This window comes from Roseivirga seohaensis subsp. aquiponti (assembly GCF_001267955.1).
Taxonomy (GTDB): Bacteria; Bacteroidota; Bacteroidia; order Cytophagales; family Cyclobacteriaceae; genus Roseivirga; species Roseivirga seohaensis.
Genome location: NZ_JSVA01000001.1, coordinates 115,344 through 173,014 on the forward strand (window position 1 = coordinate 115,344; position 57,671 = coordinate 173,014).

General features: G+C 40.7%; 44 protein-coding genes (1 of these 44 only partly in view). 24 read left to right on the forward strand and 20 right to left on the reverse strand.

Annotated features, from left to right (window positions below):
• Nucleotides 1–156: 156 nt before the first annotated feature.
• The 3 genes from OB69_RS00470 to OB69_RS00480 all read right to left on the reverse strand — a co-directional run bounded on the left by OB69_RS00470 (nt 157) and on the right by OB69_RS00480 (nt 2,772).
• A complete protein-coding gene (locus tag OB69_RS00470; RefSeq protein ID WP_053221721.1) occupies nt 157–903 on the reverse strand; it encodes a LytR/AlgR family response regulator transcription factor in 747 nt (248 codons plus the stop codon).
• Nucleotides 900–1,955: a sensor histidine kinase gene (locus tag OB69_RS00475; RefSeq protein ID WP_053221722.1), complete on the reverse strand. Its 1,056-nt coding sequence runs from the start codon at nt 1,953–1,955 to the stop codon at nt 900–902. Before OB69_RS00475 ends, OB69_RS00470 begins: the two co-directional genes overlap by 4 nt.
• 118 nt (nt 1,956–2,073) lie before the next feature.
• Nucleotides 2,074–2,772 carry a LiaF transmembrane domain-containing protein gene (locus OB69_RS00480; RefSeq protein WP_053221723.1) on the reverse strand — a complete coding sequence of 233 codons (699 nt, stop codon included), beginning with the start codon at nt 2,770–2,772 and terminating at the stop codon, nt 2,074–2,076.
• Nucleotides 2,773–3,073: 301 nt separating this feature from the next.
• Between OB69_RS00480 and fumC the strand changes: the two genes are divergently transcribed.
• The 5 genes from fumC (at nt 3,074) to OB69_RS00505 (ending at nt 9,278) form a co-directional block, all read left to right on the forward strand.
• Nucleotides 3,074–4,474, forward strand: coding sequence for a class II fumarate hydratase (fumC, locus tag OB69_RS00485; RefSeq protein WP_053221724.1), 1,401 nt, complete (start codon nt 3,074–3,076; stop codon nt 4,472–4,474).
• A gap of 56 nt (nt 4,475–4,530) precedes the next feature.
• A complete protein-coding gene (locus OB69_RS00490; protein WP_053221725.1) occupies nt 4,531–5,193 on the forward strand; it encodes a hypothetical protein in 663 nt (220 codons plus the stop codon).
• Between the two features lie 92 nt (nt 5,194–5,285).
• On the forward strand, nt 5,286–6,986 hold the full coding sequence (recJ, locus tag OB69_RS00495; protein ID WP_053221726.1) for a single-stranded-DNA-specific exonuclease RecJ: 1,701 nt from the start codon (nt 5,286–5,288) through the stop codon (nt 6,984–6,986).
• 24 nt (nt 6,987–7,010) lie between these two features.
• On the forward strand, nt 7,011–7,742 hold the full coding sequence (gene lptB, locus OB69_RS00500) for an LPS export ABC transporter ATP-binding protein (protein ID WP_053221727.1): 732 nt from the start codon (nt 7,011–7,013) through the stop codon (nt 7,740–7,742).
• On the forward strand, nt 7,743–9,278 hold the full coding sequence (locus OB69_RS00505) for a GH3 auxin-responsive promoter family protein (RefSeq protein ID WP_053221728.1): 1,536 nt from the start codon (nt 7,743–7,745) through the stop codon (nt 9,276–9,278).
• A gap of 4 nt (nt 9,279–9,282) precedes the next feature.
• Here the strand turns inward: OB69_RS00505 and OB69_RS00510 are convergent, their stop codons facing one another.
• The 3 genes from OB69_RS00510 to mazG all read right to left on the reverse strand — a co-directional run bounded on the left by OB69_RS00510 (nt 9,283) and on the right by mazG (nt 13,125).
• The gene (locus tag OB69_RS00510; protein ID WP_053221729.1) at nt 9,283–9,885 is read right to left on the reverse strand and encodes a thioredoxin family protein; all 603 of its coding nucleotides are present in this window, start codon (nt 9,883–9,885) and stop codon (nt 9,283–9,285) included.
• 634 nt (nt 9,886–10,519) lie between these two features.
• Nucleotides 10,520–12,295 (reverse strand): chloride channel protein, encoded by a 1,776-nt coding sequence (locus OB69_RS00515; RefSeq protein WP_053221730.1) that lies wholly within the window; start codon nt 12,293–12,295, stop codon nt 10,520–10,522.
• A gap of 20 nt (nt 12,296–12,315) precedes the next feature.
• Nucleotides 12,316–13,125: a nucleoside triphosphate pyrophosphohydrolase gene (gene mazG, locus OB69_RS00520; RefSeq protein ID WP_053221731.1), complete on the reverse strand. Its 810-nt coding sequence runs from the start codon at nt 13,123–13,125 to the stop codon at nt 12,316–12,318.
• 86 nt (nt 13,126–13,211) lie between these two features.
• On the opposite strand from mazG, the gene OB69_RS00525 reads away from it, so the two are divergent.
• The 4 genes from OB69_RS00525 (at nt 13,212) to OB69_RS00540 (ending at nt 16,410) form a co-directional block, all read left to right on the forward strand.
• On the forward strand, nt 13,212–13,442 hold the full coding sequence (locus OB69_RS00525) for a hypothetical protein (RefSeq protein ID WP_053221732.1): 231 nt from the start codon (nt 13,212–13,214) through the stop codon (nt 13,440–13,442).
• An 82-nt stretch (nt 13,443–13,524) separates the two neighbouring features.
• Nucleotides 13,525–14,916, forward strand: a complete 1,392-nt coding sequence (gene glmM / locus OB69_RS00530; RefSeq protein ID WP_053221733.1) for a phosphoglucosamine mutase — start codon at nt 13,525–13,527, stop codon at nt 14,914–14,916.
• A 4-nt stretch (nt 14,917–14,920) separates the two neighbouring features.
• Entirely contained in the window at nt 14,921–16,063 is a 1,143-nt protein-coding gene (locus OB69_RS00535; protein WP_053221734.1) for a cysteine desulfurase family protein, read from the forward strand.
• A 2-nt stretch (nt 16,064–16,065) separates the two neighbouring features.
• Complete coding sequence (locus OB69_RS00540) at nt 16,066–16,410, forward strand: hypothetical protein (protein ID WP_053221735.1); 345 nt, start codon at nt 16,066–16,068, stop codon at nt 16,408–16,410.
• A gap of 4 nt (nt 16,411–16,414) precedes the next feature.
• Here OB69_RS00540 and hemH read toward each other — a convergent pair whose 3' ends face one another.
• Nucleotides 16,415–17,434 carry a ferrochelatase gene (hemH, locus tag OB69_RS00545; protein WP_053221736.1) on the reverse strand — a complete coding sequence of 340 codons (1,020 nt, stop codon included), beginning with the start codon at nt 17,432–17,434 and terminating at the stop codon, nt 16,415–16,417.
• A 378-nt stretch (nt 17,435–17,812) separates the two neighbouring features.
• Between hemH and OB69_RS00550 the strand changes: the two genes are divergently transcribed.
• The gene (locus tag OB69_RS00550) at nt 17,813–19,030 is read left to right on the forward strand and encodes a bifunctional alpha/beta hydrolase/OsmC family protein (protein ID WP_053221804.1); all 1,218 of its coding nucleotides are present in this window, start codon (nt 17,813–17,815) and stop codon (nt 19,028–19,030) included.
• Between the two features lie 98 nt (nt 19,031–19,128).
• Here OB69_RS00550 and OB69_RS00555 read toward each other — a convergent pair whose 3' ends face one another.
• The gene (locus OB69_RS00555) at nt 19,129–19,542 is read right to left on the reverse strand and encodes a hypothetical protein (protein ID WP_157608447.1); all 414 of its coding nucleotides are present in this window, start codon (nt 19,540–19,542) and stop codon (nt 19,129–19,131) included.
• 250 nt (nt 19,543–19,792) lie between these two features.
• Nucleotides 19,793–20,332, reverse strand: a complete 540-nt coding sequence (locus tag OB69_RS00560; RefSeq protein WP_053221738.1) for a DUF2911 domain-containing protein — start codon at nt 20,330–20,332, stop codon at nt 19,793–19,795.
• A gap of 136 nt (nt 20,333–20,468) precedes the next feature.
• Between OB69_RS00560 and OB69_RS00565 the strand changes: the two genes are divergently transcribed.
• The 4 genes from OB69_RS00565 (at nt 20,469) to yjjX (ending at nt 27,560) form a co-directional block, all read left to right on the forward strand.
• Complete coding sequence (locus OB69_RS00565) at nt 20,469–22,019, forward strand: glycine--tRNA ligase (protein WP_053221739.1); 1,551 nt, start codon at nt 20,469–20,471, stop codon at nt 22,017–22,019.
• A 153-nt stretch (nt 22,020–22,172) separates the two neighbouring features.
• Entirely contained in the window at nt 22,173–25,487 is a 3,315-nt protein-coding gene (locus OB69_RS00570; protein ID WP_053221740.1) for a WD40/YVTN/BNR-like repeat-containing protein, read from the forward strand.
• Nucleotides 25,488–25,847: 360 nt separating this feature from the next.
• Entirely contained in the window at nt 25,848–27,023 is a 1,176-nt protein-coding gene (locus OB69_RS00575) for a tetratricopeptide repeat protein (RefSeq protein WP_053221741.1), read from the forward strand.
• Between the two features lie 6 nt (nt 27,024–27,029).
• Nucleotides 27,030–27,560, forward strand: a complete 531-nt coding sequence (gene yjjX / locus OB69_RS00580; protein ID WP_053221742.1) for an inosine/xanthosine triphosphatase — start codon at nt 27,030–27,032, stop codon at nt 27,558–27,560.
• Nucleotides 27,561–27,631: 71 nt separating this feature from the next.
• Here the strand turns inward: yjjX and OB69_RS00585 are convergent, their stop codons facing one another.
• Both OB69_RS00585 and OB69_RS00590 read right to left on the reverse strand, forming a co-directional pair.
• The gene (locus OB69_RS00585) at nt 27,632–29,158 is read right to left on the reverse strand and encodes a M20/M25/M40 family metallo-hydrolase (RefSeq protein WP_053221743.1); all 1,527 of its coding nucleotides are present in this window, start codon (nt 29,156–29,158) and stop codon (nt 27,632–27,634) included.
• 93 nt (nt 29,159–29,251) lie between these two features.
• Nucleotides 29,252–30,298, reverse strand: a complete 1,047-nt coding sequence (locus OB69_RS00590; protein WP_157608449.1) for a hypothetical protein — start codon at nt 30,296–30,298, stop codon at nt 29,252–29,254.
• Nucleotides 30,299–30,388: 90 nt separating this feature from the next.
• On the opposite strand from OB69_RS00590, the gene OB69_RS00595 reads away from it, so the two are divergent.
• From OB69_RS00595 to OB69_RS00605, 3 genes are read left to right on the forward strand one after another with little or no spacing between them, the layout of a single operon-like run.
• Complete coding sequence (locus OB69_RS00595; protein WP_053221805.1) at nt 30,389–31,288, forward strand: M28 family peptidase; 900 nt, start codon at nt 30,389–30,391, stop codon at nt 31,286–31,288.
• 4 nt (nt 31,289–31,292) lie between these two features.
• Nucleotides 31,293–32,765 carry a DUF5687 family protein gene (locus OB69_RS00600; RefSeq protein ID WP_053221745.1) on the forward strand — a complete coding sequence of 491 codons (1,473 nt, stop codon included), beginning with the start codon at nt 31,293–31,295 and terminating at the stop codon, nt 32,763–32,765.
• Nucleotides 32,766–32,774: 9 nt separating this feature from the next.
• Nucleotides 32,775–33,470 carry an ABC transporter ATP-binding protein gene (locus OB69_RS00605; protein ID WP_053221746.1) on the forward strand — a complete coding sequence of 232 codons (696 nt, stop codon included), beginning with the start codon at nt 32,775–32,777 and terminating at the stop codon, nt 33,468–33,470.
• A gap of 100 nt (nt 33,471–33,570) precedes the next feature.
• On the opposite strand, the gene OB69_RS00610 is transcribed toward OB69_RS00605, so the two are convergent.
• Together OB69_RS00610 and OB69_RS18685 are read right to left on the reverse strand one after the other, a co-directional pair.
• A complete protein-coding gene (locus tag OB69_RS00610; protein ID WP_053221747.1) occupies nt 33,571–33,987 on the reverse strand; it encodes a VOC family protein in 417 nt (138 codons plus the stop codon).
• A 670-nt stretch (nt 33,988–34,657) separates the two neighbouring features.
• Nucleotides 34,658–35,014 (reverse strand): hypothetical protein, encoded by a 357-nt coding sequence (locus OB69_RS18685; protein WP_185096836.1) that lies wholly within the window; start codon nt 35,012–35,014, stop codon nt 34,658–34,660.
• Between the two features lie 19 nt (nt 35,015–35,033).
• On the opposite strand from OB69_RS18685, the gene OB69_RS18690 reads away from it, so the two are divergent.
• The 4 genes from OB69_RS18690 to OB69_RS00635 all read left to right on the forward strand — a co-directional run bounded on the left by OB69_RS18690 (nt 35,034) and on the right by OB69_RS00635 (nt 37,479).
• Nucleotides 35,034–35,654: a sensor histidine kinase gene (locus tag OB69_RS18690; RefSeq protein ID WP_262501298.1), complete on the forward strand. Its 621-nt coding sequence runs from the start codon at nt 35,034–35,036 to the stop codon at nt 35,652–35,654.
• A complete protein-coding gene (locus tag OB69_RS00620) occupies nt 35,651–36,319 on the forward strand; it encodes a LytR/AlgR family response regulator transcription factor (protein ID WP_053221749.1) in 669 nt (222 codons plus the stop codon). Before OB69_RS18690 ends, OB69_RS00620 begins: the two co-directional genes overlap by 4 nt.
• Before the next feature lie 285 nt (nt 36,320–36,604).
• Complete coding sequence (locus OB69_RS00630; RefSeq protein WP_053221751.1) at nt 36,605–37,039, forward strand: hypothetical protein; 435 nt, start codon at nt 36,605–36,607, stop codon at nt 37,037–37,039.
• Between the two features lie 41 nt (nt 37,040–37,080).
• On the forward strand, nt 37,081–37,479 hold the full coding sequence (locus OB69_RS00635) for a hypothetical protein (RefSeq protein WP_053221752.1): 399 nt from the start codon (nt 37,081–37,083) through the stop codon (nt 37,477–37,479).
• 46 nt (nt 37,480–37,525) lie between these two features.
• Here OB69_RS00635 and OB69_RS00640 read toward each other — a convergent pair whose 3' ends face one another.
• The 3 genes from OB69_RS00640 to OB69_RS00650 form a co-directional block, all read right to left on the reverse strand.
• A complete protein-coding gene (locus OB69_RS00640; protein ID WP_053221753.1) occupies nt 37,526–38,473 on the reverse strand; it encodes a pyridoxal-phosphate dependent enzyme in 948 nt (315 codons plus the stop codon).
• Between the two features lie 121 nt (nt 38,474–38,594).
• The gene (gene polA / locus OB69_RS00645) at nt 38,595–41,408 is read right to left on the reverse strand and encodes a DNA polymerase I (protein ID WP_053221754.1); all 2,814 of its coding nucleotides are present in this window, start codon (nt 41,406–41,408) and stop codon (nt 38,595–38,597) included.
• A gap of 78 nt (nt 41,409–41,486) precedes the next feature.
• Nucleotides 41,487–43,025: a S41 family peptidase gene (locus tag OB69_RS00650; RefSeq protein WP_157608450.1), complete on the reverse strand. Its 1,539-nt coding sequence runs from the start codon at nt 43,023–43,025 to the stop codon at nt 41,487–41,489.
• 611 nt (nt 43,026–43,636) lie between these two features.
• On the opposite strand from OB69_RS00650, the gene OB69_RS00655 reads away from it, so the two are divergent.
• Complete coding sequence (locus OB69_RS00655; RefSeq protein WP_053221756.1) at nt 43,637–45,058, forward strand: DUF5723 family protein; 1,422 nt, start codon at nt 43,637–43,639, stop codon at nt 45,056–45,058.
• On the opposite strand, the gene OB69_RS00660 is transcribed toward OB69_RS00655, so the two are convergent.
• Complete coding sequence (locus OB69_RS00660) at nt 45,055–45,504, reverse strand: DinB family protein (RefSeq protein ID WP_053221757.1); 450 nt, start codon at nt 45,502–45,504, stop codon at nt 45,055–45,057. The genes OB69_RS00655 and OB69_RS00660 overlap by 4 nt on opposite strands.
• A 44-nt stretch (nt 45,505–45,548) precedes the next feature.
• Nucleotides 45,549–45,959: a hypothetical protein gene (locus OB69_RS00665; protein ID WP_157608451.1), complete on the reverse strand. Its 411-nt coding sequence runs from the start codon at nt 45,957–45,959 to the stop codon at nt 45,549–45,551.
• Nucleotides 45,960–46,041: 82 nt separating this feature from the next.
• Here OB69_RS00665 and OB69_RS00670 point away from each other — a divergent pair, with 82 nt between their 5' ends.
• Both OB69_RS00670 and OB69_RS00675 read left to right on the forward strand, forming a co-directional pair.
• Complete coding sequence (locus OB69_RS00670) at nt 46,042–47,742, forward strand: amidase (protein ID WP_053221759.1); 1,701 nt, start codon at nt 46,042–46,044, stop codon at nt 47,740–47,742.
• Between the two features lie 44 nt (nt 47,743–47,786).
• Nucleotides 47,787–48,551: a type III pantothenate kinase gene (locus OB69_RS00675; protein WP_053221760.1), complete on the forward strand. Its 765-nt coding sequence runs from the start codon at nt 47,787–47,789 to the stop codon at nt 48,549–48,551.
• A gap of 134 nt (nt 48,552–48,685) precedes the next feature.
• Here OB69_RS00675 and OB69_RS00680 read toward each other — a convergent pair whose 3' ends face one another.
• Together OB69_RS00680 and OB69_RS18525 are read right to left on the reverse strand one after the other, a co-directional pair.
• Entirely contained in the window at nt 48,686–49,714 is a 1,029-nt protein-coding gene (locus OB69_RS00680) for a PorP/SprF family type IX secretion system membrane protein (protein WP_053221761.1), read from the reverse strand.
• Nucleotides 49,715–49,734: 20 nt separating this feature from the next.
• Nucleotides 49,735–57,671, reverse strand: partial view of a PKD domain-containing protein gene (locus tag OB69_RS18525; protein WP_053221762.1) — the 3' portion only. Its footprint extends 1,591 nt past the window's final position; the window shows 7,937 of its 9,528 coding nt (coding positions 1,592–9,528); the start codon falls outside the window, past its right edge; the stop codon is at nt 49,735–49,737.

Consider the following 57,671-nt stretch of genomic DNA (forward strand, 5'->3'; position numbering starts at 1 on the left):
CTGCTATGATAGTTAACAAAAAAGGTGGAGCACAAAAGTATCAACGGAATCTGATGTAATTATCCCCCGCTGGCGGGGGCAGGGGGTGGACTTTCTTGTCCTAAAATAGGTTGAAAAGCTTAAAACGGCACGTCTACACCTCAACACTTCAACACTTCAATACCTCAACACCTCTTTCAACTTACTGTGCCCGCTGCGGCTTACGGGCAATTGAGCACCTGTTTTTAGGCTGAGTAAATACGAGTCCTTTTCGTAGAGTTCTAACTTTTCTATGTGTTTAATGGAAACGATGTGAGAACGATGCACACGAATAAAATCGTCAGAAGGAAGGTTGTCTTCCAGGTGCTTCATACGCATCAATTTCAAAAATTTTCCTTGGTCTGAATGAATGGCCACGTAATCATCCTGCGCCTCAAAATGCGCAATTTGGTCTAAGCCAAGGATATGGATTTTGTTTCCCGTTTTCACCACCAACCGATCAATGCCTTCCGAAAGCTCTTCGCGTTTTTCTGTTAAGGTCTCAATTTCTTTTTGGGTAGAAGTTTTGGTTTGAATTTTATCAATTGCTTTTTGCACCGCTCCTTTAAAGCGCTCTTCAGCATAAGGTTTTAGCAAATAATCTGTGGCGTTCAGTTCAAAAGCTTTGATAGCATACTGATCGAAAGCGGTGCTGAAGATCACCACTGGAGGGTTTTCAATTAACTCTAGCATTTCAAAACCCGTGATTTTGGGCATTTGAATGTCCAGAAAAAGCAAATCTGGTTCGTGTTCCTGAATAGCCTTTAAACCCTGAAAACCATCACCGCATTCTGCAATCACTTCCACTTGAGCAAAGTTTTGCAAATAGGCCTTGATAATATCGCGGGCTAATTTTTCATCGTCAACTATTATGGCTTTGATCATTTTTCGCTGGGTTGGGGAATGTCTAAACGGACGGTAAATAGATTTTCGTTGGTTTCGGTAAACACCAATTTCGGTACACCATAGATGACGCGCAAACGTTCACGCACATTTTTAAGTCCAATGCCCTTTCCTTTTTTGCTCACGGCTTTTGGGTCGAACTCGTTGGTCATGGAAAGGCGAAGAATACCATTTTCGGTTTTTGCTGTTACCCGAATGGTCACATCTTCTAAGCTTTCGTAAATGCCATGTTTAACCGCATTTTCAATTAAGGGCTGAAGAATAAGGTTGGGTAAAGTGAGGCTTAAAGCGTCAATTTCAATTTGAGTTTCTACTTGAAGTCGATCGCCAAAACGGACTTTCTCTATTTCTAGGTAGAGCATCAGGTTGGCCATTTCTTCTTCCAAAGTATTCAGCTGATGATTTTCTTTACCTAAGGAATAGCGAAGAAAATCAGAAAGCTTTACCACCATTTCGCGTGCTTGGTTTGGAGCCGTTATGGTAAGCGATGCAATGGAGTTAAGGCTATTAAATATAAAGTGAGGATTGATCTGTGACTTCAGCATTTCTAATTCTGATTCTTTCAGCATGGTTTCAAGCTGTGCTTGCTGTTGGCCTCTATCCCTTAAATCATCATAATATTTTATAAGGTGATAGACCAAAATAAGCACCGCGTAGTAGAGCAAACCTAAACCCGACCGCCAAACAATAGAGCTATTCAGATAAACCAACGATTCCTCAGTTTGTGGTAATATGTTTTTTAAAACTGTTATTGTAATAAAAACCCCAGCGGCTACAGAAAGTGCTGCCGCGGCCAAATGACTTACAATAAGGTTGAGAATTTGGGACGAATCGAAGGAGTTATAACGTACTACAAACCAAAAGGCGAGGCCTAAACAATAGAAAGCACCGTTAAAAATGAAGCTATCAATGTTTGCCTCTTTTGTACTGAAATCGTAAAAATACCTTAGCGCCAGCCCAAATAGAATGGCAATGAATAACCACGCTGCGGTATAAAAAATAATGCCTTTGTTCTTTATAAAAGGGTGATTCATAGAAATCTAAACGAAACGAAAATTAGCGATTTCTTTTAAGGCTTTGGTAAAAAATAAAAAGAGTATTGAATCAAGAGCGACCAACTCTAACTCAATACTCTAGATTTAAGCTACCGTTTTACCTTACTTCGCCTCCACCAAAAAGCACTAATCCTTTTACTACTAGTTCTTTTCCGTTGTTGGCTTCATTTTCAGTGATTACCTTTCTTTCGTCTGAAAAGCCACCAAAAATTGCAGTTACCTGTACTTTCACATTCATGTCGGACGGAACTCTAATTTCAGTTCCGCCAAACAAAACAAATACATCCAAAATATTCGTGCCGCTGGCAAGTTCTGCGTTTAGAAGGTTCAGTTCGGTTCCACCAAAAATGGTAGTCAACTTTCCTCCTCTAAACTGTTTCGAGGTAACTTTTCTTTCTGCTCCACAAAAAATCGCGATTTCATCTACGCCATCTATTTCTGACTCAGTATTTTTTTTTTCACTAGAACCGTCTTTATCTATCCCTCTTCTGAAAAGAAGTGATCCACCGATAATGATGAAGATAACAGGCCAGAATTCGAAGATGTCTCTAAAGTCAAGATAGTATACATCTCTTATTAAGAAGGCGGCTCCTATGGCTACCAACGTTAAACCCAAACCTACTTTTTCTCTTACTGTGGCAATTAAAATACCGATAAGAATTAGAATTGAATACCATTCGGTAAAGTACCAAGGAAGACGAATGTTAAGGACACCAATGTTATCTAAAGTCCAAAGAGACCCGATGACAAGAAATAGCGCTCCGACTATATACCTTTTACTAGCTGACTGTGACATAATTTTTTAGTTAAATGCAGGCAGAAAAAGTTCTGCCTGCTGTGGTTGTTGTTTTGAGTAATTGTTGTTGTTTAATTGACCAGTGTTTTTTGACCTTTGGGCTTGAAACACATTCAAATGTACGTGGCTTTAGCCTGTCTTTGTTGGCTCAATTCGGTGAACGAACGCCTGAACTCGGTAAACGCACAATGTTTTCGACCATCTTATTCAGCAGTTTTAAATAATCGGTGAATAACATCTCCGAATTACTTTCTAACTAGTGCTTCATTGCCTAATTTTGAATTGAATAAAATCTCATCACATGGAATATAGAATAGAAAAGGATACCATGGGGGACGTTAAAGTTCCTGCAGACAAGTATTGGGGAGCCCAAACTGAGCGCTCTAGAAACAACTTTAAAATTGGTCCAGAGGCCAGTATGCCACTTGAGGTAGTATATGGTTTTGCATATCTTAAAAAAGCCGCAGCCCATACCAATCACGCTTTAGGAGTTTTGTCGGTAGAAAAGCGCGACCTTATTTCAAAAGTGTGTGATGAAATTTTAGAAGGAAAACACGATGACCAATTTCCGTTGGTAATTTGGCAAACAGGCTCAGGAACGCAGTCAAATATGAATGTGAACGAAGTAGTAGCCAATAGAGCGCATGTAATTGCTGGGCATAAATTAGGCGAAGGCAAAACAGAAGTTCACCCAAATGACGATGTGAATAAATCACAGTCGTCTAATGATACCTACCCAACAGGTATGCACATAGCGGCCTACAAGATGATTGTAGAAACGACTATTCCGGGAGTGGAAATGTTAAGAGATACGCTTCAGGCAAAATCAAAAGAGTTTATGAAGGTGGTAAAAATTGGCCGTACCCATTTAATGGACGCTACACCACTTACTTTAGGACAAGAATTTTCGGGCTACGTTTCTCAATTGAATCATGGCTTGAAAGCCTTAAAAAATACTTTAGAACACCTTTCTGAATTGGCTTTGGGGGGTACTGCGGTAGGAACAGGAATTAATACTCCAGAAGGTTATTCTGAACTGGTAGCTCAGAAAATAGCTGAGTTTACTGGCCACCCTTTCGTTACTGCTGAAAATAAGTTTGAAGCACTTGCAGCTCACGATGCCTTGGTAGAAACCCACGGAGCTTTGAAGCAAATGGCTGTTTCTTTGAATAAAATTGCCAACGATATTAGAATGTTAGCCTCTGGACCTCGTTCAGGAATTGGTGAAATCATTATACCATCAAACGAACCAGGCTCTTCGATTATGCCGGGTAAAGTAAATCCAACACAGTGCGAGGCCATGACCATGGTTTGTGCTCAGGTAATGGGTAATGATGTGGCTGTTTCTGTTGGCGGTGCACAAGGGCATTATGAACTGAATGTGTTCAAACCAATGATGGCATACAATGTATTACAGTCGGCACGTTTAATTGGTGATGCTTGCGTTTCTTTCACAGAGAATTGCGCAGTTGGAATTGAACCAAACTATAACAGTATTCAACAACATTTGAATAATTCGCTAATGTTGGTTACGGCCTTAAATACCAAAATTGGTTATGAAAAAGCCGCTAAAATTGCGAAAACCGCGCATGAAAATGGAACTACCTTAAAGCAAGAAGCCGTTAATTTAGGATACCTAACAGCCGAAGAATTTGACGAATGGGTAAGGCCAGAAGATATGATCGGAAGTTTGAAAAGCTGACATTAAAGTTATAATTTGTCATTTAATGGGTTTCACTCAAATAAATCAAAGATAAGATGAAAACTTCTAAAGTATTTTTCACGCTTTTGCTGGGCATGTTTATTGCCACAGCCGCTATTGGTCAAGAAATGACCAAGGCAGAAAAAAAGGCTTTCAAACAAGAAATGAAGATTTGGAAGAAGAAGAAAAAAGCCATGTCTCCAGAAGACTTTAAGGCGCTTTCGGAGGAACATCTTAAACTAAAGGCAGCTAATGCTGGAGCTTTGAGTGATATTCAAACGCTTGAAACACAGCTGAGTGCTAAGGATGGTCAGATTGGTGATTTGCAAAAACAAGTAACTAGAATGCAAGCCGCCTATCAAGCTTCCCAAAAAGAAGTAGAGAACTTGAAGGCTCAAAATGACAAACGTCCTGCTTATAACCCCGACATCATCAATGGCGAAGATTTCAGCATTGGTGTTGTATTCAAGGTACAAGTAGGTGCTTTTAGAAAAGTAGACTTAAAAAAATACGCAGATACTTCTAAAGATTTTGCAGAAGAAGGAGCAGATGATTTACGCAAATATGTAATTGGCAACTTTAGGAATTACGAGGACGCCAATGTTCTAAAAAGATACCTAAGAGAAATGGGTGTTGAAGATGCTTGGATTGTACCTTACAGAGATGGCAAAAGAGTACCGCTTAAAGAGGTGCTTCCTACTGCAGAAAAAACGAAGTAAACATTTCATACATAAGAAATTAGCAGTGCTTTATTTATTGAAGCACTGCTTTTTTATATCCTTTTTAGGTTCAATATTTACTATTTTTATACATGGAAAAGAGGTGGCTATTTAATAATGAAGCAGATGCAGAGTTGGTACAGTCCCTTCAGGAAAACCTTGGCCTATCAGAAAATCTAGCTTTTTTATTTGCTCAAAAGGGAATCAAAAATTATGAAGAGGCCAAAGCTTATTTTAGGCCTCAGTTAGATCAATTGCACGACCCTTTTCTGATGAAAGACATGGATCGTGCTGTAGATCGGTTGTCTTCGGCACTCGAGAATGGTGAGAAAATACTCGTTTATGGCGATTACGATGTAGACGGAACCACTTCTGTGGCCACGTTTTACGGTTTTCTTTCCGAGACACACGATACACTTGAGTTTTATATTCCAGATAGATACAAAGAAGGCTACGGTGTTTCTAAAACCGGAATTGAATATGCCATTGAAAACGGCTTTACACTTATTGTTACACTAGATTGTGGCATTAAAGCCCACGACAGGGTTGCCCAAGCCCAAGCAGGAGGAATTGATGTAATTATTTGTGACCACCATACCCCAGGCGATGAACTTCCAGCGGCTTACGCTGTATTAGACCCTAAGCGATCAGATTGCGAATATCCTTATAAAGAACTTTCGGGCTGTGGTGTGGGCTTTAAGCTGTTGCAGGCTTATTGCCAAAAGAAAGAAATTTCGCAAGAGGGCCTTTTTCAGTACCTCGATTTGCTGGCAGTGAGTATTGCTTCTGATATTGTTCCGATTACTGGGGAAAACAGGGTGCTCACCTATTTCGGCCTCAAAAAACTAAACCAAGACCCCAGGCCAGGATTGAAGGCCTTGGTAGATCTCTGTAAGAATAAAAATGATTTTACGGTTTCGAGTATCGTTTTTGGTATTGGCCCAAGAATAAATGCCGCTGGCCGAATGGACCACGCAAGAGCTTCGGTAAAACTACTTTTAGCCAAAACTGAAGAAGATGCAGATGCGAAAGCATCGCTTATCAACGATAAGAATGATGCGCGCAGAGATTTCGATAACTCAATTACCGAAGAGGCCTTGCAAATGATTCAGTCGGATGAGGTGCTACTCAATGCAAAATCAACCGTGTTATATAAAGAAGATTGGCATAAGGGAGTAATAGGTATTGTGGCTTCTCGCTGTATCGAAAAACATTATCGTCCAACAGTTATTTTGACAGAATCCAACGGAAAAGTAACTGGCTCGGCTCGTTCAGTAATGGGTTTTGATGTATACAATGCCATAACCGAATGTGCCGATTTACTCAATCAATATGGTGGACATATGTATGCGGCTGGTGTCACTATGGAAATTGAAAATGTGGAGGCCTTTCAAGAAAGATTTGAGTCGGTAGTGGCCAGTACAATTACCGAAGAACAGCTTGTTCCAGCCATCAAAATTGATTTGGTCATTTTTTTAGACGACATCAACTTTAAGTTTTATGAAACTATTAGGCAGATGGGACCATTTGGGCCGCAAAACATGCAACCCGTTTTTGTTTCTGAAAACGTTCATGCTGAAAATGTAAAAGTGTTGAAAGAACAACACCTTAAGTTTACAGTAAAACAAGAGGGAACTAACGCTTCAATTGACGCCATAGGTTTTGGCTTGGGCGAATATTTCGATTTGGTAAAATCTGGCATGAAATTTCACATGGCCTATACCATTGAAGAGAACGATTTTAGAGGACATAAGAGTCTTCAACTCTTCATTAAGGATATTAAGTTTGAATGATTATTCTATTTTTGCCATTCCATCATGAAGTTAAGAGCCGACAATCTCGTCAAGACATATAAAAAAAGAAAAGTAGTTAACGATGTTTCCGTGCAAGTAGAGCAAGGAGAAATCGTTGGTTTGCTTGGACCAAATGGAGCAGGAAAAACCACTACATTCTATATGATTGTGGGCTTGATTAAGCCTAATGAAGGAAATATCTATCTTGAAGATGAAGATATCACTCCTCTGCCTATGTTTAAAAGGGCCAAATTAGGTATCGGATATCTGGCCCAGGAACCCAGTGTTTTCAGAAAACTTACGGTAGAAGAAAATATTATGGCAGTACTTGAAATGACAAAGCTGCCTAAGAAACTTCAGAAGGAAAAAATGGAATCTCTTTTAGAAGAATTTAGCCTTACCCATGTAAGAAAAAACAAAGGGCAGGTGCTTTCTGGAGGAGAAAGAAGACGAACAGAAATAGCAAGAGCCTTATCTGTAGACCCAAAGTTTGTATTGCTTGACGAACCCTTTGCTGGAGTAGATCCCATTGCTGTAGAAGAAATTCAGTCTATAGTTTTTAAGTTGAAGCAGAGAAACATAGGCATTCTGATTACAGATCACAACGTAAACGAAACCCTATCCATTACCGACCGAGCCTACCTTATGTTTGAAGGTAAACTTTTAAAGGCCGGTACGGCAGAAGAACTAGCAGCAGATGAGCAAGTGAGAAAGGTGTATCTAGGCAAAAATTTTGAACTTAAGCGGAAAGTATAAGTGGCAATCATTAATTCAATACTAACATGGGTAATGAAAAAGCGGATGTACCAAATCGGCCTTTTCATGAAATACCCATTGGAGGTTCAAGATGAGTTATTTAAAAAACTGATTACCACAGCTCGAAATACAGAATTTGGCCGTACTCATGGCTTCGCAGATATTCAAAATCAAGAGCAGTTTAGAAAGAACGTTCCCGTCTTCTCTTATGAAGAAATTAACCCCTATATAGAAAGGAACATGATGGGTGAGCAAAATTTGCTTTGGCCATCAGATATAAAGTGGTTTGCTAAATCATCAGGTACCACCAATGCTAGGAGTAAATTCATCCCTGTTTCTTATGAGGCTTTAGAAGAATGCCACTTTAAAGGAGGCAAGGATATGCTTTCTATTTACTGCAATAACAACCCCGAAACTCGGATGTTTGATGGCAAAGGGCTGACGATTGGCGGAAGCCAACAGGTAAACCAATTCGATACCAGCCAAGAATCGTTTTATGGAGATGTTTCTGCGGTAATCATGTCAAATCTTCCTTACTGGACTAGGTTTGTCCGTACTCCTGCTTTAGATATTGCTCTAATGGATGAATGGGAAGCGAAGATCGAATTGATGGCAAAAACCACCATGGACGAGAACGTGACCAGTATTTCGGGTGTGCCTACTTGGACAATTATTCTGCTTCAGAAAATAATGGAGCTGAAAGGAACAGATAATGTTCTTGATGTTTGGCCAAACTTGGAAGTGTTTTTTCATGGAGCTGTGGCTTTTGGCCCTTACAAAAACATCTTTCAGAAAATGATTCCTTCAAACCAAATGCACTATATGGAAACATATAATGCATCGGAAGGCTTTTTTGGAATTCAAGACCAAATTGGCTCTGATGAGATGTTACTCATGCTTGATTATGGCATTTTTTATGAGTTTATACCCTTTGCTGAAATCCATAGCGATTCGCCCAAAGTAATAGGCTTAGAAGAGGTAGAGGTAGGCGAAAATTATGCTTTACTGATTTCTACCAACGCTGGTTTATGGAGGTATAAAATTGGAGACACGGTTCAGTTTACCTCTATTTCACCTTATAGAATTAGAATTTCAGGTAGAACAAAGCATTATATCAATGCATTTGGAGAAGAGCTGGTTGTGGAAAACGCAGAAAGAGGAATTGCCACTGCTGCCGAAAAAACGAGTGCTTTAATAAACAACTTTACTGCAGCTCCTAAATACTTTAGCCAGGATGAAAAGGCTGCTCACGAATGGGTGGTCGAGTTTGAAAAAGAGCCCTCTAGTCTAGAGGATTTCACAAGGTTTTTGGATGAAAAGCTTCGCGAAATCAATTCAGATTATGACGCCAAGCGTTATAAAGACATGGCATTGACCAGCCCTATAGTTCATAAAGCAGAGGTGGGCACTTTTTATAAGTGGATGAAGAGTAGGGGTAAGCTGGGCGGCCAAAATAAAGTTCCTCGACTTTCTAATACAAGAGAGTATCTCGATGATATTTTGAAGATACTAGAAAGACACTCTACACAGGTTTAGCCTTTTATTTTATAGTACAGCCAATCGCTTTCGTGCTATTGGTCTCTATGCTTTGTCCATTTAAAAGGGCGTCTACAGCGCTCTCTACATAACGTTTAGTGGCCGCTTCTGGATTGCGACTGTTGTTATCAATGGCACCAATATAGCCAACTCTAAAGCCAGAGGCTTCCTTATTCAACACAAATACTTGAGGGGTGTTAGTAGCTCCATAAGCGGCTGTGGTTTCTTGGCTGTCGGTGTCTATTAAATAGGCAAATGGAAATTCCTTATCGTTAGCTCTTTCTTTCATTTTAGAATAAGAGTCTCCTACAGAAACTTTTGGGTTGTTGGGCTGAATTGCAATTACAGGATAGCCCAAAGCTGAATATTTGTTGTGTAAAGCGATGATTCTATCTTCATACATTTCAGAATAAGGACAAGTATTGCAGGTAAAAACAATGATGTAGCCTTTTACATTTTTATTGGTGTTGAGTGAAACGATTTTGCCATCTACGTTTTTAAGATTAAAATCTGGAGCGATATCTCCTATTTTAACACCTTGTGGAGTTTGGCTCGAGCCTCCAACTATTAAAAGGAATGAGATTAATAATGCTTTACTGTAAATCATAATACTTGATCTTGATTAGCAATTCTGTTTTCAACCGTTGAAGCTCGTCATTATACTTCTTTGATTCAACATATTTTATAAACTGTTGTTCGTAAAACTTTGATTTAACTTAACCCAATGGTATTTCGAACCGGAAACTGAAAATATAAATTTTCCAATATATGCTCTAAGCACCTTGATGGCTTTGATTTCCTTTTTTTTGGATACCACCTACAAAAAAATAATGTGCTCATATGGGCATAATATTGGGTTAACATTGTGGTTGAAATAGTCTAATCTATTTGTGTTTTGGTTGGAGTCAACTCTTACCCACAAAAATACAATTGAAGGTGATGTAGGAATGCGCATTTCTGGTTCAGAAATAGACTTTCAAAAACGGACTATTGGTAATCCATTTAGACAAAACAAAGATTGAAGAAAATCAAATAATCTTTTCCACAAAATGAAAAAGTTGTCCACACTTTTTGTGTGCTTTTTCTCAAGTATCTGATTATAAGGCGTATATAATAAACAAGTGTAATTTGATTTTTGTTGATAAGTATTTAAAAAACGAGCCTGTCGCATTCTGAAGCGAGGTATTCACAATTTCAGCGGAAAAAAATATCCGAAAATCAGTTAGTTATTTTCAGAGCAATCATTCTTTATTTTGACGCTTGAGTTTAGTTCGGTACGCATTGAAAATACGCGACTTTGACACAATTCCAACGTATTTATTATCCTTAATTACTGGAAGGTTCCATGCGCCTGTCTTTTCAAACTTAGTCATTACTTCCTCCATTTTATCACTCAGAAAAACTGTTTCAGGGGGTTTGTGCATTAAGGTCGCAACAATTACACTTTTTTGAGAAGCAGGGTCAAACATAATTTCTCGAATGTCGTCTAAGGTAATTATTCCTTGAAGCTCGTTGTTATTGTTTACTACGGGGAAAATATTCCTTTTCGATTTTCTAACTAGTGTTACTAAATCACCCAAAGTTTTGTCTTGGTGAATAGTGAGTAAATCGTGTTCAATGAGTTTTTCAATTTTAATTAGACTTAACACCTGTCGGTCTTTGTCATTAGTAATAAGGTCTCCGGCTTTAATTAAGCGGCCTGTATAAAAAGAGTACTGTTCGAAATAACGAGAGGTACTTAGACCAATGGCTGATACTAGCATTAGAGGCAAAAACAAGGTATATCCGCTTGTAATTTCAGCAATAAGAAATATGGCAGTAAGAGGAGCATGCAATACCCCACTCATTACCCCGCACATGCCTACCAAGGTAAAATTGCTAATCGAAAGGGTTTTGCCTATACCTAAAAAGTTAATGGTTTGAGAGTAGATGTAGCCCGTAATCGCTCCAATAAAAAGCGAAGGAGCAAAAATTCCACCACTGCCTCCAGCCCCTAAAGTGAGTCCAGTGGCTATTGGTTTGATGAGTAAAATTCCTAATGAGAAAAGAATGAGAAAAATTGTGCTGTCTTCATTCTTTAGAAAAAAGCTTTCTTTTAAAAGAGCCTCGGGGTTTCCATTTAGAATGGTGGTAATTGAATCATAACCTTCTCCATAAATCGGATGAAAAACGAAAATGATTATACCCAGGGCCAATCCCCCAAAAATGGCTCGGCCTGTTTTATTTTTAATTCTAACAGCTACCGATTCTGTAAACTGGGTTAACCGAGTAAAGTAAACGGAAACCAAGCCACATAAAGCCCCTAAAACCAAGAAGTATGGAAAATCTGAGGCTAAAAAAGGGTCTGTAAGGTCGAATGAGAATAGTACATCTGAACCTAAAGTGAGCATAGACACCAGAGAGCCTATTACCGATGCAATTAATAATGGGATAAAGGCTGCAATAGTAACATCCGTTAAAATAACTTCGATACTAAAAATAACGCCAGCTACTGGGGAGTTGAAAATCCCAGAAATTGCAGCCGCAGCCCCACAACCAATCATCAGAGTACGCTGCTTATAGCTAAGGTGCATTAGCTGCCCTATATTCGAACCAATGGCAGAGCCTGTAACCACAATTGGCGCCTCTAAACCAACCGAACCGCCAAAGCCTACGGTAATGGCAGAAGTAATCATACTACTATAGGTTTTTATTCGGCTTATAATGCTCGACTTTTTGGAGATTGTGTAAAGAATACTCGTAATGCCATGGCCCAATTTTTCCTTTAGTAATTTATCGGCTACAATTGATGTAATTACTATTCCAATAAGAGGGTAAATTAAAAAGAGGTAATGAGCAACATCTTCCTTAAAATCACTGAGGGTGTGTTGAATATAATGAACGGTACTTTTTAGAATTACAGCTGCAATTCCTCCTGCAACCCCTATTACTCCGCTAAGAATCATAAGAAAATTACGCGTACTAACGTGGCGTATTCTCCAGACTAAAAACTTTGAAAGGGTCTTGTTGAATTTCATAAGTACTTCAATGCAAATCTCTAAAGTTTCTTAGCCCTTTCCCAATATTTATCCATTTCCTGTAGGCTCATTTCTGCTATATTTTTTCCGTCCTTTTTAGATTCAGACTCTAAAAACTGAAAGCGCTTTATAAACTTAAGGTTTGTTCGCTCCAAGGCCTCTTCAGCATTAATGTCTATAAAGCGGGAATAATTAATGAGAGAGAAAAGCAGATCACCAAACTCGGCAGAGGCCTTTTCTTTATCAATTTTAGCGGTTTCTTCAATGTTGAATTCATCTCTGAACTCTTGCATTTCCTCTTCTACCTTTTCCCAAACTTGTTCTTTCTTTTCCCAGTCAAAGCCAACCCCTCTGGCTTTGTCCTGAATTCGCATGGCTTTTACCATGGCTGGCAAGCCTTTCGGAACACCACCTAAAACAGAAGTGTTTCCTTTTTCTTTAAGCTTAATTTTTTCCCAATTTTCTTTTACCGCCTGTTCGTCTTTGGCTTCTACATCACCATAAATATGCGGGTGGCGATGGATCAGTTTATCGCAAATGGCGTTTATGCTATCGGCTACATCAAAGGCATTTTGTTCATCGGCTATTTTAGAATAGAAGACCAAATGGAGCATTACATCTCCTATTTCCTTTTTGATTTCATCTAAGTTGTTTTCAAGTATGGCTTCTGAAAGCTCATATGTTTCTTCGATGGTTAAGTGGCGGAGGCTTTCTAGTGTTTGCTTTTTGTCCCAAGGGCAATTTAAGCGCAACTCATCCATAATGGTCAGCAGGCGATCGAAGGCTTCTAGTTTTTCTTTTCTACGAAGGTCTTTTTTGGGTTTAAGCATTTAGATAAAGGCTTTTTGGGAAACTTACTCTTCAAAGGTAGCGTTCTACGCACAACTATCTTAAATTTGCAGAAAATTAGTCTATTATGACAACTTTATATTTGACCTTAGGACTTGTCGGATTGTTTTTCGTGTTCATGTCTGTACGCTTGATTTTTTTGAAAAACGGAGAATTTAAAGGCACTTGTGCCTCGCAAAATCCCTTTTTGAATAAAGACGGTGCGCCTTGCAGCTTTTGTGGCAAAACTATACAAGCAGGAGAAAGCTGTGGAAACCCAGACAATGAGGTAGATAAAGTGCTCTCTAAATTCAAGTAAGCTTGGTTTCAAAAGTCGATTAAAAGCGACTGTCATATTGCGTTTTTGCTAGCTTTGTAATTACAATCAACCAAATATATACGTGACCTTAATCAAATCTATTTCAGGAATAAGAGGAACCATTGGTGGTAAAGTAAATGAATCACTTACACCAATTGATGTTGTTAAATTTTCTGCTGCTTTTGGCACCTGGGCAAAACAAAACTCTAAGCAAAACACCATTGTTATCGGTCGAGATGCCAGACCTTCTGGTGAAATGGTTTCTAACTTAGTTTCGTCTACATTGAGGGGATTAGGCCTAAACGTGGTTGACCTCGGCCTTTCTACTACGCCAACCGTTGAAATGGCTGTTGCAGCTGAAAATGCTTGTGGAGGAATTATTCTAACTGCCAGTCATAACCCTGTGCAATGGAACGCCCTAAAACTGTTAAACGCAAAAGGCGAGTTTATTAGTGGTGATGACGGAAAAGAAGTATTAGAAATTGCAGAGAACGATGCCTATGAATTTGCTCCTGTTAAGTCTATAGGCAAGTATAGAACAGACGATACTTATATTCAAAAACATATTGATGCCATTTTGAAACTTCCTTTAGTGGATGTTGAAGCGATTACAGCTGCCAAATTCAAAGTGGCCATTGACTGCGTAAACTCTACAGGTGGTATTTCACTTCCTCCTTTATTAAAGGCGCTGGGTGTTGTACAAGTTGAAGAACTTTATTGCGAACCAAACGGGCATTTCCCTCATAATCCCGAACCGCTTCCAGAGCATTTAGGAGACATTACCAGAATTATGCAGAAAGGCATTTATGACGTTGGTTTTGTAGTCGATCCTGATGTAGACCGTTTGGCAATGGTGTCAGAAAATGGAGACCCATTTGGCGAAGAATATACTTTAGTAGCGGTGGCCGATTATGTGCTATCGCAAACCAAAGGTAATACCGTTTCAAATCTTTCTTCAACAAGAGCTTTGAGAGATGTAACCGAAAAAAGAGGAGGTACTTACGAAGCCGCTGCTGTAGGCGAAGTGAACGTGGTGACCAAAATGAAAGAAACGAATGCCGTAATTGGTGGCGAAGGAAATGGTGGAATCATTTATCCTGAATTACATTATGGTAGAGATGCCCTAGTAGGAATCGCCCTTTTCTTAACTCACTTGGCTAAAAGTGGAAAGAAAATGTCTCAACTGAGGGCCAGCTACCCTAACTACCATATCTCAAAAAATAAGATTGATTTATCGCCAGAGATTGACGTGGATAAAGTGCTGGAAGGTATGCAAAATCGATATGCTAAGCAGCCAGTAAACACCATTGATGGTGTAAAAATAGAGTTTGACAAAGAATGGGTACATTTGCGAAAGTCGAACACTGAGCCAATTATTCGTATATATTCTGAGTCTGAATCTCAAGCAACAGCCGAGTATTTGGCCAATAAAATTATTACAGATATTAAAGAAATCGTTTCGTCAAAATCTTGATAGAATGAAAAGGATATATTTAGACAACGCTGCTACAACACCATTGGATCCTGAGGTTTTTGAGGCCATGAAACCAATGATGCTCGAAATGTATGGTAATCCATCGTCTACTCATGCCCATGGCCGTGAGGTAAGAACGAAGATTGAACGTGCAAGAAAAACGGTAGCTGAGTTGCTAAATACAACTCCTTCTGAAATCTTCTTTACTTCTGGCGGAACTGAGGCCGATAATACTGCCATTACGTGCAGTGTAGAAGCCTATGATTTAAAGCATTTAATCACTTCGAAAATTGAGCACAAGGCGGTTTTGCAAACAGCAGAAAAACTTGAAGCTCAAGGTAAAGTGAAATTGAGCTTTGTAGACCTCGATCACCAAGGCCACATTGATTATGACCATCTGAATAGCCTCTTAAAGAACAATTCAAGGTCAATGGTGTCTATTATGCACGCCAATAATGAAATTGGAACATTAAATGACATTGCCAGAATTGGTGAGATGTGTAAAGAGTACGATGCCGTTTTCCATTCCGATACGGTGCAAACCATGGGGCATTTCAAACATGATTTGCAGGCATTGGCTTGCCACTTTATTGTTGGTGCAGGGCACAAATTCAACGGCCCAAAAGGTGTTGGTTTTTTAAGGGTGTGTAAGAGTAAAAAAATTGGTCGTTTTGTGGAAGGCGGAGGCCAAGAGCGAAACCACCGAGGCGGAACAGAAAATGTTTACGGCATAGTTGGCTTAGCCAAAGCACTGGAAATTGCTTATCGTGATATGGACAGCCATGCTAAGCACATTCAAGGGTTAAAAACCAGAATGATTGAAGGTTTGAAAAACAACATTTCTGGAATAGAATTTAATGGTGACATCAGAGAAGGCCACAGCCTTTACACAGTGTTGAATGCAAGTTTTCCTGCACACGAAGACAATGATATGCTGCTCTTCAACTTAGATATTAATGGAATTTCTGCTTCTGGCGGAAGTGCCTGTTCTAGCGGTGCCAATACAGGCTCTCATGTGTTGACAGGAATAAAAGCAGACCCAGAAAGACAAGGCATTCGTTTTTCTTTCGGGAAATACTCTACAGCAGAAGAAGTAGACTATACGGTTGAAAAACTCGTTGAGATTCTAAACCCAGTACACGCTTAAAAATGAAGAACGAATTTCGTTCCATATTGTATAAAATCGTAACAAGGCCAATTTATCTGTTGGCCTTGTTTTCTTTTTTCCTTTTGAGTTGCGCTGATGAAGACATTGATATTTCTGAACTCAGAGGTACAATTGTAGAAGGCGCTACAGTAAGCCTTAATTGTGAATACATTTTCCAAACCGATGGTGGGCGATACTTCGTTCCCACATTCTTACCTGCCCAATACAAGCAAAATGGAGCTTTGGTATTCATTAAAGGGGAAATCCTGGATGAACTGTCTGATTGCGCCAATCTATTGGGTGACGGAGCATTTATCCGAATAGAACAAATTAGCGCTGCGAATTAGTCGCTTAAGCGTTTTCTACCATTTCTTTCAAACCTTCAATCCAAGTTGGTGAGTTATTAAGGCTTGGTACCAAATCCCAAACTTCTCCACCTGCTTCCATAAATTCTTCTTTAAATTGTTCACCTACTTCAACAGTAGTTTCAAGGCAATCGGCAATAAAGGCCGGAGAATAAGCCAATACCTTTTTAATTCCTTTTTCAGGAAGGTCTTTCAAAATTTCATCAGTGTAAGGCTTAATCCATGGGTCTTTACCCAGCCTAGATTGAAAACTGATGGTATACTGATCTTCTCTTAAGCCTAGTTTTTCAGCCAAAAGGCGCGAAGTATAAAAACATTGTGCTCTGTAGCAGTAGCGGTTTTTTTCATGAAACTTATTACAACAACTACCCAGCTGACACTGATTTCCATCTGAACCTTTTTTGATTTGGCGTTCTGGCAAACCATGGTAACTGAAAACCACATGATCGTAATCAGTGGTTTCCATTAGCTTAAGTCCGTTTTCTGCAAAAGCCTGAATAAACTTAGGGTGATCCATAAACTGGTTAATGTAACTCATGGAAGGAATCACTTGCCATTTGTTAACCACATCATTCACCTCTTGTACAGCAGAGCCAGTGGAGGCCGATGCATATTGAGGGAACAGCGAAATCACAATAATTCGGCTTACGCTGGCTGCTTTTAATTCGTTTAATGCCTCTTCAATACTTGGGTTTTGGTAACGCATGCCCAAAGCCACTTTATAGCCAGGCCCTAATAACTCTTGCAAAGAATCGCGAACATCATAACCGTAAAATTTCAAAGGGCTGCCCCGTTCTACCCATAGCTTGGCATATTCTTTTGCCGATTTGGGTGCTCTTAAAGGGGCTATAATGCCCTGAACTAAGAGAAATCTTGAAAGAAAAGGAATGTCAATTACTCTTCCATCCATTAAAAACTGGCGTAAGTATTTGCGAACGTCTGATGTGGAAGGACTATCTGGTGTGCCTAGATTAACGAGTAATACACCAATTTTTTCTTTTTGCATGGTAGGAATTTAGCCTTGATAAACCGTTTGCAAAGATATTTGTTTTAAGCGGCTAGGCCAATTGATCTTTTCAATAGAAAATAAAAAAGCACTATCGGTTAAGATAGTGCCTCATCTATATCGTTCAAATTTGTTGTTTTGTTCTTCTATCGGACTCCTCTTCCTTTAGAGATTTATTTGAGCGACCTTTTTTATAGGTAGATTTATTAGAAAACAAGGCGCTTGGTATTTACCCTTACCTATGCCTAAAAAATAAATCTTTAAATAGCGGCTCTAAAGAGCACATCGTTTTTAACGAACCAAACACTTTTTGGTTATAGGTGTATACTCTTGCTTTCGTTTTATAGATTAACCTAAAAAAATAAACCTACAATGGCCATGAAAACGATTAAACTTCAATTCAAAAATGCTGAAGGTTTTCTGCTTTCTGCAAAACTCGAACAGCCTGTAGATAGGAAGCCCTTGGCCTATGCTTTGTTTGCGCATTGCTTTACCTGTTCCAAGAATTTAATTGCGGTTACAAATATTAGCAGAGCATTAACCTCGAAAGGAATTGCTGTGTTAAGGTTTGATTTTACGGGTTTGGGCGAAAGTGAGGGTGATTTTGCAGACACCAACTTTTCTGGGAATGTTCAAGACCTTATTGTTGCCGCTGAATATTTGGCCGAGAACTACGAAGCCCCAAGTATTCTAATTGGCCATTCACTGGGAGGTGCAGCGGTATTGATGGCAGCAAGCCAACTAGATTTTATAAAATCTGTAGTTACTATTGGTGCGCCAGCAGATACACCTCACCTAAAAAGGCTTTTTAAAAGTTCGTTAGAAGAGATTGAAGAAAATGGTAAGGCGGTGGTTTCATTGGGAGGAAGACCATTTACGATTAAGCAGCAGTTTATAGAGGATCTGGATAAAACAGAACTTACTTCAGTTATTAGTGAGTTAAGAAAACCACTACTTATTTTCCATTCTCCGCAAGATGAAACGGTGGACATCACAAATGCAGAAAAGATTTATGTTGCTGCGCATCATCCAAAAAGTTACATATCATTAGACAAGGCAGACCACTTGCTAACTGACAAGGCAGACTCACTTTATGTAGGCGAAACAATTGCCACTTGGGCTAAGCGATACGTGGATTTGGAAGTGAGTGAAGAAGGCCTAGAAACCACACATCAGGTGGTGGTTAGAAATGAGAAGGAAGATGGTCTCTTTTCTGAAATAATGGCCAATAAACACTACTTAATTGCCGATGAACCCAAGGCTGTAGGCGGAACCAACTTAGGAGGAACCCCTTATGACTTGCTCGTTTCTGCATTGGGAGCTTGCACAGCCATGACCATAAGGCTTTACGCCAATCATAAAAAGATGGAGCTTGATGATGTGAAAGTACACCTAACTTTTGATAAGCGCCATGCTGCTGATGCTATAGATGGGCTGCCTGCACAAATGGAATTTATAGATAGAGAGGTTGAACTAACAGGAAATTTGAGTGAAGAACAACGTGAGCGAATTTTGCAGATTGCAGATAAATGTCCGGTACACAAAACGCTTACTAAAGGTTTAAATATTGATACCAGATTAAAGCAGCTGAAATAGAAGTACAAAATTTAATGTATACACAAAATGAAAAAGGAGCCAACCTTTCGATCGACCCCTTTTTACAAAACAACCACATATTACACTTATACAAATCTTTAATTTCCTCCGTCTTTTTTAGGCTCGTTTTTTTCTTTGGCCCTTTCTTTCATTTCGGCATTGCGCTTTTGCATCATCATACGCTTGCCTATATTTCTTCTGTTATTTCGGGATGAAAAGCGAGCTTCATTTCTATTTGTTCTACCCCTAATTTCTCCTCGATTTCTTTGGCCTTGTACCCGAGCTCTTTGGCCATCTTTCTTAACCTCTTGTAATTTTGCGTATTGCTCTTCGGTTAGAATTTCCTTAAGTCTTTCTTCTTTAGCTTGCCTTTCTACAAAAGCATCGCGTTTCATTTCTTCTCTCAAAGCCCTCATTTTTTCCATAGAGGCTTTACGCTCCGTTTGCGCTGCTTTCAGTTCCTTATCCAGTGCTAATTTCTGTTGCTCATTTAGTCCGAGCCTCGCTGCCATTTGCTCTGTTTGTAACAAAGTTTTATTAGTGTTCTGAGCTAACATTTGGTTTGCTGATATACCAATCAAGCTTACCATCAAGATTTTAATTATTGACCTCATTTCCTTTTTGTTTGTTATGGCTCTTTGATGGTAATAGCACAACAAGGTTTAATGAGTTCAGAAAAATGCAGATATGGGTCAGGCCTGAAGAAGTAATTAATTCTACTTATCAGACAATTAAAAAGAAGGAATAAAATTTAAGGGGAATTTAAAGCACTTTGAATGGAGTTGAGACTTTAATTTTATCCCATGCCATAATGAGCACAGGGCCTCCGTTTTCTTCAGAAAAATCAATGGTAAACTGTTCAACCACTTCGGGCAGTTCTTCTACTTTTGCTATTACCCTTAGCTCATCATCTTCAGGAGTATAAACCGTACCCCAATCGTGAATCTGATTATTGAAAATGATTTGCCATTCTGTTTCTCCAGGAATAGTTACTAAAGAATATAAACCTGCCTTTAGGGTTTTTCCAGAAAAGGAAACATCTCTAGAAAGCTGAATAGTAGTAGCTTCATTAGCGCCAGTTCTCCACCATTTGCCATAAGGAACAAGCTTGCCAAAGATCTCTCGGTCTTTCTTAAATGGCCTACTGTAAGTAACCTCAATATTTATGGCATTATTACTATATGATGCGATTTCAGCAGGGCTGTACTGTTTTGTTTGATAAAGCTGATACTGTTGAACACCAACAATACCACCAACAATGACGGCCAAAATAAGTACGGCTGTGGAAAGCTTTCTTTTCATACCAAACAAATATAAGGATTCTGATTTCTAAGACTCGCAAAAAGCCTCAAGGATTATGCCGAGACTTGATAAGCGGAAGTTTCCTTTTTCAGTAATGCATTGCACATGTTGAAAGCCTTTTCTATATCTTTGCCGCATGGCACAAAATGACGATAATCAGCTGAAAAAAATCGCTGGGCATGCGAAGGAATACGGTTTTATTTTTCAATCGAGCGAAATCTATGATGGACTTTCTGCCGCTTACGACTACGGTCAAAACGGGGTTGAACTAAAGAACAACATCAAGCAGTATTGGTGGAAAGCCATGGTGCAAATGAATGAAAACATTGTAGGAATTGACTCCTCGATTTTCATGCACCCTACCACTTGGAAAGCCTCAGGCCATGTAGATGCCTTTAACGATCCGATGATTGATAACAAGGATTCGAAAAAAAGATACCGTGCGGATGTTTTGGTTGAGGAATACCTCGATAAAATTGAAGCAAAAATTACCAAAGAAGTTGAAAAGGCTGAGAAGCGTTTTGGCGATGCTTTCGATAAGGAGCAGTTTCTGGCCACCAACCCTAACGTGCTCAGAAATAAAGAAAAAATAGACGAAATCAGCCAGCGTTTAGGTAATAGTTTAGAAACCGAAAACTTGGCCGATGTTAAAGCCCTTATTGAAGAATTAGGTATTGCCGACCCAGTTTCGGGCTCTAAAAACTGGACAGACGTTCGTCAGTTTAACCTAATGTTTTCTACAGAAATGGGTTCTGTGGCCGAAGGAGCTAACAAAATATATTTGCGTCCAGAAACAGCTCAAGGAATTTTCGTCAACTTCTTGAACGTTCAAAAATCTGGTAGAATGAAGGTGCCTTTTGGTATTGCCCAAATCGGAAAGGCCTTCAGAAATGAAATAATCGCGCGTCAGTTTATTTTTAGAATGCGTGAGTTCGAACAAATGGAAATGCAGTTTTTTGTAAAGCCAGGTGAAGAATTGACTTGGTACGAAACCTGGAAAGAAAAACGAATGAAATGGCACAAAACCCTTGGCTTGGGTGATGAAAACTACCGTTTCCACGATCATATTAACTTAGCGCACTACGCTAATGCCGCTGCCGATATTCAGTTTAATTTCCCGATGGGCTTTAAAGAGCTGGAAGGGATTCACTCTAGAACCGACTTTGATTTAAAAGCACACGAAGAATATTCTGGAAAGAAACTTCAGTTTTTCGATACGGTGGATAATGAATCATTTGTGCCTTATGTAGTTGAAACCTCAATTGGTTTAGACAGAATGTTTTTGGCTGTGCTAAGCGCTGCTTATACTGAAGAAACATTAGAAGATGGTAGCGAAAGAACAGTATTGAAAATACCAGCAGCGTTAGCGCCTTATCAAGTGGCTATTTTGCCATTATTGAAAAAGGAAGATTCAGGACTTCCACAAAAAGCGAGAGCAATTTTGGCTGATCTTCAGTTTGATTTCAATTGCCAATACGATGAAAAAGACGCCATTGGTAAACGTTATAGAAGACAAGATGCCATTGGAACACCATATTGTGTAACTGTCGATCACCAAACTTTGGAAGACAATACAGTTACAATTCGTGATAGAGATGATTTAAGTCAAATCAGAATTTCAGTGGAGGAGCTAAAGTCTAAGCTAACGGAAGTTACCTCTATCAATAACTTACTTAGAAAGCTCTAAGCATAGTTTTTTCTAGCGGAATATATTAAGGTCTGATTTTCATTTTGAAAATCAGACCTTTTTTATTGCACTCTTAGAAGTGGCAATTTAGAGTGGGCGTTATGTACTGTTTGAAATAAAACCTATATTTCTTCCACCACAAAACACACTAGAATGAAACATCTTAACTTCTTCAAGGCCTTATGCTTTTCTATGGCCTTCCTTCTTATTTCTGCAAACAGTTTTGCACAACGCAATAAAAAAGAACAAACTAAGACCGAGATAGATGACCCCTTAAAAGGGATTTCTCTCGGTACACTTAAATTCAGAAGTGTTGGTCCAGCGCTTACCTCAGGTAGAATTGCCGATATAGCCGTGAACCCTTCAAACCATAGCGAATTTTATGTAGGTGCAGCAGCAGGCGGTGTTTGGAAAACCACCAATGCGGGTACCACTTTCACCCCAATTTTTGATGGACAAGGTTCGTATTCTATCGGAACGGTAGAAATCGACCCGAATAACCACAATGTAGTTTGGGTAGGTACTGGCGAAAACAACAACCAGCGTTCCGTTTCTTATGGCGATGGGGTTTATAAATCTGAAGACGGGGGCAGCTCATGGAAAAACATGGGCTTGAAAAACTCAGAACACATTGGAATGATCGCTATTGACCCTCGAAATTCTGATGTAGTTTATGTAGCTGCTTACGGTCCGGTTTGGAGTGCAGGCGGTGATCGTGGCCTTTATAAAACCACAGATGGTGGCGAAAACTGGGAGAAAGTTTTAGAAATTAGTGAACACACGGGAGTAAATGAAGTACACTTCGACCCGAGAAATCCAGATATACTCTATGCCACAGCCCATCAAAGACGAAGAAGACAATGGACTTATTTAGGTGGAGGCCCAGAATCGGGTATTTACAGATCGATGGATGCGGGTAAATCTTGGGAAAAAATAAACCGTGGTTTGCCAGGTGTGGACAAAGGCCGAATTGGAATGGCCATTTCGCCAGCCAACCCAGAAGTTTTGTATGCCGTAGTTGAAGCGCAAAGTGGACAAGGTGGGTTTTTCAGAAGTACCAATCGAGGAGCCTCTTGGCAGAAAATGAGTAGTACTTCTTCTAGCGGAAATTACTATCAAGAAATTGTGGCCGACCCAGTACATGTAGGCCGTGTTTACCTTTTAGATACGTTTACACAAATTACAGAAGACGGTGGAAAGACATTTTCTGGCCTAGGAGAGAAAAGTAAGCACTGGGACAACCACGCCCTATGGATTGACCCAAACAATACAAATCACTTATTGCAAGGCTCTGATGGTGGTGTTTACGAATCGTTCGACAGGGGCGAAAACTGGAAGTTCTTTAGTAATTTACCGGTTACTCAGTTCTATAAAGTTTCAGTAGACAATGAATATCCTTTCTATAATATTATGGGCGGAACCCAAGATAACTACAGCTTGCATGGCCCTTCACAGACGCTCAGCCGTCATGGTATTGTGAGTTCCGATTGGATTGTAACTCAAGGTGGTGACGGATTCGAATCGGTTCCAGACCCTGAAGATCCGAACATTATATACTCTCAGTCGCAAAATGGCGGAATCGTTCGTTTCGATAGAAAAAGTGGCGAAGCGGTGAGCATTCAGCCTAAACCAAGAAAAGACGAAAGGCAGTATAATTTTAACTGGGATTCTCCTTTAATGATCAGCCCACACGATCATAAAACGGTATATTTTGGTGGAAATAAGCTATTCAAAAGTACAGATCGTGGTGACTCTTGGGAAGTAATAAGTGGTGAGCTCGACCAAGACATTGACAGAAATTTATTGCCGATTATGGGCAAAATCTGGCCTATGGATGCCGTTGCGAAAAATGGTTCTACCTCACGATATGGCGCTGCGGTTTCTCTAGATGAATCACGTTTGCAAGAGGGCTTACTTTATGTAGGAACAGATGACGGCCAAATCAATATTACTGAAGATGGGGGAAAGAACTGGAGAAAAATCAATCGTTTTTCTGGCGTTCCTGAAAACACCTATGTGTATGATTTAATTGCTTCGAAGCACGATGTAAATACGGTTTACGCAGCTTTTAATAACCATAAAAGTGGTGACTTCAACCCTTATGTGTATAAAAGTAACGATAAGGGAAAAACATGGACGAGCATTTCTTCGAACTTACCCAAAGGCGCTGTTTACGCTTTAGAACAAGACCATGTGAATGCGAATATCCTATTTGCAGGAACTGAATACGGTGTTTTTGTTTCGATGAATGAAGGAGGAAGCTGGACGAAGTTATCTGCTGGGTTGCCTGCGGCTGTGAATGTACGCGATATTGCTATTCAAGAAAGAGAGAATGATTTAGTACTGGCTACTTTCGGAAGAGGTTTTTATGTGTTAGATAATTATGCACCACTTCGAGAAATGACACAAGATTTATTGGCCAAGGACGGCCATATTTTCAAAATTAAGGATGCATTGATGTACAACACTTGGCAGCCGCTGGGCAGTTTGGGTAGTGCAGACAAAGGTTTTCAAGGCGAAATGTTTTTTGCGGCAGACAACCCCAAGAGAGGAGCAACCTTTACTTACTATGTGAAAGAGGGCGTGAGTTCTTTGAAAGCAGAAAGGTCGAAAAAAGATGCGGAAGCCTTTAAAAATGGGCAAGTCATTCCTTACCCAACTCTAGAAGAACTCAAAGCAGAAGAAAGTGAACTTCCTTCCTTCTTAATTTTCACCATAAAAGATCAAACGGGTGATATTGTAAGTGAATTGAGAAGTCCGTTGAGAAAAGGCATTAGTGAAATTACATGGGATATGACTTATGCGGGCTTTGGTCCAGTGAATGAACGACAAGCGTCTGTCACTAGTAGTTTGCCTTCTTCTAACGTATATGTTGTTCCAGGCAACTATACAGTGAGCTTATCGCAAAATATAAAGGGTGAAATCAGTGAATTGGCTGGGCCGGTAAGCTTTACAGTGAAAGATATCGACAATAAAACAATTCCGGCAGATGACTGGTTAGCGATGGCAAATTTCAAAAAGAAGGCAATGGCTTTAATGCAAGCTGTTAACTCAACTCGTTCCGTATTGGGCGAAATGAATGGAAAAATTGCCAGCTATAAAGCGGCTGCCAAGGGTTTTCCTGCCAGAGAAAGCAATGAGCTGATCAAGGAAATTCTAGTTTTAGAGAACAAGGTAAAAGCCCTAAATATTGAACTCAATGGAGATTCTGACTATGGCCAATTAGATATGGATGGAGAGTACGCTACAAGCCAGCGGGCGCAAAATGCAGTGTATGATATTTTTGGTTCTACCTCTAATGTTACGGGAACAGCCAAAACCAATTATGATATTGCTGCCGATGAGTTTGCTCCAATTTTACCAAAAGTGAAAGCTTTGGTGAATGAGTTTATCAGAATGGATGTAAAGTTGGATCAACTAGGAGCACCACTCACATCAGGTAGACTCCCCAACTGGAAAAAACAATAGCTAAAATACCATGAGGGGCATATTTAATATGTCCCTCAATATTATATTTCATATATTTGACTGTTCTGTTTTTTTAGAACTGATCCTTTACCTCACACCCTCTCCAATAACATTTGTTTTTTGATGGACTTTGATGTTTTTAGTCAAGTTCAGTACCTAACCCTATGGCTAGCGGAATGCAATAGGTCTGTTATGGAGTTTTTAATGTTTGGAAGTAAAATGCTTATTTCTGTATTCCATCAGCAGCTATTGTGGCTTGAATGTAAATTTATTCATTGTTTGATTTTATATACTTGTTGAAAATATAATGCCCACTATTACAATATTTCATATTTTCACGTGTCGTTCCATTTAACCGATTTGAGGCTAACTATTACCATACTATTTGCGCTGCTTACCGGTCCTAGTTATTCTCAGGACTTGGTGACTGTGGCAAGTACTTTTTTGAATGACAACAAGTATATAGAGGCTAAAGAAACTATAGATGAGGTTTTTGAAAGCCCCGATGGAGATAAAAGCGCTAGAGCTTGGTATACCAAAGGCCGCATTTATCATGAAATTCTCAATAGCGATGCCCCTGAGTTTCGCAAATTTAAACCAGACCTAAAAGACTTTGCCGGTGAAGTAGCCTTGTGCTATAATAAAACCAAAATACTTACCGAGCCGACAGACAATCTTTATCGGCTTGCAAACAATCAATTGGAGATTCTTTGGGCTTATGGAATAAATAAAGGATACAAGGATTATCAAGAACTGAAATTTGAGTCGGCAACAAAGTATTTTGAGATGGCACAGGCCGTTATGCCACAAGATACCACAGCCTATTTATATGCAGGGCTTAGTGCACAAAACGCTCAAAATTATCAGCAAGCCATTAAGTATTATCTGGCGATGAAATCTTTTACCAGGTTAAGCAAAACAGTTTATAACAGTCTGATTAGTTGTAAACAGGCCATGAATGCCCCGCTTGAAGAAAGGCTAGATATGATTGAAGAAGCGCTTTTTGAGTACCCCGATCACCTGCCTTATATTGCCGAAGAGGTAAGAGCGCTAATTAGGTTGAATAAATTTGAAGAGGCTGAATCTCGATTAAATACCGTTCTTAACCGCATTCCGAATAATTATGAATTGAGATTAAGGCGTGCCGACCTTTTCGATCGCATTTTTAAAGACGCTTACGCTAATGGATTGCCAGAGCGTTCGGAAAAATATTTCGAGATGGCTTCTGAAGATTATGAAATCTACCTCGATAAGTACCCCAAAGATTTTACCGCCAATTACAATTACGCGGTAATGATTAACGAACAGGCCAATCGAGTATATGACCGAATTAATTTAATGAGCGAGGAAGAATACGTTATTAGCGGAAAAAATACAGAAGAAGTAGGCCATAACTGGACGAGAAAGGCTTTGCCTTATATGGAAATGTGTAGAAAAATTAAGCCAGATGACCCAGGAACAATCCGTGCACTTAAGGTTTTCTACGAACGCCTGAAAATGACAGATAAGCTTGCAGAACTGAATGGAAAGGGATAATTAAAAATGATTAAGGTAGTTATAGCCTCTCAAAACCCGGTAAAAATTAAATGTACCGAAAAGGCATTTCAGGAAGTATTCAAAAATGAATCATTTATTTTTTCAGGAATAAATGTTCCCTCCAATGTGGCAGACCAGCCAATGACCGATTCAGAAACCCTTGAGGGGGCAAGAAACAGAGCAAAGAATGCGCAGTCTGCCGAGCCCAAAGCAGACTATTGGGTTGGAATAGAAGGAGGAATTTCTGAAACAAAAGCAGGCGAAATGTTAGCCTTTGCATGGATAAGCATAATTTCTAATGACCAAAAGGGCGAATCTAGAACTGCCACCTTTACTCTTCCACCAAAAATTGTAGAACTAATACATCAAGGAATAGAATTGGGTCTGGCAGATGATATGGTGTTTAAGCGATCTAACTCTAAACAGACTAATGGCGCGGTGGGTATTCTAACCCACGATTTGATAGACAGATCGGAATATTACAGGCCAGCCATAGTATTGGCGCTAATTCCTTTTATCAACCCAGAGCTTTATTGACTAAGCTATCAAAGAAAAAGGCCTTATCTTTTACAGACAAGGCCTTTCGCTATTTCTAAATCTAATACTACTTATTTAAACTCTTTTGGTTTTCTAGGCATTTTAGCGTCCATGTTAGCAGTTTGCATTACTAAAGCGGCAATGATTACTGCGTTCTTTTTCAAATCAACTTCTTCTAAAGCTTCAAATACATCCATATTGGTATGGTGTGTTCTTGTGCTATAAGCAATTGGATCTTGAATAAACTGGAAACCAGGTAAACCAATACCGTCAAACGCAAGGTGATCGGTACCGCCCGTGTTGTTTACGGTAATTGTACTTGCTCCTATATCGTGGAAAGGCTTGAACCACTCTTCGAAAAGGCCTTTAGTAGCTTCGTTACCTTGTAAGTAAATTCCTCTAATGGCTCCTGTTCCGTTGTCCATGTTATAGTAAGCAGAGAAGTTCTGGTGAGCTGCATTAGGCTTTTTGTCTGTCATGAATGTGTTTTGAGCATAATTTCTTGACCCAAAAATACCTTGCTCTTCACCACTCCAAAGAGCGATTCTTACTGTTCTTCTTAGCTTTACGCCTGATTCTTTTAAGATTCTCATTGCTTCCATCATTACAGCTGATCCGGCAGCGTTATCAGTAGCGCCTGTTCCTGCAAACCAAGAATCGAGGTGAGCACCTAACATAACTACTTCATTTTTCAATTTAGCATCAGAACCTTGAATTTCTCCTAATACGTTATATCCTTTGGTATCATTCTTCAAGAAGCGAGTTTTAGTTTCTGCTTCAACCATTACTTTTTCGCCTTTTTGTAGCAAACGAACCATTCTGTTGTAATGCTCAGGTGCCATTTCCATTTCTGGAAGCGCGCTGTCATCATTTCTCGATCCGTTTGAAGTAAAGAATGTTCCCTGGCCTCCACCGCGGCTAGTATTCAAAATCATTGCAACGCCTTCTTCTTTTAACATGGTATAGGCGGCTCTTCTTAGGTTAGAAGCTCTTCTGAACTCAGACATTCTGCTGGCACTGAAGTTTCCACCACCTCCGCCACCTCTTACAGTAACTTTAGTAAGGCCTTCTAATTCTTCTTCTGTATACCTGTGTGCATCGGCTTCAAAACCGTTTTCAGCATTAATTGTAGTAGGCATTAAAACTACTTTGCCTTTAAGGTTGCCTTTGTATTTAGCTAGGTCTTCTTCAGAATTGATCTCAACATAAACCACTTCTGCCGTAATTTCTTTTCCAGTACCAGGTGTCCATGCTTTTGGAATTGCAATCATGGCTTGGTAATAAGGAACAGTCATGGCAAGGTAGTTTTTGTCTACTTCCCATCCTGGACCAAAATCGCCCCAAGCTTCAACTTTAACATTGGTCAGGCCCCAATCTTTATATTTTTGTGATGTCCAGTCATAGGCTTTTTTCAAACCTTCAGAACCCGTAAGTCTAGGCCCAATTCTGTCAGTCAAGTTCCAAGCAATGTCCATTACCTGACTGTTATTAAATCCTTCATCTTTGATTTTGTAGATAGATTCGTAATCTACTTGGGTGTTCTGGGCTAGTGCTTGCAGCCCTAAAAATAGAAACCCTAATACTGCTGATATCCTCATTTGTTTAAGTTTTAATTTAATGAGGAAGGTAGCTAATCTTACTTTTAAAATCTTTCTAAAATATACCGATGGGCAATAAAGTGTTCAATCGGGTTATTTATCCCTCATACTGTTGATTTGGGTAATAAATGAATTAAGGGCTTGATTCCAGTTTTCTTTGGCGTCCCATTCACTTCCTAAAAAAGCAATATTGGTTCGGGTGTCGCGTAAAAAGAATTTTACTAATACACCTGTTTTGTTTTCCTTACGCTTTTCAAAAGGTAAAAAGGTGTAGACATTTTGGGCGTTGGCTTCAATATAATGAAGCACATAATCTACTCTGGCGCGTCTTAAATCAGCATCGGTTTTGTTTTCAACATTTATAATTTGGAACAAAGTAGAATCACTGGCAACTAAGGCTTCGAAGGAGTTTTTTCGGTTTAAAAGTTCCTTTTTAAAAGCGTTTGCCGATGTGATGGCTTCAATGCCCAAAGCCTGCGGATTGGGTTGTGCAAACGGGTCTGTTTCTATTTGAGGAATAGCAATTTTTTTGCCTTCAAATTCTTTAGGTAAGGTAATATAGGCTTGTTTAAAACCAGAAACAGTAGGCTCAAAAAATTCTGCTGAATTACTTAGAAGAAGGTTTTCTTTCGGAAATTCATCGCTCTTTAATCTTGTGGTTAATTCACTGAAAACACTTTTTAAATCGTTCGTTCTTCTTAACCAAAATATAGCTCCTTTATCATAAAAACTGTTTTTTCCATTGAATGGGCCCATGCCTAACAGAAAATCGTTTTCTGGGTTCAGAACGGTAAGAAAAATAAGATTCTTAAAATCTCGTCTTAAAATAAAGTCTGGAATTTGCTCTTCCATTCCGCTAACGGAGCTAAAGCTGTTGATTTGGAAATATGCTGCGGCATCAATACCCACCTCGGCAAAAAAGGCTTGCAACTCATCCGCTAATTTCAACCTTTCCTCTACCGACATACCCTTTGGTACATCCATTAATACAATTGACTTAGTACTTAGAATATCTTGCGGAGGATCGTAAGCCTCATTCATGTGAAGTAAGGCAGACAACGTAGCATTCGTTCCCTGAGCGTTCAGTGGCGAGCTGCCGAGTAAAAGCAGTAAAAGAAAATTATATATTATGACCTTCAAAACTTACTATTCAATTCACTAAGTTTAACCTGAAAAGAACCGAAATATTGAATGTTCGATTCATTTTCGTTCGAACTTAACCAAATAAAAATGAAAAAGCATATCCTCCACCTTGCCCTTATTGTCTTATTTGTTGGTGCGCCAATTAGCGCTTATTCCCAAAACGATCTGGATACAGAAATCATGTTAGAAGATTTAAGAAAACTTTCACATGATGCTGCTGAGGGCAGAAAAACTGGAACCAAAGGTGCTGAAGCCGCCCGACAGTTTATCATTAAACAAATGGATGCCGTAAACCCAAAAAGTTTGGTGAAGGGCTACCGCCACCCATTCACTTTTGTGAGCCGAGGAGATACCATTAAGGGCGAAAATATTATAAGCTATATCCAAGGAGAGTCAGATTCTGCTTTTATTATTACTGCACATTACGATCACGTTGGGGTGAGAAATGGTGAAGTATTTAATGGCGCAGACGATAACGCTTCTGGAGTAGCGGCTATGCTCGCCATGATGGAATATTTTAAAAGTAATAAGCCAAGACACACATTGTATTTTGCTGCGCTAGATGGCGAAGAAATGGGGCTGCAAGGAGCGAAAGCCATTTTTAATGATCCTGAGTTTCCTATCGAGAATGTAATTCTGAATGTTAATATGGACATGATCAGTATCAATGATAAAAACGAGCTTTATGTAGCAGGAACCCATTTCTACCCTAAGTTTAAATCCATTTTGGAAAAGGTAGAGGTGCCGCCATTGAAATTACTTTTTGGCCACGATTCTCCAGATTTGGGTAAAGACGATTGGACGATGCAGTCGGACCATGGGGTTTTTCACAAGAACAATATACCCTTCCTTTATTTTGGTGTAGAAGACCACGAGCATTATCACAAAGCCACTGATGAATTTGAAAATGTAAATCAGGCATTTTATATAAAAGCCGCACACGCAGTTCTTTACTCTATTATAGAATTGGATAGAAATTTAAACTAAGTCTATGATTAGCCAGCTTATATCGCACATTTGGAAAAAGGAATTTCGCTCGCCTGTTTGGGCAAAGAGCCTTCTTACTAATGTTTTCTTAGGTTTTGCGGCCCTAATGATGTTGGCCTACGTGCTGATTGCTGGTGTGGCAATGGACAAACTTGTTAGGGAGTTCTTCCCTGATAATGACCCGCTGGTTTTTGTGAATGGCTTTATTCTCTATTATTTTCTGGTGGAGTTTATGCTCAGATTCTTTATGCAGAATGTGCCTGTTTTAGAAATTCAACCCTATTTACACCTGCCTATTAGAAAAGGGAAGATCATTCACTTTATGTTTAGAAAGAGCCTTTTCAGTGCTTTCAATCTGTTGGCTGTTTTGCTTTTTCTTCCTTTTTCTATCATAAGAGTTGGGGCCGATTATGGCGCGGTAAGTGCTTTCGGTTGGCTGGCCTCAATTGTTGGCCTTTCTATAACGCTGCATTTTGTGGTCATCCTCTTTAAAAAGAAGATGAATGACATCCCTAATTTATTTATCGGTCTTCTGGTTTTTGTGGCAGCTTTAGCTGCACTCGATTACTTTAATCTGGTTTCGTTTTCAGATTTATCTTCTGCCGCTTTTGGCTTTATTGTGGAACAACCAGCTTTGGGCGCCATTCCCGTAGTATTGGCCTTTGTGTTTTACAGGCTCAACTACAACTTCTTGGTGAAGAATACTTACCCAGAGGAATTGGCCATTAAAAAGGAAGAAAAGGTAACAGGAGATTTCGGGTTTTTAAAACAATATGGAAGAATTGGTGAGTTGATTCAACTTGAACTGAAATTGATTTTGCGCCACAAACGCCCAAGAAACACTTTGATCATGAGCGGGGTATTGTTACTCTATGGATTGATTTTTTATACTAATGATGCCTATCAAGACATGCAGTTCATCTTCATGTTTGCGGGCGTATTTATCACAGGTATTTTCTTTATCAATTATGGTCAGTTTTTGTTGAGTTGGGAGAGCGGCTATTTCGATTTTATTCTGACCAGAAGGGTTACTTCTAGGCAGTTTATAGAATCAAAATACTGGCTGTTTGTGGCTACATCTACCATTGCATTCGTAGTTTCATTGGCCTATGGCTATTTCGGATGGAAGATTGTTTTGATTAACCTTGTCGCTTACTTGTTCAACATTGGCTTGAACGTATTCGCAGTAATGCGATTGGCCATGTTTAACCCAAAAAAGATAGATTTGAATAAAGGAGCCGCCTTTAATTATGAAGGCGTGGGCGCAGCGCAATTCCTCATTATGATTCCTATGATGATTTTGCCCTACATACTTTACGCTCCATTTTTAATACTCGGTTACGAAAATTTAGGGCTGGTTCTAACAGGTTTGGCTGGGCTCATTGGCTTCTTATTCCGTGATAAAACGCTGAATGCCCTCACCCAGTTTTTCATTAGCCGAAGACATAAATTTGCCGCAAGTTTTAGATCCCAATAAACCATTAAGATGATTGACGTAAAAACACTTTCGAAAAGTTATAAAGGAGTTGAGGTTGTCAATATTCCTGAAATGCATATTGCCAAAGGCGAAAGCTTTGGCTTGGTTGGAAATAATGGTGCGGGAAAAACCACCTTCTTCAGAATGATTTTGGACCTGATTAGACCCTCGACAGGCGAGGTGCTTTCTAAGGGCGAAAACGTTCAGAATAATGAAGATTGGAAATACTATACAGGCTCATTTTTAGACGAATCCTTCCTTATAGATTACCTAACACCAGACGAATATTTTGAATTTATTGCCTCATTGCACAATTATTCAAAAGGTGATTTGCAGGAGTTCTTAAACCAGTTCGATGATTTGTTCAACGATGAAATCAGAGGGAAGAAAAAGTACATTCGCGACCTATCTAAAGGAAACCAAAAGAAAGTAGGTATTGTGGCGGCCTTAATGGGCAATCCTGAAATCATTTTGTTGGACGAACCTTTTGCTAACCTTGACCCCACAACACAAATTCGTTTGAAGGTAATTCTTAAAAAGCTGAAGGAAGAAAAGGATGTAACTTTACTCATTTCTAGCCACGACTTAAACCACGTTACCGAAGTTTGCGAACGCATTGTTTTGCTCGAAAGGGGCAAAGTTCAGAAAGATATTCAAACGAGCGAAACTACTTTAAAGGACTTGGAGGAGTACTTTACGGCTTAAACCGAATTGAAAATGCTCGATGAATTCATCCTCGTTATAAACGAGGATGAGATTGGAATACAGAAAGTAGCTTTTTCATTAATTTTCGTTTTTCAAACTCCTATTTAGCAAAAACTTGGCTGGTGTCTTTAAAGGCTTTGAATTCTAAAGCATTTCCGCTAGGATCGAGAAAGAACATGGTAGCTTGTTCGCCTACTTGGCCTTCGAAACGGATGTAAGGTTCAATTACAAACTCGGTTCCGTGGGCTTTCAGCTTGTCGGCTAAGGTGTGCCATTGCTTCCATTCTAAAATGGCTCCGAAATGACGAACAGGTACATTTTTACCGTCTACAATATTGGCGTGCGCTTGGGCCAATTCTTCGGGCTTTACGTGCGCACTCAATTGATGGCCGAAGAAATTAAAGTCGATCCATTTATCGGTAGAGCGGCCAATTTCGCAGCCCAGTAAGTCGCCAAAGAAAGATCGGGTAGATTCGATGTCCTTTACGGGAAAGGCCAAATGAAAGGGAGTGTTCATAGTATTAATATTTACAGCAAAATGCTTAATTATCTATTGGCTTGCAAGAATAGATTATATTCCGTCACATTGTTTTGGGCTTTGGTCACATTTATTTTTTGAAGAGTGTATGAGACGGTATCATTGAAGAAAAAAAGATGAAAAACACATACATAGTTAAGAGCATTGTCATTAGCCTTTTTCTATTGGCGGTTATGGTGGCGATTATTATTTTTATCAATCAAGGAGATTTTGTAATTAATCAAGCTATTAAAGTTGGCAAAAGTCCCGAGGAGGCGAAAGCGATACTCGTTAACTCTATCATTGCTAAAGGTATATCAGTTTTACTGCTGGTCGCTTTGTTCTGCTTTGGAAGTATTATATCCAAAAAATCAATAGACAAGTCTAGGGTTCGCTTTTTGCCATTTCTGTTTGTAATTTATGCTATACTCTATGGTGGGTTGTGTGCGCTAGTTCATGAATTTTTAAATCCATTTTTCGAGTTGAGTCTGCTAAGAAGTAACTCTAATGACTTTCAAATTTTCAAAACTATCCCTCCATTACTTTACTATTCAATAATTGGACTAGCTACTTTGTTTGCTTCCTCAACGTTTTCATTATTGACTATCAATGATTCAAAAGGTAAGGGTATCAACATTTACTCACTTGGTTCGAGGTTTTGGTTCGTCAATTACTTTTTGAATTTTCTCATTATTTCAGTGATATACTTCTTTGGTGTAGAAGTGAATAATTCTTCTTTTGGCTTTATTATAATCATCTTCAACCTTTTGATTGTTACACTAACTTCAAGTTTCGTTGGGTCTTTTATTCTTTCTTCTGTCTTTGAAAAAGGCAAATTGGTCTTTAACAATTTGGTTGAAAGGTTGGCCTTTGGATTTATTTCAAGTTTTGGAACATATTCCTTTGTAGCTGTATTAGTGATCATTGCTTTTGGGCTTGACTCCTCCTTTCTTGCAGCTTTAGGCGAAGCTCCTGCTTTCCTACTTAGGCTACTATTGTTCTCCGCTATATCAGGAACTATAGCCATACTGGTTTGGAAATTTAATGTGGCTGGGGTAAGGACTCAATTACAAATAGCTAGCTCAGAGTCCGAACTCTCCCTGCTCAAATCTCAAATCAACCCGCACTTTTTGTTTAACTCTTTAAATACGGTCTATGGTTTGGCGCTGAAAGAGGAAAGCCCAAAAACTGCTCATGCCGTGCAGCAGCTGAGTGAGATGATGCGTTTTATGTTGCACGAAAACCACGCTGAGAAAATTCCTTTGCAGAAGGAAATTGACTACCTCCGTAATTACATTGAACTTCAAACTTTACGAATTTCACAGAAGGATCATTTTCAATTGGAAGTAGATGTAGCCGAGGGCTGCCATGGAGAAATTACGCCTATGGTACTCATTCCTTTTGTTGAAAATGCTTTTAAACATGGGGTCAGTTTTCAGAAACCCTCTTGGGTAAAAATAAAATTAACTTGTAATGCGGAAGAGGTGCATTTGAATGTGCAAAATAGTGTTCACAAACATGCGGAAGATCCTGAAAAAGGAAAATCGGGAATTGGACTGGAGAATGTGAGAAAGCGTTTGGGCATTCTTTACCCTGAAAAGCACCTATTTCAAATTTATGAAACGGAAGACAGCTTTGAGGCCAACATTAAAATCACCTTGATATGATCAGAGCCATTGCCATAGATGACGAACCGATTGCGCTAGACATCATCGAAAGCCACGCCAATAAAATTCCGTTTTTAGAATTGAAAGCGAGCTTTACCAATGCCTATCAGGCCCTTGAATTCTTGAAAACCAATTCCGTTGACTTGCTGTTTTTGGATGTAAAAATGCCGGATATCTCTGGAATGGATTTTCTGAAAAGCCTTTCGAAAGCACCTTTGGTCATCTTTACCACGGCTTATCAGGAATACGCCTTAGAGAGTTATGATTTTCAAACCGTAGATTACCTGCTAAAACCCTTCGATTTCGGGAGGTTTTTAAAAGCAGTGAACAAGGCCAGCGACCGACTGGAACAAAAGAACGATCAGCACCTTTTTCTGAAAACAGGTTATGAATATGTACGACTTGAAATAGCGCAAATCAAATACGCCAAGGCGGAAGGCAACTATGTAAAGTTTGTGACGGAAAGCGAACAAGTCCTCAGCCGAATGACAATGCAACAAGCGGAGGATTTACTCTTGCCACAGGGCTTTTTAAAAACCCACCGCTCGTTTTTAGTCAATAAGACCTTTATCAATAAAATAGAAAAGCATCAGTTAAGTATCGGTAGCGAGGTAATTCCCATTAGCAGCATTTACTATCAGTTGTTGGTGGAGGCTATTTCTTGAAAAGGGTTTTAAGTGGCAACTTCTCACTCTTTTGTTTCTGTTTGCCCAATCTTATAAGTTTATCTAACTGTCTATGAATAAAATACCTTGGTGAGTAGAATAAACTTAATGAATCATTCTCATTCGAATTATTTAACCATAGCTTCAAAAAAATCATTTCTGGAAGCGTTACCACCTTTAGTAAGCTTAACGTGTCTAAGTACGAAAAAGGAAATTATGTTCTCCGAATGCATAATAAAGGCCCTTCGGTAAGTTATCATGTTATCCTTAAATAAATTATGCGCTATGAAACCCTTACCAATACTTTTAGTGCTCATTTTGGTCTCGTCTTGTCATAATCAGGATGAACAACCAATAAATGACTCCATATTTGGAGTCTGGCAACTTGTTGGGCGGTATGATGGTGGTTCAGTTCAACCCTATCAAGCGTTGGAGAATGGTTATATTATTACCTTCAAAACAGATTCAACACTTACCACTGAAGAGCCAATACTAGGGTGTTCTGTTGATCAGGTTGATGGCTCTTTTCAAACAAGGAAAGTGGAAAAAGGAGCAGAGCTCACCATGCAATTGAGCTGTGAAGATAAAGAGCTGAGGTTAGTTTTTCATTATGGAATTGATGCTGAAGGTTACTTAGTTACTTCTCCAAAAGAATCATCTTGCGATGAAGGTTGTTATACAAAGTTCAAGAGAATAAGTACTTCGAGAGCTTCTGATTGAAAGCTAAATTCTGAACTCATCATATCATAATTAATTAAAAAATGAAAAATTTATTTAGCGCATTCGTAATCTCGTTATTGCTCGGTTCATGTGGTGAAAATGATATTGACAACATATATACCGCTTCCATCAAAGGAAGATGGCAATTGGTGGAAATGTACTCAAGTAATGGTGGACCTGGTCAATGGTCTTCTGTAGCAGACGGCTACACTTATACATTCTTAGAGGACAATATTGTAATTGCCGACAAATTTGAGTGTGATGGCGCCTATCAGTTTGGGGATGATGGTCGTTTAACTATCACCTTTAGTTGCCCAGATAGTCAGTTTAACGTGACCTACAAAATTGAATCTGAAGATAACCTTATGGTCTTAACACCAGATCCGAGCCCATGTGATGAAGGCTGTGCCGAAAAGTTTAAAAGAGTAACTCGAGATTAAGCATTCAACCAGATAGATGGGTGAAGAGATGAAAAAGTACGCGAAATTAAAAAGGCAGCTTCCCTAAATCAACATTACCACCGCTAATTATGATGCCTACTTTTTGACCAGTAAATTGGGCTTTGTATTTTAATAGGGAAGCAAAAGGCACAGCGCCAGAAGGCTCCACCACAATTTTCATTCGCTCCCAAATCAGGCGCATGGCATCAACTATTTCCTGATCGTTTACTACCAGAATTTCTTTCACCAATTTCTGAATAATGGCAAAATTCTTATCGCCTACGGTCACCAAAAGGCCATCGGCAATAGTGTTCGTGGTTTTGTTTGGTACAATTTCACCCTTTTGCATCGAAAGAAAAGTATCCATTGCACCTTTCGGCTCACCGGCAAAAACTCTGATTTTTGGTTTTAAATAGTGAGCCGCCAATGCGGTTCCAGCCAAGAGACCACCACCACCCACGGGCGTCATCAAAACTTCCAAATCAGGCTGGTCTTCCATAAACTCTATGGCCGTAGTGCCCTGTCCCTCTATTACTTTATTGTCATTGTAAGGCGAAACATAAGTAGCCCCAGTTGCTTCCATAATCTGATTGGCGGCTGCTTCACGAGCGGCTTGAGTGGGTTCGCAAAAAGTAATTTCTGCGCCATAACCTGCTACTGCTTTCTTTTTTACATCCGGTGCGGTGTTGGGCATTACGATGTAAGCAGGAATACCACAAGTTTTAGCCGCCATGGCCATGGCCTGCGCGTGGTTTCCCGAACTGTGGGTCACCACTCCTTTGGCCCTTTGTGCCTCAGAAAGCGAAAGCACAGCATTCAATCCTCCACGCGCTTTAAAGGCCCCAATCTTTTGAAGGTTTTCGCACTTGAAATATACCTCGCAGCCGGCAATTGCATTGATACTTTCCGAAGTAAGAATCGGTGTGCGATGAATGAACGGCTTTATGCGTTCGTGTGCTTCGCGAAGCTCTGCTAAACTGATTGGTAATTCCATAGTGGTTTTAATATTGGTAAAAACCCTCCAAAAATTGATGCTTTGATATGCTCAGAATTTATTAAAAACAGCTGAACTATGAACTTGAACTTTTGGAGGGTTGAGTAAAATAAACAAACTATTAATGCGCTTTCAGCCAGTTGTTGCCTACACCTACTTCTACTTCCATAGGAACGGAAAGCTCAATGGCCGATTTCATTAATGCTGGAATCCGTTCTTTCATTATTTCAAGCTCGGGTTTGTACACATCGAAAACGAGTTCATCATGCACCTGCATAATCATTTTTGACTGAAGCTTTTCTTTCTTCATCCAATCGTGAATGCTGATCATGGCTACTTTAATCATGTCCGCAGCGCTGCCCTGAATGGGGGCATTAATGGCATTTCGTTCTGCATGACCTCGACCTACCATATTTTTAGAATGAATGTCGCGCAAATACCTTCTTCGGCCTAAAATGGTTTCTACATAAGTGAACTCGCGCGCTTTGTTCACTTGGGCATCCATGTATTTTTTCACACCAGGAAATTCGTTGAAATAAGCCGTAATAATTTGCTGTGCTTCGGTGCGGCTAATGCCAATGTTTTGCGCCAAACCAAAAGCTGAAATGCCATAGATCAAACCGAAGTTTACTTCTTTGGCTTTTCGCCTCATATCACGGTCGACTTCTTCTAACGGAACGCCAAACACTTTGGAGGCTGTGGTAGCGTGAATATCTCGCCCGTTTTTAAAGGCATCCATCATGCTCTCATCTTCAGCAAAAGCGGCTACAATGCGCAGTTCTATTTGCGAATAATCCGCAGCCAAAAGAATGTGGTCTTCGGAACGAGGAATAAAAGCCTTTCTGATTTCACGCCCCTTTTCGGTCCTGATCGGAATGTTTTGGAGGTTGGGATTATTGGAGCTCAAACGCCCTGTAGCCGCTACCGCCTGACGGTAATCGGTGTGTACCAAACCATCAATCGGGCTGATCATTTTTGGAAGCGCATCTACATAAGTAGACTTCAGTTTTTGGTATTCCCTAAACTCCAAAATGATGCGTGCAATGTCATGTTCTACGGCCAGTTTAGATAGAATATCTTCGCCCGTAGCGTATTGACCTGTTTTTGTTTTCTTAGGTTTTTCAATCAGCTTCATCTGATCGAAAAGAATTTCGCCCAACTGCTTTGGCGATGCAATATTGAATTCACTTCCAGCCAATTCGAAAATTTGAGTTTGGGCTTTTAAGCTTTCCTCTTCCAGTTCTTTCGACATCGCGGCCAATGCATCTGTATCTATTTTTACGCCATTGTATTCAATGTCGGCCAATACGTTTACCAAAGGAATTTCAACCTCATCAAAAAGCTTGGTCACTTTGTTTTCTTCCATCATAGCGGCAAAAACTTGCTTTAGCTGGAAGGTGATGTCGGCATCTTCACCCGCGTATTCCGCTACTTTGTGAATGTCGACATCTTTCATGTTGCCTTGCTTCACTCCTTTTTTACCGATGAGTTCGGTAATCGAAACTGGCGTATAATTGAGGTAATTTTCGGCCAGCACATCCATATTATGGCGCGTGTCTGGGTCGATCAAATAATGGGCAATCATGGTATCGAAGATTGGCCCTTTTACCTCAACACCGTAATTCTTCAAGATCTGAATATCGTATTTCGCGTTTTGCGCAATCTTCAGAATGGCTTCATTTTCAAAAACAGGTCTGAATTCCTCAATAATGGCTTGGGCTTCTTCGCGATCTTGTGGGGTGGGTACGTAATAAGCTTCCCCTTTTTTGTATGAAAAGGCCAGCCCAACCATATTGGCTTCAATCGGTTCTAAATTGTCAGTTTCCGTATCGAAGCAAAGCTCTTTTTGCACCATCAAGTACTTGATCAACCGCTTTCTTTTTTGAGGTGTGTCAATCAAATGATAATCGTGCTCGGTGTTGGCTAATGTACCTTTTTCCGAAGTAATAGGTTCATCTGGTCCGTTGGAAAGGGTTGGTGTAGCATCGCCAAAAAGTCCCATTTGTGAAGTATTGACAATCGCTTTTGGCTTCGATGCCGTTGGAGTAGCAGCGGCTTCTCCCAAAATTCGTTTCAAAGTGGTACGAAATTCTAGCTCTTCAAAAATCTCCGTCAGCTTTTCTTTATTTGGCCCTTTGTATTCCATCGTGGACGAATCAAAATCGATGGGTACCGTAGTGCAAATTCTGGCCAATTCTTTCGATTGCAAACCTTGGGCGCCAAACTCTTCTACACGCTCCTTCAGTTTTCCTTTTAGTTCATGTGAATGTGCAATGATGCCCTCTACAGTGCCATAATCCTTCAACAGTTTTGAAGCCGTTTTTGGACCCACACCTGGTATTCCAGGAATGTTATCTACAGCATCACCCTGCAGCCCGAGCATGTCTACAACTTGATCAATTCGTTCTACATCCCATTTGGCCAACACTTCTGGAATTCCCATAATATCTACCCCGTTACCCATAAATGCAGGCTTGTAGAGGTATACATGTTCTTCCACTAATTGGCCGTAATCTTTGTCTGGGGTCATCATAAAAACTTCAAAGCCTTCGGCAGAAGCTTTTTTGGCAAAAGTGCCAATTACATCATCGGCTTCATAACCATCGAGTTCCAAAACAGGAATATTGAAAGCCCGAACAATGTCTTTTACTAAAGGAATAGCAACACGGATATCCTCAGGTTGTGCATCGCGGTTGGCTTTGTAGAGAGGGTAATCTACATGCCTAAAAGTTGGGGCTGGGGTGTCGAAAGCCACAGCAATGTGCGAAGGTTTTTTCTTATCAATAATCTCGAAAAGACTATTGGTGAAACCAAAGGCGGCTCCTGTGTTTAATCCTTTTGAACTAATTCTTGGGTTTTTACTGAAGGCAAAGTGGGCACGATAAATCAATGCCATGGCATCCAGAAGGAAGAGTGTTTTTTCGGGTTTACTCATTCAATAAAGGTAAGTAATCCGAGTACTTAGGGAAACAGAATTTTGATTAATTATGTGCTAAAAAGCTGGGTGAACAATTTACTGACCTAAAGAAGTGCTGGCCACCAAATTAGGTTTATGAGCAATTAGGCCAAGCGTGAAGTTGAAAACGGCATCTTGCTTATTGATTAAGTCTGTATAGGTTTTCTTAACCGCGAAATCAGGAAACACACCACGACCTATTTCGTTTCTGTCTCCTTTATTCTGGAAGGTTTCTGAAATTACGGGAACTTGAACCATTAGGGCAGAATTTGGCAAGCTATAATTCAAAAGCATATTGGCTGTTCTGCCTGCGTTTGCACCTCCCGTTTCTTCACCAACAAGAATTACATTATCCAATTGACCCAAAATTCTAGCGAAATCGGCAGCGGCAGAAAAGGTCTTTCCTGAGGTAAGCACATACACTTGGCCTTCGAATTTCAGGTCTTTTAAATCGAAGCCTAATTCAAATTCTTCGTGCCAGTTTTGGGTGTCATTTACAAATTCTCCTTTGGCGTTAGAGGTAAAATACTTTTCTAAGTATTGTTCTGCATTTGCAACTACTTCTTCGGAACCGACAGCGCCATTGATGCCTCTTAAATGGTCTTCATGTGTAATTTTTAGGCTTCTAGTAGAAGTTGAAGATGGGTCTACCAAGTCAGTACCAGCGATCATTTTGTACAGAAAATTCAAGAGTCTACGGTCGCCACCTTCATTATTTCTAAGGTCGAGCACCAAGTTATTGACGCCTGCCCCCTTAGAGGCAGCAGCGTATTGATCATAAATTTTCTGGAAAAACCATTCTGGACTGGCTTGGAAAGTGTTTAGGGTAAGTACTAAGGTTTGAAGGGAGTCAATTGCATCCACATGAGTAAAGTGAATGTATCTTTCGTTTGTTTGGTAAACTGGGCGCATGTAGTTGTTCGCCATCATTTGATTACCAGAAATGCCTTTAACAGCGGTGGTATTTGTTTTTCCATTTAAATTAGAAATAACATTAAACTCAGCCGAAGCACCGTATTTAAGGAAGAAGTAGTAACCGAATTTCTGTTCTACTTCTCTGTATTTTTTGGTTTCAATAAACCCATCTGTTACGGTTAAGGCAGTAAGTTCTTTCAACAGTTGTTGCGAAGGAATTCCATTAATGGAAACTATTTTACTACCAAGCGGCAAAGTTCCACCATCAAAGTCGATATAAACTTCATTGTCGATTATCGAAACAGGGTAAGGGAAGAAGTCGCTCTTTTCAGTAGCTGTTTTCAGAATTTGCGTGTCAATCGATACCGCAGTGTGACCACATCTTAACTTCTGATTTAGCTCAATAACCAAATTAGAGAAATTCTTATAGCTAATGTTTTCTGGAAGGCTGTTAATGCTTGCGTCTACAAGCTGCTTAAACTCTGCTCTTGAAATGTAGGCGTACGGATTACCGTGTTGCTCGTCAATTAGTTTAAAATAGAAAGAAAGATCTTGTGCGGCTTGCTGCTTAGAAAGTGAGTGATCGAAACCGTTATTGGCAAAGGCAGACAGACTCAAAACCATCATGACGATGATCGAGAATGTACTTTTTAAAACCTTTATTGCCGTATTTCTAATCATTCTATTCCTGTTTTGGTCATCAGGGTGAATGATTGGATTCAATTCGTAAACCTTGATGTTCAGCGAATTGAAGATCGGCTTAAGGCCTTGTGGCTCTGTTAGCGATTTACTAATTCCAATATTTCGGCATTACCTCTATAGTATAGGTGTAACGCCTAGCACACCCTGTGTGGCAGGGTATAGAAATGAGTAAATACGAGTGGTTGAAAAACGTATTTACGTTAGTTCGATTGATGTTTGGTTCAGTAATCTGGGAAATGCAATAAGCGGAGAATCACCGCTAGGTGTTTGTTGAAAGGAATACAAATATACAGAAAAATGCTTTTCACACAACTTAAGATGTTGTTTGAATACAATATTTCGAATTTCATAGATAATTAAAATGTACCGACACACATTATTGTTTTGCACAAACGGAGTTGTAAGATAGATTATTTGGTAATTACCTCGAATGGTGATCGTATGTTGCTGGTTTTGTGGTTTTTACGGAAAACACATAATGCTTAAAATATTTCTTAGAAATTGACGTAATTTCAGTGCTTCAAAGAAATTTCGGTTCCATTTTGCGATTTGTACTTGCTTTTCTGACGCTTTTATTACCCCAACTTATTATGGGTCAAAGCTTTAATGGGTACATACATTCCGATTTTTCTGGGATTATTGGAGCGCAGTTTCAGCCTGCAAACTTGGCGGGTTCTCCATACAAGTACGACATCAGTTTAGTGAATGCGAATTACTTCCTCACCAATAACATTGCCTACATAAAAAGTACAGAAACCAATCGAGGTTTTGTTCGGTATTTAAATGACGGCCAAAGGTTTTTACACTCAAATATTACTTTAGGGGGAATTTCAGGAATGGCCACTTTGCGAGGTGACGAGTCGCTAGGTTTTACCTATCGGATGCGCGCACACGGAAGTGCCATTGATTTCAGTCCAGAGTTTATTACCCAAATGGGAAGGTTTACTCAGCCTCAGTTTTTGAACAGTCAAGCCACCAATCAATCAGGAAAATTTGCTACAGCCCTTTGGAGAGAGTATGGACTTACTTACGCCAAAATTTTAAAGGATGATGGTTTTCATCGTTGGAAAGCTGGAGCTACTTTTAAGCTGATCAACCCAAGAGGAAGTGCTTTTTTGGATATTCAAGACATTAGTTACTCGACAGATAACTCTGGCAATACGGATTTAACGAATGCCGAATTGGCCTTCGGTTATTCTGCTAACCTTAACAGCTTTGAACAATTTGATGGCACTGAAAAACTGGATCGTTTGCCTGATTTAATAGGCAACCATTTTGGGTTTGACTTTGGACTAGTTTACGAAAGAGTAACATTTTGGGAAGCGTCAAAAGATGAGAATGGTACGAACCGAAACAGGGATATTGACTATGAGTTTAAACTCAGCGCCAGCATCACGGATGTTGGAAAGATGAAGTTTCAATATGGAAGCGCTTCAACCCAAAGTATAGGTTTGTTAGGCAATGTAAATGCAGAAAATTTAGACACGCTTTTTAGCGGAATCGCCAGTTTTAGAGGAGCTGCCGATAGTTTGGCAACTGTGTCCCAAACCTCTTCCCTAAACGGAGAATACACCGTGAGTTTGCCTACCACCCTCAACCTTGGTTATGACTACAATTTTGGAAACGATTTTTATTTGGGCGCTTTTGCCAGAATTGACCTAACCAGCCTTTCTAAAGCAGATTACCGACTTAATTACCAACATAGCCTAACCATTTCCCCTCGTTGGGAAAAGGAAAAGAAAGCGATTTACGCACCATTGTACATCAATCAGCAAGGTGCTTTTCATTTGGGGTTGGCTGTTCGTTATGGGGCTTTTACACTCGGTACTCAAAGTTTAGGGTCGCTTTTGAGCAGTGAGCCTAATACAGGCAGTTTTTTCTTTAGCATCAATATCAGCCAGCTTAAAGCCAATGCCAAAAAACCTTATTGCTTTGGGCCATCTCGCGGAACTTCAATGACCAACACAAAGCGTACTCCGATCTACAAAAGAAAGAAGTGGGTTTTCTTTTAAGCCCTTACGTAAAAAATAAAATCACTTACTGGAGGGGCAATATCTTCTTGGCGAAGCAAAGTAGCCAACTGGCCTCTGTGATGTGTTCCGTGATTTGCTACATGAGTCAGAATATCAGAAATGCGAGTTTCGTAAACATCACCTTTTGAGTTTTTGTACTCAATTACATCTTCATATTCTTCTTGAGAATAGATGAAGTCTAACCACCTTTGGCTGCTTCTTTTTACCAGTTCAATGGCCTCAATTGAGCTTCCTTCAGTCCAAACTTCTGGAACGTTTTCTTCAGTGTTCGTAATTCTGTCGAGCCAAATCAGCTGGGCGTTTCCAATGTGGTGGAAAAGCTTCGTGATTTTATCGTTTTTGTAGGTGTTTGATTTTATCACATCGGCAAATAGATTATTCGCCCAAATATTGTATTCGAAAAGTCTGGTAAAACGTTCTTTCATGTTTTTAAAATTTAAAACTCACAACAGAAACAATTAAAATTCAGCTATTTACTGGCCTTGTAAGCCTTGCCTTTTAGAGCGATCGCAATAAGGAAAGGAATCCAAATTCCATCATTCATAATCAGGTGAAACAAGCCTTGGTCGCCAACTTTTCCTTCTAAAATCACCGTATAAAACCATATGGCACCCCCAATTTTAGTGAGCGCTCCAACAAGGGCTAAGTACCAAAGTCTTCCAGGGTGAAGTGCTGTTGCGAAATAAACGAAGCCCAAAACTAGCACTGCTCGGCCTTGCCAAATAAGAATTTCTGGGGTGGTATTTTGGCTTTCGGTTACCCAATGGTAAAAGCTTTCGGGAAACCAAGCGATGAAAATGCCCCAAAATATATTATAAACGCAGGCGATCAGTAAGAATCCGCGCATCCAGTTAGGAAATAGCGTTTGTTGTGTTTTCATCGTTTTCATAACTTAAAACTTTAGCAGATTGTTAGCTTTGTTATTGTTCTGCAAAGGACGGCAAAACATTTAAATTAAACCTATGAAACAGCCAAATCCCCGTAAGTTCAGAATTCCGATTGCCGCTTTATTGGCGGTACTATTGGTTTCTTCTGGTTTTGTAATGGGCTACAAAGTAGCTCAAGAAATCAAAATCGAAAAGGCCGATGTGCAATCGGCTCAAAAAATAATTGACCTGCAACTGACTGATGCTGAAATTGAACAGCTTCTTCCTAACCTGAACAGGGGTTTGGCAGATGTACGCGAACTGCACGAATATCCACTAGACAATGCTACACCACCAGCCGTTTTGTTCAACCCGAATATTGGGAGAACGAATTTTCCAGCACAAAAGAAAATTGAGTGGCTTTTGCCGAATAAGGTAGAAATGCCAAAGGATAAAAACGACTTGGCTTTTTATACCGTAGCGCAACTTTCTTCGCTGATTAAAAATAAGAAAATCAGCTCTGTTGAACTTACCCAATTCTTTCTGGATAGATTAGAAAAACATGGAGGAACGCTAGAGGCCGTTATTACCATTACCAAAGAACGCGCTTTAGCACAGGCCAAAAAGGCGGATGATTTATTGGCGAAAGGCACTTATTTGGGCCCTCTGCATGGTATTCCTTACGGAGCTAAGGATTTGCTTGCCGTTCCGGGTTATAAAACTACTTGGGGGGCTGCACCTTATAAAGACCAAGACCGTGGTGATGAACTGGCCACCGTAATCAAAAAATTGGATGATGCTGGAGCCGTTTTAGTCGCTAAACTTACTCTAGGTGCTTTGGCCATGGGCGATGTTTGGTATGGAGGAACTACCAAAAACCCCTGGAATTTAGAACAAGGCGCCAGCGGATCTTCAGCCGGTTCGGCTTCGGCAACTTCGGCCGGTTTAGTGCCTTTTGCCTTGGGCACAGAAACCTTGGGCTCTATTGTTTCGCCTTCTACCCGAAACGGAGTGACTGGCCTTCGACCTACTTTTGGTCGCGTGAGCAAATCAGGTGCGATGGCGCTCAGCTGGAGCATGGACAAGATTGGGCCAATTGCCCGAAATGCCTTCGATTGCGCTTTGGTTTTTGAGGTCATTCGAGGGTCGGATGGGATTGACCTTTCGGTACAAGATGCCCCTTTCAATTATAATGGAAAAATGGATTTATCGAAACTAAGAGTGGGCTACCTTAAGTCTTATTTTGACAATACCCGAAACGAGACTCAGAAGAAAAACGATCAGCAGGTGCTGGACGAGTTGATAAAGTTAGGTGCAGATTTAAAACCCGTTGAATGGGTTTCCGACCTTCCTTTTGGGGGAATGTTGAACATTCTTTCAGCCGAAGCTGCTGCTGCTTTTGACGAACTGACGCGCTCAAACCGAGATAGCCTTTTGGTACGACAGAATTCAGGCGCATGGCCAAACTCCTTCCGCGAAGCGCGTTTTATTACTGCCGTGGATTATATTAATTCCAACCGTGTGCGCTATGAAGTGATGCAAAAAGTGAATGAACTGATGAAGGATTATGATGTAGTCATTAGCCCGAGCTTAGGGAATAATCAGCTTTCGACTACCAACCTTACGGGGCATCCAGCTGTGGTCATGAAAAATGGCTATACCCAAAATGGTAGTCCAACAAGTATTTCGTTTATTGGCAACTTGTATGATGAAGCCACAATTTTAGCTGTGGCCAGGGCTTATCAAGAAGCCACAGGTTTTGATGAAGAGAACCCACCCCTATTTGTGAAAAAGTAGCCTAGTGATGAGGACTAGTATTTTGGTGCTTAAAAATTGAGAAGATGCTCTTAGCCATTGATGCGGGAAATACCAATATTGTTTTTGGAGTTCATGATGGAAACGCGTGGATTCATGAGTGGCGATTTAATACGCTGCCCATTAAAAACCAGATCGAATATGAGGTGTTTCTGCGCCTTAATTTTCTAGAAAATGATTTAAAATTGAGCGATGTAGATGGGATTATCATTTCGTCTGTGGTACCGCAAATGAATACCATTTTGGCTGAGTTTTGGTCTAATTTAATTGAATGCGAGCATGTATTTATTGGTCCGAAATATTACGATCAACTGCCCATTATTACCAGCAATCCCCACAGCATTGGCACGGACTTAATGGCCAATGCCATGTCGGCCCATTGCCTTTATAAAACCGACTGCATTGTAGTAGATTTTGGTACGGCTCTCACCTTTACGGTGGTGGAAGCTTCGGGCAATATTCATGGGGTAAATATTGCTCCGGGCTTAAAAACAGCCATTAAAGCTTTGGTGGGAAATACGGCACAGTTGCCAGATGTGCCTTTGGAATTACCCACATCGGTAATTGGAAAAAATACGGTGCATGCCATTCAAGCAGGCGTGCTTTGGGGCTATGTAAGTATGGTGGAGGGAATGCTCGATCGAATTCAAAAAGAGATGGGCAGAAACTTTAAAGTAGTCGCTACGGGAGGTCTTTCTTCAGTGCTTACCCCACTCCACGAACGCTTTGACGAAGTGAACCGCCACCTTACCCTTGATGGTTTAAGATTGATTCATGAGCGGTTGAAGTGAGATTAATGTTGTAGACTTTTTCATCCTCAATGCTTACTCATCTTCGTTTGTAACGGAGATGCTGCACAGTGTAAATCGCATTAGAAATGCTTTGGTAATTTCTCATTGTTGCAAACAAGCAGGACTAGTTGTTATCAATACTTAAAACATGGCAAAATCGTATCCCTGCGTGTGCGTTTTACGATTTGGCCAAAGTTGAGGGTAAGGGAAAATTCATGGGCGCCACCAGTAGAGCCTGCCAGACTAGAAACGGTAAAGTCATAGCTATAACCGATGGACATATCGGGGGTGATTTCTAAACCTAAAAGGGCTATGATGGATTCGTTTTTGACCACTTTGTCTACCGTTTGCACGGGGATTCCACGGTACCAGCCACCAATCACCAAAGGCTGAAAATAGAACTGCATGCCAGCGTCCAGTTGGTTGAAGCCCGCTTGTTTTTTATAGTTTACCGCAAAAGTGACCGACCTTTCCTGAAAGTCATAGGAGATAGTGCGGAGCCTTCTTCCATCTCCTAAATTGAGTTTATAGCCAGCATGAAGAGAAAATTTTCTAGCCAGTCTACTTTCTTCTCCTAAAAACGACTGATTGGGTTCGTTGATGTGATGCACTGCCGCGCCAATCCAGAGGGCATTGGTATAAAATAAACCACCAGCGGAGGCACTTAGAAAATCCACTTTTTCGCCACGATCAAAAGTTTCGCCCGAAGGCCCAATAACTTGTCCATTGTCAATGTCAATCTGATTGCCGAAAACAAGCTTTTCGAAATTAAGGTCTTTGTTAAAATAGGAAAGCTGAATGCCAGAGCGCATGACCAGTGCATCTGAAATCCTTAATTTATAGGAGTAAGCGCCCCCAATTTCATTGGATTGATAATCCAAAAAACTCTCCTTGTGCTGATTTACAATAATACCCACTCCGCTTTCAATGGCTTTAGAAAAGAAGTCGGCATAAGCCGAAATGGTGGTAAAAGAATGAGCCAATGAAGGCCACTGATTTCTATAATTAATTCCCACTCTACCGCGGTCGGTAGAACCCACCAGCGCAGGGTTGAGGTAGATGGGCGAGGCATAAAACTGCGAAAACTGTGGGTCTTGGGCTTGTGCCTTTTCGGATCCTAAGAGACTGATTAAACACAAAATGAGGGGTAGAAATCTTTTCATAAAGTTGGTGTTTAAAGTGTTTATTTAATCAGTGCGAAAACTCCGTTTCGCTCTACTTTCAATCCGTTTTGGGTAAAGCCAGAAATCTTATAAACATAGTTTCCGTTTTCGGCAGGTAGCCCTTTTACTACTCCATCCCAACCTTTGGTTTCTAAATCGCTGGTGCTGAAAACCAACTCGCCCCAAGTATTGAAAACTGAAAACTGTATGGTGGTCAAGCCTAAGAATCGTGGGCGGAAATAGTCATTATTACCGTCTCCGTTAGGACTAAATGCAGTTGGTGCCATAATTCGGTAGCCTTCTGTAATTTCCAAGACAGTGGTTTTAGAAGATGTGCAACCAATATCGTCTGTAGTAATTAGCGTAACTGTGTAGGTACCTGGGGCATCATAAGTATGAATTGGATCAATTTCATCTGAGTCGAAACCATCGCCAAAATCCCAGTCCCAGTCAATAATGTTGCCTACGGATTCATCATAGAAATTCACGGGGTCGTTGGCGGCTAAATCACCCATTTCACGCAACGATTCTGCGTTATAAGAGAATTCAGCCTCGCCAAATTCAGGAATGGAAATATCTATGGCTTTGGATTGAACACAACCGCGGTCGTCTAAGATTTCTAGGTTCAGTCTTCCCGGTTGGGTAAGGAAAATCTCGTTGTTACTACTGCTACCCAAACTCCAGTTGTAGGTGTAGTTTCCGAAACCGCCTGTTACATTGGCTTTCACCCTTACACCCGCCACTCGGTTTTCGCAGTCCACTTCGCGAACAGAGGTGAGGCCTATACGTAAAGGTTCGGGCTGTTGTACAATATAGGTGCCTTGCACTTCGCAACCGTATCGATCTGACACAGTCACAACATACGTTCCTGGTAAAACATCTACCAATTCAGAGCCAGTTTCTCCATTGTTCCAACGGTAAGAATAAGGTTCTCTTCCTCCCGAAACAATCACATTTATCCTTCCGCTTTTCGGGTCGTTACAACGGGCGGCATCTTCGATATAGGCATCTAAAGTAAGTGGCAATGGTTCAATAATGTTGAACAGCTTTTGGATTGTGCAGCCTTTCTTATCGGTGATTAATACATTGTATTGGCCAGGAGCCAAATCGGTAATTACTTCTGAATTTGCCCCTGTATTCCATTGGATAGAAACTGGATCAATACCTCCTTCAATATTGAGGGAAATGGAAGCGTCATTCGCTCCAACACAACTTATTTCTGAAATAGAAGGCGCAGCAATAAAACGCTCAGGAGTACTGAGAGTGTAGACGCCTTGTACAGAGCAGCCATTGGCATCGGTGATTTCAACCGTGAAAGTTCCGGCCGTAATACCCACTAGGTTTTTGGTGGTAGCGCCATTGCTCCATTGATAGGTATAAGGAAAAACGCCACCGCTAACATCAAGGCTAATAGAACCATTTCTATCGTCAAAACACTGACTTTCGTTTACTCTGGCATCTGCAATCACGAGTGGACTCGGTTCTTCTACCGAGAATACTTTTTCAGTAATACAGCCCTTGGCATCTGAAACTCGAACGGTATAATCTCCTGCAGTCAAGTTTTCAATTTTTGAGGCCGTGCTCCCTGTGCTCCATAGGTAAGTGTATGGTGATGTACCTCCTTCTACATTCAGTTCAATGGCTCCGTTTCCATCGCCAGCACATGACAATTGAAGACCACCTTTGGCGCTTACACTTACAGGCTTTGCGGGCTGTTGAATGCTAAAGCTTTGTTGAACCAAACAGCCGTTGGCATCGGTAACGCTAACGGTGTAGTTGCCTGCACTCAGGTTGTTGATTTGCCTTGTACGTGCGCCATTACTCCATAAATAGGTGTAAGGGGCGACTCCACCTGAAGGAATTGCATTCGCAAAACCTATGTTATCACCAAAGCAAGCAAATTCTTGAGTTCGGTCAACAATTACGCCTAAGGCAAGGGCAGGTTCTGAAATAACAATGGAAGCAGTGGTTGCACAACCCGCGGCATCGGATATTAATACACTATATACACCAGCGGAAAGGTTGGTGAGCACCTTTCCTTCCGAGCCGTTGTCCCACACATAGGTGTACGCTCCACTACCTCCTGTAACATTGAGCACAATGGCTCCATTCGATTCTCCTTTACACAATACATCTGTTTTCTGAATGCTCACATTCAAGTTTCTAGAATCTCCAATTTCTACTGAAGAAGTGCTTGAGCAGTTATTGGCATCGGTGATGGTGAGGTTGTAAGTTCCCCCTGCCACATTGATTAAATCTTTGCTGGTAGCGCCATTGCTCCATATATAGGTATAAGGCGCTGTTCCACCACTTGGGGTCACAATAATGCTTCCATCGGTATCTCCAAAACAAGTGGTATTGGTAATTGCCAAATCAGCGGTGATGGCGTTGGGTTGGTCAATAGTATATGAAGCGGAGAAAGTACAGCCATTTCGATCTGTAACTGTTACCTGATAATTTCCGGCAAAAACGTTCACTAAATCCCTTTGTACCGAACCATTACTCCAGAGGTAATTGTAGGGTGCTGTGCCTCCCGTTACGGTTAGGTCAATTCGTGCATTTGGTAGGCCATTACAACCAGCATCAGTTATTGTTTCCACTGCATTGAGTGCCGAAATAGGCTCAGTGATGGTGATGTTTTTGGTGGTTTGACATCCATTAGCATCAGTGACCGTTAGTTCGTAATTACCTCCCGTTAAGGCCGAAATGTTTTTGGTAGTCGCTCCGTTGTTCCAGGCATAAGTGTAGGGTGCTGTTCCGCCCGATACTTGGGTAGTAATGTTGCCATCGCCTGCTTGAAAACAGGAAACGTTATTGGAAACGTAATTCAGTGTAAGTGGCAAAGGCTGGGTAATGTTAAAGCTTCGCGAAATGCTGCATCCTTGTGCATCGGTTACTTGCACTTGATAGCTGCCAACCGCTAAATTGGAAAGGTCTTCGGTGGTCTCGCCATTGCTCCATGAATAAACATAGGGCGCAGTTCCACCTGTAACCGTCAAGTCGATAGAACCATCAGTAAGCCCATTGCAACTGATGTTTTGCGCAGTTCCGATTGAGGTTAAAGGATCAGGTGTGGTGATACTATAATTGCCTTGAATCGAGCAGCCGTTGGCATCGGTAATGGTGACTTGATAAGCACCTGCCGCTTGTGCATAAATGTCTTCTGTGCTTGAGCCATTGTTCCAATTGTAGGTATAAGGAGCAGTTCCGCCCGTTACTAAAAGCTCTATCGAACCATCGTTCGCACCAAAGCAGGTAAGGTTGGTGATGGATCCCACCGCACTTAAAGCAGCAATTGGCTCTACAACATTAATCGTCTGAGAAATTTGACAGCCGTTAACGTCTGTAACCACCACGGTATAATCTCCGGCACTCAGTCCCGAAATATCTTCCGAAGTAGCTCCATTGGACCAAGCATAAGTGTAAGGCGCAGTACCCCCCACGATGCTGATATTAATGGAAGCATCACTTCCGCCAAAACAGGAAACGTCTACTTTATTGTGAGAAAAAGCGAGAACTGTTGGCTCCGTAATCGTAAAGCTTTCAGTTTTAGAACATCCATTGGCATCGGTAATTTGTACCGAATAATTGCCTGGGGATAGGCCAGAAATATCTTCGGTTCCAGCGCCATTTGACCACACAAAAGTATAAGGAGCGGTTCCGCCCGTAGTAGTAATATTGATAGCGCCATCGGCAGCACCAAAGCATGAAATATCAGATGTAGTTCCACTTAACGTGAGTTCATCTGGACTGGTAATGGTATAACTTTTTTGAATCGAACAGCCGTTGGCATCGGTGATGGTGACATCATAAACTCCTGCAGAAACATTGAAATTATCTTCTGTGGTTTTTCCATTACTCCAAGTGTAGGTGTAAGGCGCAGTTCCACCTGTAACGGTTAAGTCGATGGTGCCGTCATTCGCACCAAAGCAGCTGAGATTAGTTTTAGTTTCTGAAACCGCAAGCGCAGCAAGCGGCTGTGTGATTTGAATGTTCTGTGAAACAGAGCAACCATTTACATCGGTTATGGTAACAGAATAATTTCCAGCCGTGAGGTTCGAAAGGTCTTCTGAAGTAGCTCCATTGCTCCAAGCATAAGTATATGCGCCAGTTCCCCCGGTGACGGTAATATCAATTGCACCTGTAGAATTTCCAAAGCAGAGCACATCGGTTTGGATGTAAGTGAGTTGTAGAAAAGCTGGCTGAGTAATGGTAAAACTTTCAGCTTTAGTGCAGCCGTTGGCATCGGTAATTTGTACCGAATAATTACCTGGGGATAGGCCAGAAATATCCTCAGTTCCAGCCCCATTCGACCACACAAAAGTGTATGGTGCGGTTCCGCCCGTAGCAGTAATATTGATAGCGCCATCGGCAGCACCAAAGCATGAAATATTAGATGTAGTTCCACTTAACGTGAGTTCATCTGGGCTGGTAATGGTGTAGCTTTTCTGGATTGAACAACCGTTGGCATCGGTGATGGTGACATCATAAACCCCTGCCGCCACATTGAAATTATCTTCTGTGGTTTTGCCATTGCTCCAAGCGTAAGCGTATGGTGCTGTTCCGCCCGTAACGGTTAAATCTATGGTGCCGTCATTCGCACCAAAGCAGGTGAGATTAGTTTTGGTTTCTGAAACTGCAAGCGCAGCAAGCGGCTGAGTGATCTGAATATTCTGTGAAACAGAGCAACCATTTACATCCGTTACGGTAACAGAATGATTTCCAGCCGTGAGGTTAGAAAGATCTTCTGAAGTAGCTCCGTTTGACCAAGCATAAGTATAGCCTCCAACACCTCCAGTCACTGTAATGTCTATTGCACCCGTAGAATTTCCAAAGCAGAGCACATCGGTTTGAGTATAGGTCAACTGCATGGCGGCTGGCTCAGTGATTTGGAAACTTCTAGAAATCACGCATCCGTTAGCATCGGTGATTTGTACCGAATAATTGCCAGGTGTTTGTGCCGAAAGGTCTTCTGTGGTTTCTCCATTCGACCATAAGAAAGTATAAGGTGCCGTTCCGCCTGAAACTGTCAAATCTATTGCTCCATCGTCAGCTCCGTTACAAGTAATGTTAGAAATGGAAGCATTGGCCTGCATTAAGGTGGGAGAGCCAATAGTAAACGGAAGCACAACAGTGCAACCTCTGGCATCGGTTACGATGACTTGGTAATTTCCAGCAGTAAGACCCGCCACATCTTCGGTGGTTCGGCCATTGTTCCAAGCGTAAGTATAAGGAGCAGTTCCTCCCGAAACAGTTAAATCTACTGTTCCATCATTTCCCCCAAAACAAGAAACATCGGTGGAGGTTCCGCTGGCAGCTAGCGCAGAAAGCGGTTCGTCAATTACAACTGTTTCAATAGTTTGGCATCCATTATTATCGGTAACAGTTAGGGTGTAAGTTCCTCCAGAAATATTAGCTAAATCTTTTGTAATGGCGCCATTGCTCCATAAGTAAGTGTATGGTGCAATTCCTCCAGAAATCGTCACATCAATATCTCCATCGCCTTGCCCAAAACAAGTCACATCTTGCTTTGTAATGCTGGCCACTAAGGCGAGAGGTTCGGTAATGGTGTAAGTTCGGGTAAGCGAACAGCCATTGGCATCGGTAATAAATACTTGGTAAGTTCCTCCAGAAATATTGGTCAGGTCTTCTGTAGTTTCTCCGTTGTTCCAGCCGTAGGTATAAGGTGCTGTTCCGCCCGTTACGGTCAGGTCGATTGCTCCATTCATTGTTCCGTTGCAGCTTAGGTTTGATGTGGAGGCTGTAACGCCAAGGGCTGTTGGCATTGTAATGTTGAAGGTTTCTTGAAGAGAGCAGCCATTGGCATCGGTTACTGTAACTTGATATGCTCCGGGGGTAAGTCCAAAAATATCGCGGGTGGTTTTACCATTACTCCAAGCGTAGGTGTAGGGTGCCGTTCCGCCCGAAGTGACCAAGGCAATCGACCCATTATTCGACCCAAAACAGCTTAAGTCAGTAACTGTATTTGTGATGGCCAAAGCGGCTGCAGGCTCATCAATAACAATGCTTTCGATGGACTGACAGCCATTTCCATCGGTTACGGTAACGGTATAAGTTCCTGCTACTAAATCAGTAATGTCGGCTTGGGCTTGGCCGCTATCCCAGCTATAGGAATAGGGAGCAGTGCCACCTGTAACGGTCAGGTCGATGCTGCCGTCATTTCCCCCAAAACAGTTTACATCTGCTTTGGTATAGGCAATATTAAGCGCGGTGGGCTGACTTAGGTTGAAGTTTTTGGAAATAGAACAACCACGGTTATCTATTACCTGAACAGTATAAGCTCCGGGGGCGAGCCCTGAAACATCTTCCGTATTATCTCCATTCGACCACACAAAGGTATAAGGTGCTTCGCCTCCGCTAACTGTGATGTCGATCTCACCATCATTCGCCCCGAAGCAGGTAATATCGGTTTCTGTACCAGAAAGATTAAGAATTGGCGGGTCGGTGATTTCATAGGAACCCGTCACTTGGCAATTGTTTGCGTCTCGGATAATGACACTGTAAGTTCCGGGTGAAAGGCCACTTAGGTTTTGGCTCGTACTTCCGTTCGACCAGTTATAAGTATAAGGCGCTGTTCCGCCTGATACATTCAGACTAATGGCGCCATCTGCAGCACCATTACAGGTAATTTGCCCTACCGTTGGGGTAAAGGAAAGGGCGGAGGCAGGTTGATTAATTTGAACAGTTTCTGTGGTAACACAGCCTTTTGCATCGGTAATAGTAACGGTATAGCTTCCAGCAACTACGCCATTCAAGTCTTCCGTAATATCGCCATTTGACCAAGAATAAGAATAAGGTAACGTTCCTCCAGAAACAGTAATGTTGGCTACTCCTGAAGCATCACCAAAACATAAAACATCTTGCTTTACGCTAGTAACACTCAAAACAAGTGGTTCAGAAATAGTAATGTTTTGAATGTTTTGGCAGCCGTTGGCATCGGTTACGGTTACTGTATAATTTGCTGCCGAAAGTGCTGTTCTATTTTGGTCGGTGTTTCCATCATTCCATAAGTAAGTGTAAGGAGCAGTTCCTCCGCTAACATTCAGATTGATAATTCCGTCATTGGCGCCATTGCAAGTAATGTCGGTTTTTGATGGATTTACAGCCAAAGCGGCTGGTTGGGTAATCGTAAATGAATCGAATTTGATACAGCCATTGGCATCGGTTACTTGCACTGTATAAACTCCAGGGGAAAGATTGCTTAGGTCTTGAGAAACGGCCCCGGTATTCCAAGAGTAGGAATAAGGCGCGACTCCGCCCGTTACCTCAAAATCAATACTTCCATTGGCTGAACCGTTACAGGTTACGTTGGTGGCTGTTCCGCTTAAAGCCAAAACTTCGGCTGGTTCATCAATGGTAATTGCTTTAACAATTGAACAGCCTGAAGCATCGGTAATGGTGACGGAATAATTCCCTGCGGGCACATTTGTTAAGTCTTCAGAAGTAGCTCCGTTCGACCAAACAAAAGAGTAAGGTGCTGTTCCATCGGCAGGGCTAAGGTCAATTGACCCTGTAGATTGGCCTTTGCACAAAACATGTTGCTTTATCACGGTAGAGGTAAGCGGATCGGGTTCTACGATGGTGAAAGATTCGAAAACTGAACATGCGCTAGCATCAGTAATGGTTACCGAATAACTGCCAGCCGTAAGTCCTGAAATATTGTCGGTTGTTGCCCCTGTGTTCCAAAGATAAGTATAGCCTCCTGTTCCGCCAGTCGGAGCCAAAGTTATGCTTCCGTCTACTTGACCATTACAGCTAATGTCTTCTACTACGGCATTCGCAACAATCAGGTCTGGTTCACCTAGTGTTACATTTTGGGTTGTAGAACAGGTAGTGCCATTGTCTGTTACGGTTACGGTATATGTTCCAGCAGGTACGTTGCTTAACGTTGGTCCAGTATTTCCTCCGCCCCAATCGTATGTATATGGACCCGTTC

What these genes read in the sequence shown, in the direction of transcription:
- OB69_RS00470 (WP_053221721.1), bottom strand. Translation starts at nt 903, where the DNA reads ATGATCAAAGCCATAATAGTTGACGATGAAAAATTAGCCCGCGATATT.
- OB69_RS00475 (WP_053221722.1), bottom strand. Translation starts at nt 1,955, where the DNA reads ATGAATCACCCTTTTATAAAGAACAAAGGCATTATTTTTTATACCGCA.
- OB69_RS00480 (WP_053221723.1), bottom strand. Translation starts at nt 2,772, where the DNA reads ATGTCACAGTCAGCTAGTAAAAGGTATATAGTCGGAGCGCTATTTCTT.
- fumC (WP_053221724.1), top strand. Translation starts at nt 3,074, where the DNA reads ATGGAATATAGAATAGAAAAGGATACCATGGGGGACGTTAAAGTTCCT.
- OB69_RS00490 (WP_053221725.1), top strand. Translation starts at nt 4,531, where the DNA reads ATGAAAACTTCTAAAGTATTTTTCACGCTTTTGCTGGGCATGTTTATT.
- recJ (WP_053221726.1), top strand. Translation starts at nt 5,286, where the DNA reads ATGGAAAAGAGGTGGCTATTTAATAATGAAGCAGATGCAGAGTTGGTA.
- lptB (WP_053221727.1), top strand. Translation starts at nt 7,011, where the DNA reads ATGAAGTTAAGAGCCGACAATCTCGTCAAGACATATAAAAAAAGAAAA.
- OB69_RS00510 (WP_053221729.1), bottom strand. Translation starts at nt 9,885, where the DNA reads ATGATTTACAGTAAAGCATTATTAATCTCATTCCTTTTAATAGTTGGA.
- OB69_RS00515 (WP_053221730.1), bottom strand. Translation starts at nt 12,295, where the DNA reads ATGAAATTCAACAAGACCCTTTCAAAGTTTTTAGTCTGGAGAATACGC.
- mazG (WP_053221731.1), bottom strand. Translation starts at nt 13,125, where the DNA reads ATGCTTAAACCCAAAAAAGACCTTCGTAGAAAAGAAAAACTAGAAGCC.
- OB69_RS00525 (WP_053221732.1), top strand. Translation starts at nt 13,212, where the DNA reads ATGACAACTTTATATTTGACCTTAGGACTTGTCGGATTGTTTTTCGTG.
- OB69_RS00535 (WP_053221734.1), top strand. Translation starts at nt 14,921, where the DNA reads ATGAAAAGGATATATTTAGACAACGCTGCTACAACACCATTGGATCCT.
- OB69_RS00540 (WP_053221735.1), top strand. Translation starts at nt 16,066, where the DNA reads ATGAAGAACGAATTTCGTTCCATATTGTATAAAATCGTAACAAGGCCA.
- hemH (WP_053221736.1), bottom strand. Translation starts at nt 17,434, where the DNA reads ATGCAAAAAGAAAAAATTGGTGTATTACTCGTTAATCTAGGCACACCA.
- OB69_RS00550 (WP_053221804.1), top strand. Translation starts at nt 17,813, where the DNA reads ATGAAAACGATTAAACTTCAATTCAAAAATGCTGAAGGTTTTCTGCTT.
- OB69_RS00555 (WP_157608447.1), bottom strand. Translation starts at nt 19,542, where the DNA reads ATGGCAGCGAGGCTCGGACTAAATGAGCAACAGAAATTAGCACTGGAT.
- OB69_RS00560 (WP_053221738.1), bottom strand. Translation starts at nt 20,332, where the DNA reads ATGAAAAGAAAGCTTTCCACAGCCGTACTTATTTTGGCCGTCATTGTT.
- OB69_RS00565 (WP_053221739.1), top strand. Translation starts at nt 20,469, where the DNA reads ATGGCACAAAATGACGATAATCAGCTGAAAAAAATCGCTGGGCATGCG.
- OB69_RS00570 (WP_053221740.1), top strand. Translation starts at nt 22,173, where the DNA reads ATGAAACATCTTAACTTCTTCAAGGCCTTATGCTTTTCTATGGCCTTC.
- yjjX (WP_053221742.1), top strand. Translation starts at nt 27,030, where the DNA reads ATGATTAAGGTAGTTATAGCCTCTCAAAACCCGGTAAAAATTAAATGT.
- OB69_RS00585 (WP_053221743.1), bottom strand. Translation starts at nt 29,158, where the DNA reads ATGAGGATATCAGCAGTATTAGGGTTTCTATTTTTAGGGCTGCAAGCA.
- OB69_RS00595 (WP_053221805.1), top strand. Translation starts at nt 30,389, where the DNA reads ATGAAAAAGCATATCCTCCACCTTGCCCTTATTGTCTTATTTGTTGGT.
- OB69_RS00600 (WP_053221745.1), top strand. Translation starts at nt 31,293, where the DNA reads ATGATTAGCCAGCTTATATCGCACATTTGGAAAAAGGAATTTCGCTCG.
- OB69_RS00605 (WP_053221746.1), top strand. Translation starts at nt 32,775, where the DNA reads ATGATTGACGTAAAAACACTTTCGAAAAGTTATAAAGGAGTTGAGGTT.
- OB69_RS00610 (WP_053221747.1), bottom strand. Translation starts at nt 33,987, where the DNA reads ATGAACACTCCCTTTCATTTGGCCTTTCCCGTAAAGGACATCGAATCT.
- OB69_RS18685 (WP_185096836.1), bottom strand. Translation starts at nt 35,014, where the DNA reads ATGGCTATAGTTCCTGATATAGCGGAGAACAATAGTAGCCTAAGTAGG.
- OB69_RS00620 (WP_053221749.1), top strand. Translation starts at nt 35,651, where the DNA reads ATGATCAGAGCCATTGCCATAGATGACGAACCGATTGCGCTAGACATC.
- OB69_RS00630 (WP_053221751.1), top strand. Translation starts at nt 36,605, where the DNA reads ATGAAACCCTTACCAATACTTTTAGTGCTCATTTTGGTCTCGTCTTGT.
- OB69_RS00635 (WP_053221752.1), top strand. Translation starts at nt 37,081, where the DNA reads ATGAAAAATTTATTTAGCGCATTCGTAATCTCGTTATTGCTCGGTTCA.
- OB69_RS00640 (WP_053221753.1), bottom strand. Translation starts at nt 38,473, where the DNA reads ATGGAATTACCAATCAGTTTAGCAGAGCTTCGCGAAGCACACGAACGC.
- polA (WP_053221754.1), bottom strand. Translation starts at nt 41,408, where the DNA reads ATGAGTAAACCCGAAAAAACACTCTTCCTTCTGGATGCCATGGCATTG.
- OB69_RS00650 (WP_157608450.1), bottom strand. Translation starts at nt 43,025, where the DNA reads ATGATTAGAAATACGGCAATAAAGGTTTTAAAAAGTACATTCTCGATC.
- OB69_RS00655 (WP_053221756.1), top strand. Translation starts at nt 43,637, where the DNA reads ATGGGTCAAAGCTTTAATGGGTACATACATTCCGATTTTTCTGGGATT.
- OB69_RS00660 (WP_053221757.1), bottom strand. Translation starts at nt 45,504, where the DNA reads ATGAAAGAACGTTTTACCAGACTTTTCGAATACAATATTTGGGCGAAT.
- OB69_RS00665 (WP_157608451.1), bottom strand. Translation starts at nt 45,959, where the DNA reads ATGAAAACACAACAAACGCTATTTCCTAACTGGATGCGCGGATTCTTA.
- OB69_RS00670 (WP_053221759.1), top strand. Translation starts at nt 46,042, where the DNA reads ATGAAACAGCCAAATCCCCGTAAGTTCAGAATTCCGATTGCCGCTTTA.
- OB69_RS00675 (WP_053221760.1), top strand. Translation starts at nt 47,787, where the DNA reads ATGCTCTTAGCCATTGATGCGGGAAATACCAATATTGTTTTTGGAGTT.
- OB69_RS00680 (WP_053221761.1), bottom strand. Translation starts at nt 49,714, where the DNA reads ATGAAAAGATTTCTACCCCTCATTTTGTGTTTAATCAGTCTCTTAGGA.